At 56.1% G+C, this 56,726-nt stretch carries 56 protein-coding genes (2 of these 56 running past the window's edge); 29 read left to right on the forward strand and 27 right to left on the reverse strand.

The window, feature by feature from the left end:
* The 15 genes from K6123_RS11230 to K6123_RS11300 all read left to right on the forward strand — a co-directional run.
* On the forward strand, nt 1–300 hold the 3' portion of the coding sequence (locus K6123_RS11230; RefSeq protein ID WP_221797712.1) for a HypC/HybG/HupF family hydrogenase formation chaperone. Its footprint begins 75 nt before the window's first position; 300 of the gene's 375 nt are visible here — the last part of the coding sequence; its start codon lies off the left edge, out of view; it ends in the stop codon at nt 298–300.
* A 3-nt stretch (nt 301–303) separates the two neighbouring features.
* The gene (locus tag K6123_RS11235; RefSeq protein WP_221797713.1) at nt 304–702 is read left to right on the forward strand and encodes a thioredoxin domain-containing protein; all 399 of its coding nucleotides are present in this window, start codon (nt 304–306) and stop codon (nt 700–702) included.
* Nucleotides 703–731: 29 nt separating this feature from the next.
* Nucleotides 732–1,697, forward strand: coding sequence for a hydrogenase expression/formation protein (locus K6123_RS11240; protein ID WP_221797715.1), 966 nt, complete (start codon nt 732–734; stop codon nt 1,695–1,697).
* Between the two features lie 9 nt (nt 1,698–1,706).
* Complete coding sequence (locus K6123_RS11245; protein ID WP_246624733.1) at nt 1,707–1,934, forward strand: rubredoxin; 228 nt, start codon at nt 1,707–1,709, stop codon at nt 1,932–1,934.
* A 22-nt stretch (nt 1,935–1,956) separates the two neighbouring features.
* Nucleotides 1,957–2,475, forward strand: coding sequence for a [NiFe]-hydrogenase assembly chaperone HybE (hybE, locus tag K6123_RS11250; RefSeq protein ID WP_221797717.1), 519 nt, complete (start codon nt 1,957–1,959; stop codon nt 2,473–2,475).
* A 3-nt stretch (nt 2,476–2,478) separates the two neighbouring features.
* Complete coding sequence (locus K6123_RS11255; RefSeq protein WP_221797719.1) at nt 2,479–3,564, forward strand: hypothetical protein; 1,086 nt, start codon at nt 2,479–2,481, stop codon at nt 3,562–3,564.
* A 1-nt stretch (nt 3,565) separates the two neighbouring features.
* On the forward strand, nt 3,566–3,898 hold the full coding sequence (gene hypA / locus K6123_RS11260) for a hydrogenase maturation nickel metallochaperone HypA (RefSeq protein ID WP_246624734.1): 333 nt from the start codon (nt 3,566–3,568) through the stop codon (nt 3,896–3,898).
* A complete protein-coding gene (gene hypB / locus K6123_RS11265; protein WP_221797723.1) occupies nt 3,898–4,899 on the forward strand; it encodes a hydrogenase nickel incorporation protein HypB in 1,002 nt (333 codons plus the stop codon). The genes hypA and hypB overlap by 1 nt, the downstream gene beginning before the upstream one ends.
* Nucleotides 4,899–6,374, forward strand: a complete 1,476-nt coding sequence (locus tag K6123_RS11270) for a sigma-54-dependent transcriptional regulator (RefSeq protein ID WP_221797724.1) — start codon at nt 4,899–4,901, stop codon at nt 6,372–6,374. Before hypB ends, K6123_RS11270 begins: the two co-directional genes overlap by 1 nt.
* Nucleotides 6,374–8,986: a carbamoyltransferase HypF gene (gene hypF / locus K6123_RS11275; RefSeq protein ID WP_221797726.1), complete on the forward strand. Its 2,613-nt coding sequence runs from the start codon at nt 6,374–6,376 to the stop codon at nt 8,984–8,986. Before K6123_RS11270 ends, hypF begins: the two co-directional genes overlap by 1 nt.
* The gene (locus K6123_RS11280) at nt 8,958–9,236 is read left to right on the forward strand and encodes a HypC/HybG/HupF family hydrogenase formation chaperone (RefSeq protein ID WP_221797728.1); all 279 of its coding nucleotides are present in this window, start codon (nt 8,958–8,960) and stop codon (nt 9,234–9,236) included. Before hypF ends, K6123_RS11280 begins: the two co-directional genes overlap by 29 nt.
* Nucleotides 9,236–10,378, forward strand: a complete 1,143-nt coding sequence (gene hypD / locus K6123_RS11285; protein WP_221797730.1) for a hydrogenase formation protein HypD — start codon at nt 9,236–9,238, stop codon at nt 10,376–10,378. Before K6123_RS11280 ends, hypD begins: the two co-directional genes overlap by 1 nt.
* Before the next feature lie 136 nt (nt 10,379–10,514).
* Nucleotides 10,515–11,558, forward strand: a complete 1,044-nt coding sequence (gene hypE, locus K6123_RS11290; RefSeq protein WP_221797732.1) for a hydrogenase expression/formation protein HypE — start codon at nt 10,515–10,517, stop codon at nt 11,556–11,558.
* Nucleotides 11,559–11,763: 205 nt separating this feature from the next.
* Complete coding sequence (locus tag K6123_RS11295) at nt 11,764–12,312, forward strand: RNA polymerase sigma factor (RefSeq protein WP_221797735.1); 549 nt, start codon at nt 11,764–11,766, stop codon at nt 12,310–12,312.
* 86 nt (nt 12,313–12,398) lie between these two features.
* Nucleotides 12,399–13,409 (forward strand): FecR family protein, encoded by a 1,011-nt coding sequence (locus K6123_RS11300; RefSeq protein WP_221797736.1) that lies wholly within the window; start codon nt 12,399–12,401, stop codon nt 13,407–13,409.
* A gap of 68 nt (nt 13,410–13,477) precedes the next feature.
* Here K6123_RS11300 and K6123_RS11305 read toward each other — a convergent pair whose 3' ends face one another.
* On the reverse strand, nt 13,478–14,143 hold the full coding sequence (locus tag K6123_RS11305; protein WP_221797738.1) for a replication protein P: 666 nt from the start codon (nt 14,141–14,143) through the stop codon (nt 13,478–13,480).
* Nucleotides 14,055–15,320 carry a DnaT-like ssDNA-binding domain-containing protein gene (locus K6123_RS11310; protein WP_221797740.1) on the reverse strand — a complete coding sequence of 422 codons (1,266 nt, stop codon included), beginning with the start codon at nt 15,318–15,320 and terminating at the stop codon, nt 14,055–14,057. The genes K6123_RS11305 and K6123_RS11310 overlap by 89 nt, the downstream gene beginning before the upstream one ends.
* A 284-nt stretch (nt 15,321–15,604) precedes the next feature.
* Here K6123_RS11310 and K6123_RS11315 point away from each other — a divergent pair, with 284 nt between their 5' ends.
* Nucleotides 15,605–16,153: a PaaI family thioesterase gene (locus tag K6123_RS11315; protein ID WP_221797741.1), complete on the forward strand. Its 549-nt coding sequence runs from the start codon at nt 15,605–15,607 to the stop codon at nt 16,151–16,153.
* 94 nt (nt 16,154–16,247) lie between these two features.
* Here the strand turns inward: K6123_RS11315 and K6123_RS11320 are convergent, their stop codons facing one another.
* From K6123_RS11320 to tkt, 4 genes are all read right to left on the reverse strand, one after another.
* Nucleotides 16,248–16,664, reverse strand: coding sequence for a hypothetical protein (locus K6123_RS11320; RefSeq protein WP_221797743.1), 417 nt, complete (start codon nt 16,662–16,664; stop codon nt 16,248–16,250).
* Nucleotides 16,665–17,026: 362 nt separating this feature from the next.
* Nucleotides 17,027–18,295: a PepSY-associated TM helix domain-containing protein gene (locus tag K6123_RS11325; RefSeq protein ID WP_221797745.1), complete on the reverse strand. Its 1,269-nt coding sequence runs from the start codon at nt 18,293–18,295 to the stop codon at nt 17,027–17,029.
* Between the two features lie 11 nt (nt 18,296–18,306).
* The gene (locus tag K6123_RS11330; RefSeq protein ID WP_221797747.1) at nt 18,307–20,412 is read right to left on the reverse strand and encodes a TonB-dependent receptor; all 2,106 of its coding nucleotides are present in this window, start codon (nt 20,410–20,412) and stop codon (nt 18,307–18,309) included.
* A gap of 326 nt (nt 20,413–20,738) precedes the next feature.
* Nucleotides 20,739–22,739 (reverse strand): transketolase, encoded by a 2,001-nt coding sequence (gene tkt, locus K6123_RS11335; protein WP_221797749.1) that lies wholly within the window; start codon nt 22,737–22,739, stop codon nt 20,739–20,741.
* Nucleotides 22,740–23,077: 338 nt separating this feature from the next.
* Between tkt and K6123_RS11340 the strand changes: the two genes are divergently transcribed.
* Nucleotides 23,078–24,631, forward strand: a complete 1,554-nt coding sequence (locus K6123_RS11340) for an ATP-binding protein (protein WP_221797751.1) — start codon at nt 23,078–23,080, stop codon at nt 24,629–24,631.
* A gap of 85 nt (nt 24,632–24,716) precedes the next feature.
* Here K6123_RS11340 and K6123_RS11345 read toward each other — a convergent pair whose 3' ends face one another.
* From K6123_RS11345 to K6123_RS11355, 3 genes are all read right to left on the reverse strand, one after another.
* The gene (locus K6123_RS11345; protein WP_221797754.1) at nt 24,717–25,319 is read right to left on the reverse strand and encodes a hypothetical protein; all 603 of its coding nucleotides are present in this window, start codon (nt 25,317–25,319) and stop codon (nt 24,717–24,719) included.
* Nucleotides 25,320–25,328: 9 nt separating this feature from the next.
* Entirely contained in the window at nt 25,329–25,766 is a 438-nt protein-coding gene (locus K6123_RS11350) for a hypothetical protein (RefSeq protein WP_221797757.1), read from the reverse strand.
* Between the two features lie 225 nt (nt 25,767–25,991).
* The gene (locus K6123_RS11355; RefSeq protein ID WP_221797759.1) at nt 25,992–26,717 is read right to left on the reverse strand and encodes a TrmH family RNA methyltransferase; all 726 of its coding nucleotides are present in this window, start codon (nt 26,715–26,717) and stop codon (nt 25,992–25,994) included.
* A gap of 247 nt (nt 26,718–26,964) precedes the next feature.
* Here K6123_RS11355 and gtfA point away from each other — a divergent pair, with 247 nt between their 5' ends.
* Complete coding sequence (gene gtfA / locus K6123_RS11360; protein ID WP_221797760.1) at nt 26,965–28,407, forward strand: sucrose phosphorylase; 1,443 nt, start codon at nt 26,965–26,967, stop codon at nt 28,405–28,407.
* Nucleotides 28,408–28,437: 30 nt separating this feature from the next.
* Here the strand turns inward: gtfA and K6123_RS11365 are convergent, their stop codons facing one another.
* Nucleotides 28,438–29,202, reverse strand: coding sequence for a hypothetical protein (locus K6123_RS11365; RefSeq protein ID WP_221797762.1), 765 nt, complete (start codon nt 29,200–29,202; stop codon nt 28,438–28,440).
* Nucleotides 29,203–29,264: 62 nt separating this feature from the next.
* Between K6123_RS11365 and K6123_RS11370 the strand changes: the two genes are divergently transcribed.
* From K6123_RS11370 to K6123_RS11395, 6 genes are all read left to right on the forward strand, one after another.
* A complete protein-coding gene (locus tag K6123_RS11370) occupies nt 29,265–29,879 on the forward strand; it encodes a hypothetical protein (RefSeq protein ID WP_221797764.1) in 615 nt (204 codons plus the stop codon).
* Between the two features lie 102 nt (nt 29,880–29,981).
* Nucleotides 29,982–30,407: a secondary thiamine-phosphate synthase enzyme YjbQ gene (locus K6123_RS11375; protein ID WP_221797766.1), complete on the forward strand. Its 426-nt coding sequence runs from the start codon at nt 29,982–29,984 to the stop codon at nt 30,405–30,407.
* Nucleotides 30,408–30,444: 37 nt separating this feature from the next.
* Nucleotides 30,445–31,377, forward strand: coding sequence for a bestrophin family protein (locus K6123_RS11380; protein ID WP_221797768.1), 933 nt, complete (start codon nt 30,445–30,447; stop codon nt 31,375–31,377).
* Between the two features lie 272 nt (nt 31,378–31,649).
* Nucleotides 31,650–33,020 carry an efflux transporter outer membrane subunit gene (locus K6123_RS11385; RefSeq protein ID WP_221797770.1) on the forward strand — a complete coding sequence of 457 codons (1,371 nt, stop codon included), beginning with the start codon at nt 31,650–31,652 and terminating at the stop codon, nt 33,018–33,020.
* The gene (locus tag K6123_RS11390; RefSeq protein ID WP_221797772.1) at nt 33,017–34,204 is read left to right on the forward strand and encodes an efflux RND transporter periplasmic adaptor subunit; all 1,188 of its coding nucleotides are present in this window, start codon (nt 33,017–33,019) and stop codon (nt 34,202–34,204) included. The genes K6123_RS11385 and K6123_RS11390 overlap by 4 nt, the downstream gene beginning before the upstream one ends.
* Nucleotides 34,204–37,368 (forward strand): efflux RND transporter permease subunit, encoded by a 3,165-nt coding sequence (locus K6123_RS11395; RefSeq protein WP_221797774.1) that lies wholly within the window; start codon nt 34,204–34,206, stop codon nt 37,366–37,368. The genes K6123_RS11390 and K6123_RS11395 overlap by 1 nt, the downstream gene beginning before the upstream one ends.
* A gap of 47 nt (nt 37,369–37,415) precedes the next feature.
* On the opposite strand, the gene K6123_RS11400 is transcribed toward K6123_RS11395, so the two are convergent.
* A complete protein-coding gene (locus K6123_RS11400; protein WP_221797775.1) occupies nt 37,416–38,045 on the reverse strand; it encodes a TetR/AcrR family transcriptional regulator in 630 nt (209 codons plus the stop codon).
* Between the two features lie 229 nt (nt 38,046–38,274).
* On the opposite strand from K6123_RS11400, the gene K6123_RS11405 reads away from it, so the two are divergent.
* From K6123_RS11405 to K6123_RS11420, 4 genes are read left to right on the forward strand one after another with little or no spacing between them, the layout of a single operon-like run.
* Nucleotides 38,275–39,846, forward strand: a complete 1,572-nt coding sequence (locus tag K6123_RS11405; RefSeq protein WP_221797777.1) for an MFS transporter — start codon at nt 38,275–38,277, stop codon at nt 39,844–39,846.
* 54 nt (nt 39,847–39,900) lie between these two features.
* On the forward strand, nt 39,901–40,923 hold the full coding sequence (locus tag K6123_RS11410) for an HlyD family secretion protein (RefSeq protein WP_221797779.1): 1,023 nt from the start codon (nt 39,901–39,903) through the stop codon (nt 40,921–40,923).
* Nucleotides 40,924–40,973: 50 nt separating this feature from the next.
* The gene (locus tag K6123_RS11415; protein WP_221797781.1) at nt 40,974–41,315 is read left to right on the forward strand and encodes a DUF190 domain-containing protein; all 342 of its coding nucleotides are present in this window, start codon (nt 40,974–40,976) and stop codon (nt 41,313–41,315) included.
* Nucleotides 41,312–41,602, forward strand: coding sequence for a DUF3861 domain-containing protein (locus K6123_RS11420; RefSeq protein ID WP_221797783.1), 291 nt, complete (start codon nt 41,312–41,314; stop codon nt 41,600–41,602). Before K6123_RS11415 ends, K6123_RS11420 begins: the two co-directional genes overlap by 4 nt.
* Nucleotides 41,603–41,689: 87 nt before the next feature.
* Here K6123_RS11420 and K6123_RS11425 read toward each other — a convergent pair whose 3' ends face one another.
* Both K6123_RS11425 and K6123_RS11430 read right to left on the reverse strand, forming a co-directional pair.
* Complete coding sequence (locus K6123_RS11425) at nt 41,690–42,100, reverse strand: hypothetical protein (protein ID WP_221797785.1); 411 nt, start codon at nt 42,098–42,100, stop codon at nt 41,690–41,692.
* 92 nt (nt 42,101–42,192) lie between these two features.
* Nucleotides 42,193–44,268 (reverse strand): endonuclease, encoded by a 2,076-nt coding sequence (locus K6123_RS11430; protein WP_221797787.1) that lies wholly within the window; start codon nt 44,266–44,268, stop codon nt 42,193–42,195.
* Between the two features lie 245 nt (nt 44,269–44,513).
* On the opposite strand from K6123_RS11430, the gene K6123_RS11435 reads away from it, so the two are divergent.
* A complete protein-coding gene (locus K6123_RS11435; RefSeq protein WP_221797789.1) occupies nt 44,514–45,044 on the forward strand; it encodes a BLUF domain-containing protein in 531 nt (176 codons plus the stop codon).
* Nucleotides 45,045–45,059: 15 nt separating this feature from the next.
* Here the strand turns inward: K6123_RS11435 and ybaK are convergent, their stop codons facing one another.
* The 14 genes from ybaK to K6123_RS11505 form a co-directional block, all read right to left on the reverse strand.
* Nucleotides 45,060–45,536, reverse strand: a complete 477-nt coding sequence (ybaK, locus tag K6123_RS11440; protein WP_221797791.1) for a Cys-tRNA(Pro) deacylase — start codon at nt 45,534–45,536, stop codon at nt 45,060–45,062.
* Nucleotides 45,533–45,793 (reverse strand): DUF1653 domain-containing protein, encoded by a 261-nt coding sequence (locus tag K6123_RS11445; protein ID WP_221797793.1) that lies wholly within the window; start codon nt 45,791–45,793, stop codon nt 45,533–45,535. The genes ybaK and K6123_RS11445 overlap by 4 nt, the downstream gene beginning before the upstream one ends.
* A 39-nt stretch (nt 45,794–45,832) precedes the next feature.
* Nucleotides 45,833–46,528: an SIMPL domain-containing protein gene (locus tag K6123_RS11450; protein ID WP_221797795.1), complete on the reverse strand. Its 696-nt coding sequence runs from the start codon at nt 46,526–46,528 to the stop codon at nt 45,833–45,835.
* A 117-nt stretch (nt 46,529–46,645) separates the two neighbouring features.
* Nucleotides 46,646–47,596 carry a thiamine-phosphate kinase gene (gene thiL / locus K6123_RS11455; RefSeq protein ID WP_221797797.1) on the reverse strand — a complete coding sequence of 317 codons (951 nt, stop codon included), beginning with the start codon at nt 47,594–47,596 and terminating at the stop codon, nt 46,646–46,648.
* An 18-nt stretch (nt 47,597–47,614) separates the two neighbouring features.
* The gene (gene nusB, locus K6123_RS11460) at nt 47,615–48,115 is read right to left on the reverse strand and encodes a transcription antitermination factor NusB (protein WP_221797799.1); all 501 of its coding nucleotides are present in this window, start codon (nt 48,113–48,115) and stop codon (nt 47,615–47,617) included.
* 5 nt (nt 48,116–48,120) lie between these two features.
* Nucleotides 48,121–48,597, reverse strand: coding sequence for a 6,7-dimethyl-8-ribityllumazine synthase (gene ribH, locus K6123_RS11465; protein ID WP_221797801.1), 477 nt, complete (start codon nt 48,595–48,597; stop codon nt 48,121–48,123).
* A gap of 59 nt (nt 48,598–48,656) precedes the next feature.
* Nucleotides 48,657–49,772, reverse strand: a complete 1,116-nt coding sequence (ribBA, locus tag K6123_RS11470; RefSeq protein ID WP_221797803.1) for a bifunctional 3,4-dihydroxy-2-butanone-4-phosphate synthase/GTP cyclohydrolase II — start codon at nt 49,770–49,772, stop codon at nt 48,657–48,659.
* A 59-nt stretch (nt 49,773–49,831) separates the two neighbouring features.
* On the reverse strand, nt 49,832–50,494 hold the full coding sequence (locus K6123_RS11475; protein WP_221797805.1) for a riboflavin synthase: 663 nt from the start codon (nt 50,492–50,494) through the stop codon (nt 49,832–49,834).
* The gene (gene ribD / locus K6123_RS11480; RefSeq protein ID WP_221797807.1) at nt 50,494–51,648 is read right to left on the reverse strand and encodes a bifunctional diaminohydroxyphosphoribosylaminopyrimidine deaminase/5-amino-6-(5-phosphoribosylamino)uracil reductase RibD; all 1,155 of its coding nucleotides are present in this window, start codon (nt 51,646–51,648) and stop codon (nt 50,494–50,496) included. The genes K6123_RS11475 and ribD overlap by 1 nt, the downstream gene beginning before the upstream one ends.
* Nucleotides 51,645–52,121 carry a transcriptional regulator NrdR gene (gene nrdR, locus K6123_RS11485; protein WP_221797891.1) on the reverse strand — a complete coding sequence of 159 codons (477 nt, stop codon included), beginning with the start codon at nt 52,119–52,121 and terminating at the stop codon, nt 51,645–51,647. The genes ribD and nrdR overlap by 4 nt, the downstream gene beginning before the upstream one ends.
* Nucleotides 52,122–52,195: 74 nt before the next feature.
* A complete protein-coding gene (locus K6123_RS11490; protein WP_221797808.1) occupies nt 52,196–52,549 on the reverse strand; it encodes a hypothetical protein in 354 nt (117 codons plus the stop codon).
* A gap of 144 nt (nt 52,550–52,693) precedes the next feature.
* A complete protein-coding gene (locus K6123_RS11495; RefSeq protein WP_221797810.1) occupies nt 52,694–53,941 on the reverse strand; it encodes a NupC/NupG family nucleoside CNT transporter in 1,248 nt (415 codons plus the stop codon).
* 87 nt (nt 53,942–54,028) lie between these two features.
* Nucleotides 54,029–55,291, reverse strand: a complete 1,263-nt coding sequence (glyA, locus tag K6123_RS11500; protein ID WP_221797812.1) for a serine hydroxymethyltransferase — start codon at nt 55,289–55,291, stop codon at nt 54,029–54,031.
* 122 nt (nt 55,292–55,413) lie between these two features.
* Nucleotides 55,414–56,726, reverse strand: the end of a protein-coding gene (locus K6123_RS11505; RefSeq protein ID WP_221797814.1) for a sensor domain-containing protein. Its footprint extends 2,782 nt past the window's final position; 1,313 of the gene's 4,095 nt are visible here — the last part of the coding sequence; the start codon falls outside the window, past its right edge; the stop codon is at nt 55,414–55,416.

Raw genomic sequence — 56,726 nt, forward strand, 5'->3', positions numbered from 1 at the left:
GAGTCTGATGTCCTTGCCGATACGGCCGACACCCCACTGGAAACGGTTGATCTGTCATTGGTTGGTCTGGTCGAGCCGGGCCAGTGGTTGCTGGTATTTCTTGGCGCTGCCCGAGAGTGTCTCACGCCTGTTCGGGCCGAGCAGGTTGGCATGGCCCTGCAAGCGTTACAACAACTCGACAGTGGTGATCTCAGTGGTCTTGACCACTTGTTTGCTGACCTTAACCGCGAACCTCAGTTACCAGACCACTTACAAGCAGCCCTGCATACGACGACTGCCCGCACGGCGGAGGAATCCTGAATTATGTCTGCTCATCCCCTGATCCAGCGGCTGCTGGATGAATTTCACTATCCACTGCTGGCCAGTAGCACCATCGATGAGTTTGTTGGCAGCCATGAATTCAGTGTGTTGTTCTTTACCGAAGACCCAACCAAAGTGAAAGAGTCACTGGACGTTGCGGTGGTGTTGCCTGAGTTGGTGGCGGTTTTTCCACAACTGGCGGCGGCGGTGATTGATCGTGACTCGGAAAAGCAGCTGCAGGGCCGTTATCACTTTGTGACCTGGCCTGCGCTGGTGTTTCTCAAGCGCGGTGATTTCCTCGGCAGCATTATCAAGATCCAGAACTGGGACGATTACCTCCAGCAGATTCCGGACATTCTCAAACGCCAGCCGCAAGCCGTTGTTGCTGCGACTGAAGCCTGAAGCGCCGGAATCTCAAGGAGACACAGATAATGAAAGGCGATATTCCTCTGTTTGACCTGTCAGCCTTGACGGCGGCAAATGAAGCTGAAGCCTTGGGTATCAATGTTGGTAACAGCTTTGCCAATCCTCTGGCTGGCACCGGGCTGGTAGGGCCGGGTTCGCATCAGGAAGACATGGTTCTGAACTATATGGAAATGCCGAAGGAAATGGATACCTTCGACATTCCAGTGCTGCCCGAGGTGGAAGACCTGGCTGAGCATCCACAAGCCGGACAGGTACTGCAACAGCTACAGCAGGCGCTTGATCAATTTGCTGCCGGGGCGGACATCTCTGCCAGCCAGCTGATTTCACTGGATGGCGTATCCGCCGAGGCCTGTGCGTTGTTGTATCAGACCTTGGGCGAAGGCGAGGTTGCTTTGGTGGTACTGGAAACTGCACAACAGCCCGCCCGCTTGCGGGTGCAGGAAACCGTGCTGGCAGGGGTTTGGTGGGTACAGCAAGTAGCAGCTGACCAGCTGGTACATCAGTGGCTCGAAGTCGGCGCGATTCCGGCTGCGGTGCTGAGCGACGCTTTCCCGGCAATACAGGCCAGTAGCTTTGAGCTGGGTGAATTGCCCGCCGGTTTGCTGAATGGTGCATCGGTGATGGTGGAGTTGCTCGACAAGGCCGCTGCCCATACCGAACAGGCGTTCGAACAACCGCATGTGGTTAACCTCAGTCTGCTGCCGTTCTCGGCTGAAGATCAGTTGTACCTGAATCAGCGTCTCGGTAATGGCCGGGTGGTGGTGTTGTCGCGTGGTTACGGTAACTGCCGCATCAACAGCACCGCAGTGAACGGTATCTGGCGGGTGCAGTATTTCAACAGCACCGACCAGCTGATTCTCGACACCCTCGAAGTGGTGCGAGTACCACAGGTGGCCTGTGCGGCGCGGGAAGATCTGGAAGACTCCGCCGAACGCCTGCGGGAAATTTATGACGCCCTGTTACCGGCCTGAGGAAACCTGATGACGGAACCACAGCAGAAAGGTTTTGAAGGCAGCTATCTGGGTGATAACAGCCAGCTGGCTGATAACGCCGTACTGGAATGCAAGATTTGCTGGTATCAGTACCAGCCTGAAGAGGGGGACGAGGTCTGGCAAATTGCGCCAGGCACGCCGTTCAGCCAGTTACCGGATCACTGGTGCTGCCCGCAATGTGATGGCGACAAGGACCAGTTCATGATTGTTGATTGATCAATATCAAGAGGTAATTGATTTGTCTATTCCCGCGTCCGAGCAGATCGAACAGTTGTACCATCAAGCCGCTGAACGCATGCGCTTTTTGTCGCTCTATCACGAACCCTTGAGCGTTGAACTGCTGGGCTGGCAGGCTTTACCTGCAGCGAACAGTCCTGATCAGATTGGCGACGAAATTGGTGTCGGCGTGTTGGTCACTCCCTGGTGTATGAACCTGCTGGCGGCCGGGATGAGCGAGGGCCGGGTAGGCGATAACTGGTTGCTTGAGTTACCCGGTGGCAACTTTGAGCTGACCCTGGCTCATGATGAACAGCTGGGCTTTTATGCCAGTGGCTCTCTGGTGTCGATGATGCAGCAATTTGATTCCATGGATGCCGCCCGGGCGTTTGCCTGGCAGGCACTGGAACTGGTAATGCCAAAGCCGCCGGAAACTGTCGTACAGGACAAGGCAACGCCGACTCTGATGTCACGGCGGGGACTGTTTCGTTCGCTTGCTGGTGGTATCACCAGCGAAGCCAGTACGGCGACCGGCAGCTGAGTAATGGCGGCAGGGGCTGGGAGTTTACAGGTCACGCTGACGTGGCAGTCAGGCCGTATTGTAACGGTCGATAGTCAACTGCAGCGGCCGTTGGCGGCGATTAATCAGTTGTTGCAAAGACACGGCCCTGAGCAGGCCTGTCAGATCCTGCCACTGTTATTTGCTGTCTGTGGTGAAGCCCACAGCCTGGCGGGCAGGCTCGCCAGTGGTGTGCTGAATCCGTCCAGAGACTCGTTGCACAGTTCCCTGCGAGGGGTGTTACTGGAAAATATTCGTGAATACCTGCTGCGCTGGAAGCAGCACTGGTATTTGCCGTTTAACCAGGCTGAATTTCAGCAGCAGCTGAAAGCGGTGAATCAGGCGATCCGCCAGCAGGATGAGTGGGCCATTGCGCTGGCGGCTGAGAATCTGCAAACCTGGCTGCAACAAGCGGGTGGTCTGTCACGCTGGCAGCGTCATTTCCGGTTGCAGCTGGAGCGCGAACTTGGTCCGACGAGTCGGCTGCAACTGCCTCCCCAGACCCGTGACTGGCAGCAATTCGAGCCTGCAGTGGCTGCTGGCCAGCAAGGTTATAGTGGAGCGGGCGCCAGCGCTTTACTGGAAGTGGGAAACAAAACCCTGATAGAACGCCTGTCCGGTATGCTGGAACAGCAATGGCAAGGTTTGCAGCACTGTTTGCAGGCGCTGGTTCAGGGTTCGATTGCCGTGGCTGACTGGCTGGCCTGTCGGGCTGAGGGGAATGGCTCAGATGAACAGCGTGAAGGCTGGGTAAAAACCTCGCGCGGCTGGCTATTACATCGACTGGCTGCGCCAGTTGATGGCTCTCTTGTTGATGGTTCTGTGGCTGATGGGCATCTGGACTGGCAGATTTATGCGCCGACCGATGTGAATTTTTGCGGCCCGTTGCTGGCGTGTTTATTAACCGGCATCGAGGCTTCAGAGGCGCAAGCCAGAATCCTTGCCCAACGACTCATGCTGGCGCTGGACCCCTGTGTGGAAGGGCAAATTGAATTGATAAACTTGTCTAACGACACGTCAGGCTCTGCTGTGACTGCGACAGGGCTGCGAGGAGAACATCCGGATGCATGAGATGTCGATTGCAGAAGGCATTATTCAGGTGATTGAAGAACAGGCGCGGGTACAGGCATTCAGCAAGGTCAATGCGGTATGGCTGGAAATCGGCCCGTTGGCCTCGGTGGAAAAGGAAGCCCTGAGCTTTTGTTTTGATGCCGTTACTCGCCATACGCTGGCAGAGGGCGCACGCTTGCAAATTATTGATTTGCCCGGTCAGGCCTGGTGTCTTGGCTGTAGCCAGACAGTGGCAGTAACCCAACGTTTTGACAGCTGTCCGCATTGTGGTGGATATCAGCTGCAGGTCACCGCTGGTGATGAACTCAGAATCAAAGAACTGGAGGTGGTTTGATGTGTACGGTTTGTGGATGCAGTGAAGGCGAAACCCGCATCGAAGGGCAGGCCTCCGGGCATCATCACCCTCATTCCCATGATCATCATCATGACGGCCATTCTCACAGCCACTCACATGATCATTCGCATGACCACAGTCATGAGCATGAGCAGCGGCTGGCACCGCTGAACAATAATCTGCAGCTGCCTGAAGGTCTCGACAGTGCGGTGTTTGTGGCCAGCGCCAGTGGTCAGGATCTGCATTACGGCAAGGGTGCTGCTCATGCCCACGCGCCCGGACTGAGTCAGGCCCGGATGGTGCAGATCGAACAGGATATTCTTGGCAAGAACGACCGCTACGCGGCGGTTAACCGCAGTCGTTTTGAACAACTGAACCTGCTGGCACTGAATCTGGTGTCCAGCCCGGGTTCCGGCAAAACCACCTTGCTGACCGAAACCATCAAGCTGTTGGGCCAGCGTTGGCCAATGGCAGTGATTGAAGGTGACCAGCAAACCAGCAACGATGCCGACCGCATTCGTGCAACGGGTGTCCAGGCGATTCAGGTCAATACCGGCAAGGGCTGTCACCTGGATGCCCATATGGTGGGGCATGCTCTCGACCGGCTTGAACAACTGGACGGCGGTACGCTGTTTATCGAAAACGTTGGCAACCTGGTGTGCCCGGCGGCGTTTGATCTTGGCGAAGCCCACAAGGTGGCGATTCTGTCGGTCACAGAAGGTGAAGACAAACCGCTGAAATACCCGGATATGTTCCATGCTGCCGATCTGATGATTCTCAACAAGGTCGACCTGCTACCGTATCTGGATTTTGACGTTGACGCCTGTATCGACGCCGCGCGGCGGGTGAACCCGAACATTCAGGTACTGCAATGCTCCGCCCGCAGTGGTGAAGGCATGGACAGCTGGCTGAACTGGATTGAACAACAGCGCGGCGAGCGTATTCAGGCCCGCATCCAGCGCTTGAAAGACCAGATGCTCCAGCTGGAGTCACTGCTCTGATGGCTATTTCCCGTCGCCCAATCGTATTGTGCGTAGACGACGAACTGCGCTCGCTGGAAACCCTCAAGCGCACCCTCGATGATGAATTTGAAGTCGTGTGTGCCAGCACTGGCCAGAAAGCGCTGGAAATACTCGAACGCCAGCCCATTTCGGTGGTGGTGTGTGACCAGCGTATGCCAGGTATGACCGGGGTTGAGTTACTCACCCAGGTGCGTCAGCAATGGCCCAATACCGCGCGGCTGATTCTGTCTGGCTACACCGACTCCGAAGACATTATTCGTGGCCTCAACGAAGCCGGGATTTTCCAGTACATCACCAAGCCCTGGCACCCGGACCACCTGTTACTGGCATTGCGTAATGCCTGCCGGCTGGTGTCGCTGGAAAGTGAAAACGCCTTGTTGGCGACCGAAATGCGGCTTACCACCAATCAGGCGGAAGCCCGCATCGAAGAGAAAAAGGCCCGTTTGCGGCAGCAGTTTGCCCTCGACGAAATCGTTCGCGCCAGTGCCAGCCCGTTGAATGCCATCTGTGAGCGGGTGCAGCAAATCGCCCCTTACGACATCAGCGTAATGATCAATGGTCCATCGGGCACGGGTAAGGAACTGTTTGCCCGCGCACTGCATTACAACAGCCTGCGCGCCAATAAACCCTTTGTGGTGGAAAACTGCGGTGCCATGCCGGATGACCTGTTGGCATCGGAGCTGTTTGGCCATCGCAAGGGCGCTTTCACTGGAGCTATGCACGACCATATCGGCCTGTTTGAGCAGGCTGATGGCGGTACCATTTTCCTCGACGAAATCGGCGATGTGTCAGCGGCCTTTCAGGTGATGCTGCTGCGGGTGCTGCAGGAGCGGGAAATCCGTCGGGTTGGCGATGACAAGCGACGACCGATTGATGTGCGGGTAATTGCCGCCACCAACCGTGACCTTGAAGCCGAAGTTGCCGCCGGACGTTTCCGGGAAGACCTCTATTACCGGCTTGCCGAAATGACGCTGAGCCTGCCGCCACTGTCGGGTCGCAAGATGGATATTCCGGTACTGGCCAATTATTTCCTCCATCAGGCCAGCGATGCCTTCGATAAAGACGCCAGTGGTTTTACCGACGGCGCCCTGCAGGCGCTGAGTAACTGGCAGTGGCCGGGTAACGTGCGTGAGTTGCAGAACGAAGTGCGTCGTATGCTGGTGCTGGCCGAAGGCGATACCCTTGGTGCCGAGCTGATCAGCCCGCGGCTGTTACGTCATCTGCCAGACTCGGTCGATGCCGAACCCATTCTTGAAGCGCTGTTGCGACGCCAGGAAGGCTGGAGCGAAGGCAGCACCCTGAAGGACAAAACCGAGTTGCTGGAAAAGCAGCTGCTGCGCGAAACCATGATCCGCCACAAGTGGAACAAGAGTCGCGCCGCTGATGAACTCGGACTGTCGCGGGTTGGTCTGCGCGCCAAGCTGGAACGATACGGGCTGGAGCCGCTGGCCTGATGGCACCTGCCAGTTCGATAACCAGACCTGACCCGACCTTTGACCAACAACGGCAAGGTTTGCGATTACAGGTTGACGGCCAGGTACAAGGGGTGGGTTTCCGGCCTTTTGTATATCGACTGGCGAGTCAGTTGCAGCTGACTGGACAGGTGTTCAATCGTGCTGGCAGCGTCATCATTGAACTGGTTGGCAAGCCCGGGCTGTTACTGCAGTTTCAGCAACAGCTGCCACAGCAAGCTCCGCAGCTGGCACAGATTCGTGCTGTGATCGCCGAACCGGCTGACGACTTGCTGGCACAGCCATGGCGTGAGTTTGAGATTATCCACAGCGAGGCCACGACGGCTGCTACGTTGGATATCACTCCGGATGCCGCCCCTTGTGCCGATTGTCTGGCCGAGATGGCTGACCCGCACAACCGCCGTTATCACTACGCCTTCACCAACTGCACCCAGTGCGGCCCGCGTTATACCCTGATCAGGCAGCTACCGTACGACCGTTCGAATACCTCGATGGCTGTGTTTGGCCAATGCCCGGCTTGTGAGGCGGAATACCGGCAGCCGAACAACCGGCGCTTTCACGCCCAACCCAACGCCTGTCCGGATTGCGGCCCGCAACTCTGGTTGCAACGTGCTGGCAGCGAAATTAACGACAGCCCGATAAATGCTGGTCAGGCAAGCACGGCAAACAGTGACGAACTACTGCAACAGACACTGGCAGCCTTGCTGGATGGCCAGATTGTTGCGCTCAAGGGGGTTGGCGGCTTCCATCTGGTTTGTGATGCGACTAACCCGGCAGCGATTGCTCGCTTGCGTCAGCGTAAACAGCGTCCAGCCAAACCCTTTGCGGTGATGCTGGCCAACACGGGCCAGGCTGCTGAATGGGGAAAAATTTCTGCCAAAGCCAACGACTGGCTGACCTCGCCAGCAGCCCCGGTGGTGGTGGTTCCACAAGTTCCAGGCGCCAGCCCACAACGCCAGCAAGCGTTGGCTCAGTTAGCGCCGGGGCTTGACGCCATTGGCTTGATGCTGCCGCAAAGCCCGCTGCACTGGCTGTTGTTTGAATTGGCCAGACAGCATTTTGATAAAGCCGATCTGGCGCTGGTGATGACCAGTGGCAATCGCTCCGGCGAACCGCTGCTGATTGATAATCAGCAGGCGTTGCAGCAGCTGCAAGGCATTGCCGACCTCTGGTTGCTGCATAACCGCGATATTCTGGTACGGAACGACGACAGTGTGGTGGCCTGTATGGCCGAGCCTGATTTGTTTGCTGACCAAACCCCGGACGCTGAAGACAGCCTGATATTGAGAATTGGCCGTGGTCTGGCACCGCTGGCGCTGCAGCTACTTGCCGATCAACAGCCCGCATCTGTACTGGCGTTAGGCGGTTATCTGAAAAATACCATCGCCCTGAACAATGGTCCGCAGGTCGCGATTTCCCAACATCTGGGCGATATGGATCAGCCGGACAATTGCCGCCGTTTGCAGCAAACCGTTCACCATTGGCTGCAGTTGATGCAGGTACAGCCGCAAGCGATTGCCTGTGACTTGCACCCGGAAGGTTTTGTGGCCCGGCTGGCACGGCAGTTGTCAGACGATCTGCAGCTGCCCTTGATTGAAGTGCCGCATCATCAGGCCCATCTGGCCAGTGTGCTGGCCGATCTTGGCTGGCCACAACAGCAGGCTGTGTTGGGGCTGGCACTGGATGGTTTTGGCCTTGGCTGGGATGGTCTCGCCCGTGGCGGTGAATTATTGCGGCTGCAAGCGGGTCAGTTTGAACCCCTGGGCGCTTTGTCCGCCTTGCCGATGCCGGGTGGTGATCTGGCCAGTCGTGAGCCCTGGCGTTTGAGCGCCGCTGTACTGTTGCAGCTGGGGCTGGATCTGGCCGCGATTGAGGCGCTGGGTTTACAGCTGCCATCAACAGCCGCGCTGCCGATGCTACAGCACCAGGTGGCGCGGGGCATTAATTGTCCATCGACCACCAGTGGCGGGCGCTGGTTTGATGCGGTGGCGGGGTTGCTGGGCGATCAGCTGGGATTGCAGCAGGGCCGTCAGAGTTACGAAGGTGAAGCAGCGATGCGGCTGGAAGCGCTGGCGCGTAGCTGGTTACGCCAGCAGCCAGAGGATTTTGCGTCGCTGCTGTTGTCTGTAAATCGACCTGATCGGCCGTTAGGTGAAAGCGTCGAGCTCAACCTGTATCCGCTGTTCAGCCAGCTGGTTGAACGCAAGAGTGCCGCCAGTTCGGCGGCAGAAATCGCCGCCGTCTTTCATCTGCAACTGATTCAGCAGCTGGGTTACTGGATCGAACAGCAGCTGGATCAGCATCCCGCCTTGCCCAGAGCGGTGGTTTTGTCTGGAGGCTGCCTGCAGAACAGCTTGCTGCGTCAGGGCTTGCGAGTCTGGTTGCGCAGCCGGGCAATCGAACCACTGTTACCGAAACAGCTGCCGCTTAACGATGGTGGTCTGGCGCTGGGACAGCTGGCGGTGGCCTGCCAGCAGTTGTCGTCTTCCGGTTTCCAGTCTTCTGGTTACAGGCCTTCAGATTACCGACTTTCAGATTCTCGAACGATAGCAACAGGAGAGCCGCATGTGCCTCGCCATTCCGGTGCAAATTGAATCCATTGAGGATGAGTTCACCGCCATCGCCAACATTGGTGGGCTGCGCAAGCAGATCAATATCTCGCTGGTGGACGATCTCAAGGTCGGTGAATACGTGATCCTGCATGTTGGCTTTGCGTTAAAAAAGCTGGATGAGGCTGAAGCGCTGAAGACGCTGGCGATGTTCGCGGAAATGGGCATCAATCTGAACGACGAGCTGGAGTCGGATGTGTCTGAGACGCCGGTAAGTGATGAGGTCAGCCGCTGATGAAATACGTTGACGAATTTCGTGATGGCAGCCTGGCGCGGCAGCTGGCGGCAGCGATTGCGGCAGCAGCCCGACCAGAGCGGAATTATCACCTGATGGAATTCTGTGGTGGCCATACCCATGCGATTTTCCGTTATGGTCTGCCGGACTTGCTGCCCGCCAATGTGCAGCTGATTCATGGCCCGGGCTGCCCGGTCTGTGTGTTGCCCATTGCCCGGCTGGATATGGCAATGGCGCTGGCCAAACACCCTGACATCATTCTGTGTACCTATGGCGACATGCTGCGGGTGCCGGGTTCCGGCCGTACCAGCCTGCTGAAGATTCGTGCCGAGGGCAACGACGTACGGATGGTGTATTCACCGGCCGACTGTATTGCCCTGGCGCAGCAGCATCCTGACCGTCAGGTGGTGTTTTTTGCCATCGGTTTTGAAACCACTACGCCGCCGACTGCCGTGATTATCGAACAGGCGTCCAGACTGGGGCTGAAAAACCTTTCGGTATTCTGCAACCATGTGCTGACTCCGGCTGCCATGCACGGCATTCTGGATACCCGAGAATCCGGCGAAGCGCTGAAACTCGACGGTTTTATCGGCCCGGCTCACGTCAGCACTGTGATTGGTTCGGATCCTTACGAACCGTTTCCGCAGCAATATGGCACCCCGGTGGTGATTGCCGGCTTTGAACCTCTCGACGTGCTACAGGCGATTCTGATGCTGATTCGCCAGCTCAACGATGGTCGTGCTGTGGTCGAAAATGAATTCACCCGTGCGGTCACCGCGACCGGCAATGAAAAAGCCAGACAGATTACCGAACGTGTGTTTGAAGTGCGGGATCAGTTTGAATGGCGCGGGCTGGGTTTTGTACCGCACAGCGCGCTACAGATTCGAGAGCAATATCGCGAGCTGGATGCGGAACAACGTTTTGCTGACGTGCTGCAACAGCACGCCGAGCGTATTCAGCTGGTGCCGAAAGACAACAAGGCCTGCGAATGCCCGCAGATTCTGCGTGGCGTGAAAAAACCGCGCGACTGCAAGCTGTTCGATAATCCCTGTACGCCGGATAACCCACTGGGCTCCTGCATGGTGTCGTCGGAAGGGGCGTGTGCGGCGTATTACCAGTACGGCCGAGTGATGGAAAGCTGACTGCGCTCATAAAGTATTTTTTCGCGAATAAATTCGCTCCTGCAAAACCAGCGATTGCTTTGTCGTTGTAGGAGGGAATTTATTCCCGATATACCGCTCTCGACGCCCGACCTGAAAACAAACAACGAGATAACCCATGGCACGTATCGACTGGAACAACGGCAAGGTAGAGATGATTCACGGCAGCGGTGGCCGGGCCATGCAGCAGCTTATTTCCGAATTGTTTGCGGTTGAGTTCAACAACGAATTTCTGAACCAGGGCAACGATGGTGCTGTGTTGCCGCTGACCCTGCCGTGCTCGCCGGATGGTGCCCGGCTGGTTATGGCAACCGATGCCCATGTGGTGTCGCCGTTGTTTTTCCCAGGCGGAGACATTGGTTCGCTGAGTGTTCACGGCACCATCAATGATGTCGCCATGAATGGTGCGGCACCGCTGTATTTGTCGGCGGCGTTTGTGCTGGAAGAAGGTTTTCCGCTGGCCGATCTCAAACGTATTGTGCAGTCGATGGCACGTGCAGCGTTGGAGGCACGAGTGCCGATTGTGACCGGCGATACCAAGGTGGTGGAGCGCGGCAAGGGCGACGGTGTGTTTATCACCACAACCGGTATTGGTGCGGTGCCGCCGCCGGTGGATTTGTCGGGCAGTTACGCCCGGCCGGGCGACCGGATTCTGGTTTCCGGCTCGATGGGGGACCACGGTGTGACCATTCTGTCGCTGCGGGAGAGCCTGGGCTTTGAGTCAGAATTGCAGTCGGATACCCAGTCGTTGCACGGGCTGGTAGCGGAAATGCTGACTCATGTCGATTCGATTCGTTGCTTACGCGACCCGACCCGGGGTGGTCTGGCCAACACGCTGAATGAGTTGGCGCATCAGTCTGGCGTTGGCATGCATTTGCAGGAAGCGGCCATCCCGGTCAAGCCTGTGGTGGCATCGGCCTGTGAATTCCTCGGGCTCGACCCTCTGTACGTTGCCAACGAAGGCAAGCTGATCGCAATTTGTGCAGCGGCAGACGCCGACAAGCTGCTGCAGGTAATGCGCTCCCATCCATTTGGCCAGGAAGCAGCGATCATTGGTGAGGTGATCGAAGACAGCAATCGGTTTGTCCAGATGACGACGCGTTTTGGTGGTCGGCGGATGGTCGACTGGCTCAACGGCGAGCAGTTGCCGAGGATTTGCTGATGCTCGCCAGCGGCGATTCGGACCAGTCTGGAAAACGAATCGCCACCGCAAAAATATTTGTCCCCTTTTAAGGTTCCCGAGCGTCTTATCCTGTATAAGCCCCGTCGCCCAGAGCGCAGCATCCGGTTTTATTTCAGCCGTTCACCAAAGTGTCATTCTCCAGTGTTTTGATGGCGAAATCTTCGTCTTGAAATTGGGAATGGCTATGAAACTGTTCAGCCAGCCTGCGGACTCCGGTATGGCAGAGAATACTGCCGAGGTAACTCCCGGTTATGAACAACAGCTGACGCGGGAAATCCCTCAGCTGCGCCGCTTTATCCGCAGCCAGGTGAATAATCCCCATGATGCGGAAGACCTGTTGCAGGATACGCTGGTGCGTTCCTTACAGAGCCCGTCGCGTCAACAGGTTCAGAGTCCGCTTGCCTATGGTTTGCAGGTGGCTCGCTCGGTGATTTTTGATTTCTGGCGCAAGGACAAGCGGCAGCCGGAAGCGATGGCAGAATTACCGGAAGCGGCAACGATGGCGCTGGATGATGAGCATATGGCCCGCCAAAAGCTTGATTGCGTCAGTCAGGTGTTACAGCAGATGCCGGCGTTACGGCGGCAGGTGTTTCTGATGCGGCGGCTGGAAGGCAAGTCGCGTGAGGCCATTGCTGCTGAACTCGGGCTGGCCGATGAGTCGGTCAAAAAACACATCACCAGGGCCATGGTGGATCTTGCCCGGGCAGTCGAACGACATGAGCGTGGGCTATGAATAAACAGCAAGGGGATTCCGTGACCAGAGATCAGTCTGCATCTTTGTCGTCCTCCCCCGTAGTAACAGGACAATCTCAAACCATCATGCAAGCGATGATTTCAGACGAGCTGCTGGAGCAGGCCAGCGACTGGTATGACCGGCTGGATGAGCTGGATACCCATGAGCTGAAGGCCTATCACCAATGGTTACAAGCCGATGAACAGCATCGTGCGGCAGCCGCTTATATCGCCCGTTATTTTGTTGCCGAAGAGCCGCTGTTGGCTGACGCCGCAATGACCCTTGGTGAGCCAGAAATGGCCGCCCAGCGGGATGAGGAGGAGCGCACCGTAGCTGCTCAAGCTGCGGTATCCGGCTGGCGTAACTGGTTTAACCCCGCAGCCTGGGCGTTTAAGCCGGCCGCCGTGATGGCGCTGCTGGTATTCGTGGTGATGTTGCCGCTGCTGTGGTGGCAAGGCGTGGCTACTGAGCCTGCCGTGAAGCTGCAGCAGTTCGCGACGGCGACCGGTGAGCGCCAACAGCTCAAACTGGACGATGGTTCGCAGGTGGTTCTGAACGCTGCCAGTCAGCTGTCGGTCGCCTTGTCTGACCAGCAACGGTTGGTGAATCTGCCACAGGGAGAAGCCTTTTTTTCGGTCGCCCGCGACGTCGAACGGCCGTTTGTGGTGGATACCGGTATTGGTCAGGTACGGGTACTGGGCACGGCTTTCAATGTTGATCGGTCCGGCGATGGGCTGGTGGTTACAGTTGAACACGGAGTGGTGGAAGTCAGCGCCCGCGGCGTCAAATATCGGTTGTTTGCTGGTGATGGTTTACGTTTGCAGGGCAGCGAGATCCAGCGCTTTAACGAGGCTGATGCCGGTAACTGGCGCACTGGCTGGCGCCAGGTCAACAAGGAACCACTGACGGATTTGATCAGCCATTTACGTAGTTATACAGATAAAACGATCACGGCCGACGGGCTGGATGATGGCCTGGTGTTTTCCGGTCGTTACAGTCCGGATGACGTCGAAGGTACGCTGGCGCTGGTGGGGGATTTATTTGGTCTGCAGCTGAGTGTTACGGCGTCGGAAATTCGCCTGGCGGCACCGCAGTAAAGCTCGGTGCCGGGTAATCCGGGCGCAGGGGCAGGACATGTCCTGACCTGACCGGGGCTGATCATAAATTACAGCAGCGACTTCAGCTGCTGTAATCGCTGTTGCTGCTGCTCTCGCGGTAACGGCCGTTCGATTTGCTCTGGCAAAGCCGGAGCTATCTCCATCTGAATATCTTCACCATTCTGCAAACGACGCAGCAGAATTTCATAGTTACGTTTGAACACCGGGTAAGCCACTTCCTCGATGTTGTTGGCGAGGAAAAACCAGTCACTGGCACGGCCGGCGTAATACACCGCCGGGTGGCTCCAGCGATATTCCTGTTTGGGCGACGGTGCCCGGCAGGCTTCCATATAGGCGCGGTGGGGATCGGGCAAGCCCAGTACGTCGGCGATGTCACAACGTGCCACCACCTCGTGCACATTCGGCAGCCAGCCGCTTTCCTTCACGGCCTTTTCAGCCGCCCGCATGATCACATCGCCGCGGTAATCAACCAGCAGCCGCGACCACAGCCGCTTGGCCATGATCAGGGTATCGTGGTCTGGAAAGGCCTTCAGAAACTGGTTGTGATAGTTGAAGCGAAACAGCTCAAAAATCTGGTTGATGGCTTCTTTCTGTTCAACACTGGGCTGCTTGCTGGCTGTGTTGTCACCAGCTGGTGTCGTTGAGTCGGCGGACGCTGGCTTCAGCTGTTGAGTAACCCGGTTCAGTAGCTGATGTGTCGCTTGCGGTTCCATTGACGGCTCCTGGTTGGGCCAAACGCTTGCCCCACTGCTGTTTGATGTATTGCAGGAAACGGCTGTTCCAGCTGTTGTGGACCTGGCCGGACTCGCGCCAGTAGAGCACAAATTCGGCAACCCGTTCACGGGCAAATTGCGAGTCGATGTGTGACATCGCCAGAATGTCGTAGCAATCCTGTGAAGGCTGCCAGTTGCGTTCAATCGGCAGTGGTACGTTGGAGTGCTCCATCGAGGCGCTGTAACGCGCCCACTGCATCCGAATGTGCTGAATAAACTTGCTGTTCCAGGTTTTCATTACATCGCCACGTTCCTGCCAGTAGAGCACAAACTCGGGGATGGCATCGTTGATGTACTGATCGTCAACGCCGGAGCGCTGCAGAATCTGGAGGGCATCCTCGCTGGGACGCCAGTTGGCCGGAATCGGACCTGCTTCTTCCTGCGCGACCTGAAAGGCACTGCCATCGCGCCACTGGTCGAGCTGTTTATCCTGCTGCTTCTGGCTGCGCTGGGCATCGTTCTGGGCATAAACCCACTGGGTTTTTACATGGCGGAAAAAGCGGGTATTCCAGTCGTTACGGTTGGCTCCCTGCTCCTGTCCCTGCAATAAAAAGGTGTCGCGCTGGGCCCATACAAAACTCTGCGGAATGCCATGCTGCTGCAAGCGGATAAGGGTGTCCTGGCTGGGTTGCCAGTCTTGTCCCAGCGGCTGATGACGGGCAGGGACTGATGCCGTGGCTGTCTGGCTCGCTGCTGTCTGGCTCGCTGCTGCCGGGCTGCTGGTGCCGCGTGGCGAAGCTGACTGCGGTTGCCATTGTTGGTGGGCCGCCGGACGTTCGGCGATGGCTGCCGATGGCGCAGCCAGGCTGGCAGGCTCAGTGCCTGCAAAACTGACCACCAGAGTGACGGATTCCGGGTACATGGGGCTGTGTAACTGCAACAGTCCCTTGTCTATCAGGCTCGCGAGAGTGCGACGAATGCTGACGTCGTCCCAGAATGGCAGCTGCTGGCGTACGGTTTCACGACTCAGACGAATGCCATTGCGACTGCTGTCAGGCTGCATCATGGCGGCCTGATTAAACACAGTCAGCAGTACGGCATCTTCCAGGCCAATGGTGGCAGCCAGGGTGACTGACAGCGGCAGGGTGATGTCTGAAAACAGCGGGTGATTGCTCATACGGAAATCTGGGCCATCAGTAGTTGGCAATGGGTAGTTGGCAATGCGTCGGTGACGAACAGAGTCTGGCGAGCAGCTGCCAGCAAAAAATCGTCAGCTGGTTATTGTAGCGGTTTTAGCCGATGCACTGCAGTGCCTGTACCGACTTGTTACAAATTAGGCGTAGCGGGCCAGGAGGATTGTTCAGCTGACGGATCTGCCCGTTCGGTTATTACCCTCACTGCAGCGATAGGTCGGCTGGCAGCCAGCCGTTATAGTCGCAAGGGATTGCTCTGGAGACCTGTATGACAACTGAATCAAGCGATAAACAGAACCACGAATTAAACGGCGAATGGTTGCCGCTGCAAAATATCGATCCCCATTGTTTTGCCTGTGGCCCGGATAATCCGCAGGGACTGCATATGCATTTTGCGACCGATGGCAAGCGTATTCGCGCCCGGCTGGTGGTACCTGAACATGTACGTGGCTGGAGCAATATCGCCCATGGTGGTGTAACAACGACCGTGCTGGACGAAACCATGGCCTGGGCCTGCATTTATTTTCTGCATCAGTTCCCACTGACCCGTGATATCCAGGTCCGTTTCCGCAAGCCTGTGATGGTAGGAGACCAACTGACTGCCATAGCCAGCCTGCAAAGTCTCGATGAGAAACGTCGCAAGTTAATCATCAGTGCCAGTCTCTACAACCAGCAGCAACAATTGGTGGCAACGGCTGAGGGGGATTTTGCACCTTTCCTGCCAGCGGATTTTGCCGCGCTGAAGCTGGTGCCTGAAGAAGATCTGCAGCGCCTGACGGCGATGTTTTCAGAACAACCTGCTGGCATGCCTGAATAAGGCTGCTGTGGAATAAACGAGGGATAAAAGTGCCGGAATAAATCTCAGCCTTCCGGGCTTGGTGTCGCAGGTTGGGGACGTGTTCTGCCCAGGTTCAGAAGAACCTGGCCAGTAATCCGGGTTTTTTCTGGATGCGCATCTTCAGCTTGCCTTCCGCATGCTGACTCAGTTCCTCGAAGCGTTCGCGAATGTAGTCGCTGCTGCCAGATGCCTTGACAATTTTTTCCTGCGCCATGCCAAAGGTCTGTTGCCACAGGCATTTGGGTTTCCATTCATCCGGTACGTTCCCGACCGGCACCACCAGTTCGGTATCACGCAGGAAAAATTCGACATACAGGGAAATGCGCGGTTTGAACGACGACACTACAGTACTGACCCGACTTTCAATTGACCATTGGCCACCGCGTTTGATCGTCAGGTCTGTGTGGTGATGAATGGCCCCACGGATACTGAATTGATCAAATCTGAAAGTATGCTGCTCCACGGCTTGCCGGGTTACTTCTTTGCTCATGAACCACTCCTGTTGGTAAACACCATTCATAAGTCCAGCCAGTCATTCTTGTTTTCTGCACCAGTGCCCTGCCAGTCGCTTGTTGATCAAGATGTCATTTGGAAGGGCCGACCAATGCTGACTCACGCAAGTGTCAAAATAAAGAACTCTGTAACGAAATTTGTTCTCAAATGGACAATCAGTGAGTTCGTGTATCAATTGTTCACTGTGCTGGACTTTGGTGTGAAAAATACATTGATTGTTCGTATTTTTCTATCTGCTTGTTCCGTAATAAATTGTAAGTACAAATTATTGTTCCAAATTTGTTTTTTATCAGGATCAGTCGTGAAAATGCTAATCGGTTTGAGCTTCTGTGAAATCGATCATAAGACTGAATTTGAAGAGTAACTGTCGGGTTTGTCTTTTTTGATTGTTTTTTGAGCAGTCTTCTGTTTTGGTGAAAGTTTGTTCAGTTTTCGGTTTTGGCGTCTTTGCCACCACAGATAAACCCCGGTATAGACCAGCCAACTGGTAAGCAGGCCACTTAGCAGTAAAACCAGCTGCCAGGCGATACCAAACACCTGGCCCATATGCAGGGCATAAATCCAGCGGGTGATGGTGTTGCCGGCATATTGGCCGCTCGGGAATGTCACCAGCAGGCGTTCGCCGCTGCGACTGTCAAAGAAAATCTGGGTCTTGCTCTGATCGTCGGCAAGATCACGGTCGGAGTTGACCCGATAGCGATAGGTCCCGCGATTGCGATTGTAATCCAGTGTGCCTTCGGCCCGGATATCGACCTGATAGTCCTGCTCAACGGCGGCGACCAGCAGACGAGCTTGTGTCAGTGCCGCAGCGAAGTCGAGATCCAGGCTGCTGTCCCGTTGGTGGTCACTGGCTGGCAAGTGGTGATTGGGGTTCTGGTAGCCGAACAGCGGCACCATCACGGCCTCATAAACGGGCTTCAGATTCAAACCCACGCTGGACCAGGCAAACATCAATAACAACAGCCAGATCCACAAGCCGCCAGCCCGATGCCAGTCGAATCGGTAGCTGAGTTTTTTGCCGCTGTTTCTGATCGTCAGAGCCCGTTGCCAGCGTTGCCACAATGGTTTTCTGCCCGGTCGTTTTGACCTCGGTGGCGCCGCGATCCAGAGCGCAGCGAAGCAGTCGATTGTCCATACCAGCGCAACGATGCCGAGGATGGTGGCTCCAGTGGTTCCGGCAATGGCCAGTTTGCGGTGCAGCAAATAGATAAAACCCGGCAGGTTACGCCAGCTTTCGCTGAGTTTGCCATGGGTGCGCTGGCCGAGAATCTGGCCGGAATAGGGGTCAACAAACAGCTGGTCGAACTGATCCGTGCCTTTGACGTAAAACAGCGTGCTCTGGCCTGGCGTGCTGTCGAGTGGCAGTCGGGTGATACTGCCGCCATGATGATTGGCGTAGTCTCGGGCAATGGCCAGCTGTTCAACAGCCGTTAGTTGTTGGGCTGCCGGGGTTACCGTCATCAGCTGCGGGTTCAGTGCATGATCAAGCTCATGATAGAACGCCAGCACGGCGCCAGTCAGCGCCGTCAGCAATACAAACGGGGCCAGACAAAGTCCGGCCCAGCGGTGAACAACCACCAGGGTATGGCGGCTCAGTAATGGTTGCATTACCTGTCTGCTCAGAAGTTGTATTTAACCCCCAGGGTACCGGTACGACCGAGGCCCTTGGAGTAATAGCTGGCAATTGAGGTTGCCTGGGCATTGGTCGGGAAATAGTCCTCGTTCAGCAGGTTTTCGATACCGCCGTAGATTTCCCACTCATCCAGCTGCCAGCTGGCACTGATATCCACCAGTTGATAGCTGCTGACTGGGCCTTGCTGGGTACTGTAAGTCCCGCTGTCGTTGGGCTCGAATTCCTTGCGGTCAGCGATGTGCATGTAGCTGAGGTTAATGCTGCTATTCAGCGTTGGTTGCCATTTGGTAAACAGGGTGAACTTGTCCGGGTATACCTGACGGCCGTCCAGTGGTTCACCAGTATCCGGGTTTTCACCTTCCAGATGGCTGTAGGTAGCCAGAACACTGAGCGATTCGTTGACGTAAAGATCGGCAGCGACTTCCCAGCCACGCATTTCCTGCGGTTCGCGGGTCGGCATAAATATGCCGGTGTCGGCGTTGTATTCGGTGCCTGTGCCGAGTTCAGAGGTACTCTTGTAGGCTGAGAACTCGAGATCCAGAAGGCCAAGGCTGCTGCTGAAACCGACTTCGTAGTGTTTTACCTTGGACGGCTCGGTACGGATGTCGGCCATATCAGTCACTGTGGCGGTACGCAACAAGCGGCCGAGGTCAGGAATTTCGAGACCTTCCGAGTAGGAAATGAAGGGGTTGAAGGCATCGATGGCGATGTAACGCATACCCAGGTTATAGGTGGTGGCAGCGTATTTCAGCGTACCGCCCTTGACGTCGACCGGGGTCGAGCACTGGGTAGCAGAACGGCAGAGCTTCAGCGTGCTGTAGTCATCAACCACAATATCGGTGGTTTCGCGACGGGCTCCAGCCTTGAATACCCAGTCCTGATTAACAGTCCACTTGCCTTGCAGGTAGGCCGCGCGGGCTGTCATGTCCATTTCCGGTACCCACATACGGCCGTCGACCAGTGGCTGTGAAGTGATGTCGTTGAGCCAGTCAACGCCATACAGCAGGCTGGAGTCCACCAGATCTCCACCGAAGTCGGAGCGCAGGCTCAGTCTCAGACCCTGCTTCTCCGAACGGATGATCGACTGGCCACCATCATAGCCTTCATCCGGGTTAGCCAGATTGCTGGAGAAGAAAAAGACGTTTTCAATTTTCTGCTGATAGGCGTCGGCGGTCAGGCTGGTGTTATCCAGCAGGTTGGCGTCTTCGTATTTCAGCATCAGGTTGTAGTTGTTCTTTGGGCCCTGAGGCTCGCCGGGCCGGTCACTACCTGAGTTTTCAGTGGCGTAGGTTTTTTCACCTGTGTTCGGAACGCCGTTAACATCGACCAGATCGGTAGACTGCTGTGAGTCGTACAGGTTGTAGGTCAGCTGCAGCGACTTGTCGCTGTCGATGGCATAACCGAACTTGCTGAACAGGTTGGTGGTGTCGACGTCTGACAGGCCATAGACCAGGCCCTGGGTATCGCCATCAGCATCTTTTTGCTGGCCGCGGGCATCGTAAACTGCGTTCACGACATAGCTGAAACGGTCGATGGTGCCGGTTATGGTGCCGTCAAAACGATTGCCAAGGCTGTCTTCAAACTCAACCATGGAAAAGCGGCTGCTGAAACCGACGTCGCCGCTGAATTCAGAGTCGGCATCCGGCATGCGGGTGATGTAGTTGATCACACCGCCGGAAGCACCGCTGCCGTAGACCGAGCTGGCACCCTTGACGACTTCAATGCGTTCCAGTGCGCTGGCATCAATCGTCCGTACGCCCAGCGAGCCATCACGCAGCGGTGTCGATTGTGGTACGCCATCAATCAGCACCAGTGCCTTACGGCCACGCAACGATAAACCGCTGTTGCTGGTACTGCCGGTGCTGGGTCCAAGGCCTGGCACGCTGAACGACAGCATCTTCTGTAACTCTGGGCTGGTTTTCAGCTGCTGCTGCATGACTTCCCTGTCGATGATGGAAACAGACGCCGGTACTTCGCGAATCTGTTCAACCGACCGACTGCCGGTAACAATGACTTCTTCAACATCGTTGTCCGGGTTGGCACTGACATAACTACTGGCCACTATCGCGACAAACAGAAGCATTAAACGCATTTGGTTATCATCCGTAAAGTTTATTGTTTTCGAATGATATTGATTATTATTTATTTCGTAAAGAAATTGTTGCTGCGTCAATAAGTGTCGGGTTTTGAGCTGGGGTCTGGGGTCTGGGGTCTGGGGTCTGGGGTCTGGGGTCTGGGGTCTGGGGTCTGGGAGTCGCCAGGAGCGCAGACGTCTTGTCTGTATAAACACTGATTGGGGGATTAGAGGCCGGTAGCGATGGCGTTTTTCATACCCCAGATATAACAAAGCCCGCGATTGCGGGCTTTGTTATTGTGCTTTTGTGTTGCGGTTGTTTATGAGCGCCTGGGCTAACTGCCTCAGACGATGCTGTTAACCGCAGCAACCACGTTTTCAACGGTGAAGCCGAATTCCTTGAACAGTTCGGCAGCGGGTGCTGACTCACCGAAGGTTTCCATACCCACAATCTTGCCTTGCAGACCAACGAACTTGTACCAGTAGTCTTTGTGCAGGGCTTCAACTGCAACACGGGCAGTCACGGAAGCTGGCAGTACCGATTCGATGTAGGCCGCGTCCTGCTTGCAGAACACTTCCGCACAGGGCATGGAAACCACACGCACCTGCTTGTCGGTGATGGCTGCTGCTGCGTCCATCGCCAGGCCCACTTCGGAACCGGTGGCGATGATGATGGCGTCTGGAGTGCCTGTTTGTGGGTTAACAGCATCTTTCAGGATGTAAGCCCCCTTGGCGACGTTGGCAACCTGCTCGTCGTTACGCGCCTGGTGAGGCAGGTTCTGACGGGAGAAAATCAGCGCAGACGGGCCGTTGGCGCGTTCAACGGCAGATTTCCACGCCACCGCAGATTCCACGGTGTCACATGGACGCCAGGTTTCCAGGTTGGGTGTATTGCGCAGTGAAGCGACCTGTTCAACCGGCTGGTGAGTCGGGCCATCTTCGCCCAGACCGATGGAGTCGTGGGTGTAAACAAAGATGGAGCGTTGCTTCATCAGTGACGCCATACGAACAGCGTTACGGGCGTATTCCATGAACATCAGGAAGGTCGCGCCGTAAGGAACAAAACCCTTGTGCAGGGCGATACCATTCATCATGGCGCTCATGCCGAATTCACGTACGCCGTAGAACAGGTAGTTACCGGAAGCGTCGTCAGCGCTGACGCCCTGGGCACCAGACCACAGGGTCAGGTTGGAACCCGCGAGGTCGGCAGAACCACCAAGGAATTCTGGCAGCAGTGGGCCGAATGCATTAAGAGTGTTCTGGGATGCCTTGCGGGACGCAATGGTTTCGCCCTTGGCCTGACATTCAGCAATGTAGGCAGCGGCTTTTTCGCTGAAGTCGGCAGGCAGTTCGCCGCTCATGCGACGTTCGAATTCAGCCGCCAGCTCAGGGTAGGCTGCGGCGTAAGCAGCGAACTTGTCGTTCCAGCTCTGTTCGGCAGCAGCGCCTTTGTCTTTGGCGCTCCAGCCTTCGTAAACGTTGACCGGGATTTCGAATGGACCATGCTCCCAACCCAGCTGGACGCGGGTCAGTTTGATTTCATCGTCACCCAGCGGGGCGCCGTGACAGTCTTCCTTGCCTTGCTTGTTCGGTGAACCAAAACCAATGATGGTCTTGCAGCAGATCAGGGTTGGCTGGTCGCTGTTGGCGCGGGCCGTTTCGATCGCCATCTTGATCTCTTCCGAGTCATGACCATTAACGTGACGGATGACCTGCCAGCCGTAGGATTCAAAACGGCCAGCGGTGTCGTCGGTGAACCAGCCTTCGACTTCGCCGTCGATGGAAATACCGTTGTCATCGTAGAAGGCGATCAGTTTGCCCAGTCCCAGGGTACCGGCCAGGGAACAGGCTTCGTGAGAAACACCCTCCATCATGCAGCCGTCGCCCATGAATACGTAGGTGTAGTGATCAACGATGTCGTGACCGTCACGGTTGAACTGGGCTGCCAGAATCTTTTCTGCCGTGGCCATGCCAACGCCGTTGGCGATACCCTGGCCGAGCGGGCCAGTGGTGGTTTCAACGCCTGGCGCGTAACCGTATTCAGGGTGACCCGGAGTCTTGCTGTGCAGCTGACGGAAGTTTTTCAGATCGTCGATGGACAGCTCGTAACCGCTCAGGTGCAGCAGTGAATAAATCAGCATGGAGCCGTGGCCGTTGGAGAGGATAAAGCGGTCGCGGTCAGCCCATTCCGGGTTGGTCGGATTGTGCTTCAGGAAGTCATTCCATAGCACCTCGGCGATGTCCGCCATGCCCATTGGGGCGCCTGGGTGGCCGGATTTGGCTTTCTGGACTGCGTCCATGCTCAGGGCGCGGATAGCATTCGCCAGTTCGGTACGAGAGGTCATTTGTGACTCCAGGATATCGTTTTGTTCAGCAACGGCTTAAAGATTAGCAGGTGGGTAGTGCGCCGACGGATTTTCCGGGTCGTGGCACTGCCTGAAAGGCTGCGCATTGTCGCTCAGACGACCGGGCAGGGCAATGCCCAAAAGGGCTGGCTTTGACGCTACCTGTATTTCATGCGTCTTGTAGTTTTCCATGCGCGACAATGGTTCATTCCTGATGCCTTTGACTTTGCCGTCATTTCACTGCGTCCGCGCTCTTCTATACTGCTTGAATTGATCAATCAAATCGGGCTGAAACGGCTGGCTGTGAAGGGCTGGGTTCGACCAAGGCTGGAGCGACTGTGACAGAAATCGAGCTGCTACAACGGCGCTATGAGCGTGAAAAGGCTGCCCGGCTGAAAGCTGAAAGCATCCTGGCCGAAAAGAGCCGCGAGCTGTACGACCGCAGTGAAGATCTGCGCCAGCTAACCGTCAGCCTGGAAGAAAAAGTGCGTGAACGGACCCGGGAATTGTCTGAAGCGCGTGATCAGGCGCTGATCGCCGTGCAAACCAAAGCCGGTTTTCTGGCTCATATGAGCCATGAAATCCGCACTCCGATGAATGGCGTGCTTGGCATCATCACCATGCTGCTGGAAACCCAGCTTAACAGCCGCCAGCGCGAGCTGCTGAAAACCGCCGAAAGTTCCGGTTGGCACTTGTTGGGCATCATCAACGACATCCTCGATTTCAGCAAAATCGAAGCTGGCAAAATGCAGCTGGAGCCGATAGCGGTTGATTTGCCAGCCCTGCTGGAGGATGTGCTGGCATCCTTGCAGGTGCTGGCACGGGAAAAACAGCTGCAACTGCAATTCCACCGCGATCCCATGGTGCCGGAGCATTTGTTGCTTGACCCGTTACGCACCCGCCAGATTGTCACCAACCTGATCTCCAACGCCATCAAGTTCACTTCGCAGGGTGGGGTTTATCTCAACCTGCTACCGGCTGCCGAGCAGAAATTTATCCTGCAGGTGCGGGATACCGGCATCGGTATATCGGAGCAGCAAAGTGAGCAGATTTTTGAGGCTTTTGGCCAGGCGGACAACAGCATTGGTCGTCGCTTTGGTGGCACCGGTCTGGGACTGACCATCACCCGTGAACTGGTTGAACTGATGGGCGGCAGCATTGCACTCGACAGCGAACCGGGCCGGGGCAGCTGTTTTAATGTCAGCCTGCCATTGAATGAAGCACCGCTGGCAGATAACGAATCATCGCCCCGCATGGAAGTGTCCCTCAAAGGCTATCGGGTATTGTTGGTCGACGACAACGAGGTTAACCAGCTGATTGCCCGTCATATGCTTGAAAAGCTGGGGCTGACGGTGATCGCTGCCAATGGTGGTCAGCAGGCGTTACAGTTGTTGCAGAACAACCCGATGCTGGCCGATGTGATTCTGATGGATTTGCAAATGCCGGAGCTGGATGGCTTTGAAACCGCTGGTCGAATCCGTCAGTTGCATCCGCATCTGATGCAGTTACCGATCATCGCCATGACCGCCCATGCCAGTGATGAAGACCGCTTGCAAAGTATGCACAACGGCATGGATGAACACCTGGCAAAACCGATCAACAGTCAGCGGCTGGGGGCGGTATTACGGGAATTTCTGGTGCATCAAAGCCCGGCTAACCAGCGCAGTACAACCCCGCTGGAGTTGAACTCGGTGCGGCTGCGACAATACCTTGGTGAAATGCGCGATTGGCTGTCGCGGGATCTGGTACGGGTTGAAGAGCTGGCGCTGGAGCTGTTGCGAGCCAGTGTGCCAGAAGCCGATCGCCACGACGTTGAGCGGATTTGCCAGCTGGCACTGGATTTTGATCTTGATGAGCTGGAGCAACAGCTGCAGCTCAAATTGGGTGGCTAGCGGTTGCTTCCGGGCCTGGATGGCAGAATGATCAATAGACTGAACGAGCTAAAAGAGTCGTTTCAGGGCCGCTATTTTATTACAGCTATTTTTTACAACGCCAGCTGGTCAGTTGCTGCCGGATAAAGTCATCGACCTGGTCTGACACGGGAATATTTTGATGATCGATCTCAAACGTGACTTCCCAGTCGTCGAAGTAAAACATTCGATGGCAAGAGTAACCGGATGTCGATGCAATATAGTCGAAACAGTCTCCCCAATATTGGAAATCACCTTCCGCATCTGGCTTGTATGCACGCCATAAAAAGGTGGACTTATCTGCGGTATAAAGTCCGCTCGCCAATGGCTGTAAATCGTCTGGTTGCGGCTGTGGCACTTCCCGTTTTTGGGGTCTTTTATCCAGCATCAGGTAAATCCCCTGATATAGCTGGCTATCACGAACGATTACCGTTGATTTGTAGCCATTGATTGCGGCGGCTATTTCTTCGGCTGAAAATTCTGCCTGAAGTGATTGCTCAGCACCGTCATCCGAGTCGAAATTCGGATCAGATGAATAACTTAAGTCGATGCGTACCTCGCGATGGTCGGGGATACAAAAGTGTTGGTTCTCTGTTTGAGAGTCGCCCGTTTGGCCAGAACAGGCGGTGGTCGTAACAGCGCTCAGGGCAATAATAAGCAAGCGATGCATGGACGATCCTTATCTGTACCCGGTGTCGGTGTCACAGTCGTGGCAGTAGAGGTTGCCGTAGAGTTTGAACTCGATGGCATCCGGGACCGGGCCAAGCCAGGTGCCGCCGTAAAAGTCGTTTGGAATATTGAATTGTTTGAATACTTTGTGATGATAGCGCGCCATTTGTTTGCGGCTTAGCAGGCCGGGAACATTACCCCACTTATTTACGTAATCCTGCTCCACAAATCTGGCATGCATTTCTGCAACTGCAACTCCGACTTCTTTTATTTTGGCGCGTTTCTCACGGAAGGTCCCATCAAAGCCACCCTTGTCCAGCCCAACGCTCAGATTGACGATGGTCGAGCGAGCCATGCCTTCCCAGTACAAGTAGCCTTGGTGATTCCAGTATTCAGCAGGCCCTTCCTTGATGGCTTTTTTGAGGTCTTCAGCAGTTTTGCACCACAATCCATAACCAATTCTGGCAACCGGGTCCCTTTTCTTCAGTCGACTAAGCCAGAATTTGTCGAGTTGATTGCTGTTCAGAAACTGACGTTCCTATTCCGTTATCTTCAAATCGTCGTATGAAGGCATTCCATTTGCTCACTTAGTGTTGATGTTTGTATCAACACTAAACAAGTCAGGGATGGGTTTCCGAGTAAGTCATCACAGCTTTATGTCAGGTTGTAGATATCAGCGACCGATTTCGTACACCGCCATATTCACGGCTGAGGCCAGATTAAGGGACTCGATTGCGCCACAGCCGGGGATACTGAAAGCGCTGATCTTGCTGCTATCAAGCTGGTCACGCGGTACGCCACGGGCTTCGTTACCAAACAGGTAGGCATCAAACTCACTGAACTGAGCTGACGACAGGGCCGCGCCCTGCATATCGAGAGTGGCAATACGATCGAACTGCTGCTGGAATTCTGCCAGCGGCAGCTCCAGCTGCATCGGTACGTGGAAAATCGCCCCCATGCTGCTGCGCACCACCTTGGGGTTAAACGGATCAACCGAACCCGGACTCAGCAGTAATTGCCAGCCACCGAACCAGGCCAGCGTGCGCAAAATAGTGCCCAGATTGCCAGGGTCCTGCACTTCGTACAGATACAGGCTTTTGAGGGATTGAGATGGTGCCCGGGACGCTGCAGTGAGCTGGCGGGTTTCATTCATGGGCACCACCGCCACCATGCCCTGCGGCGATTTGGTATCCGACAGCTGGGCCATCTGGCGTTCGCCAATCACGGTTTTGCGGAAGCGGCTTGGCCAATCATGATGTTGTTCCGTGACAAACAGCTCAGCTTGCTGAATCGCGGACTTTTCCAGCTCCAGCAGCAAGTGCTCACCTTCGACCAGATAACAGCCGTATTCAGTGCGGTACTTTTTCTGCTGCAGTTTTTTGGCGATATCAACTTTCATGGGGCGTCACAGAACCGGTTGGCAAACAAAGCGGCATTGTACGTGAGTGCTGACGGAATTGTCCGCTTCACCGCTGTAATCGGGGTCAAAATCCCGTATCTGACCCCGCCGGGGGAATTTTCTGGTTACTCTGGTATCCGCTTTATGACATCCACGATGTTCGTGAATTGGCTGTTGCTTGTTGTAGCCATGACTGACTGGCAGGGCAATGGCCTCGGATCGGACTGCAACCGCCGAGAGGATTTCTATGGCTCTTCGCAAGGCTGTCCAGCTTATCTGTTACCCCAATCGCATGGGACGCAACCTCAAAGATCTAAAACATGCGTTAGACCACTACTTCAGCGGCGCTGTCGCTGGTGTGCATATCCTGCCGTTTTACCCATCCAACGCCGATGCCGGCTTTTCGCCACTAACGCATAAACAGGTTGATCCCGCTTATGGCAACTGGGCCGATATTGAAGCCATCGCCGCTGACTACGATGTGTGTGCCGACGTCACGGTTAACCATATTTCTGATCAGTCGCGCGAGTTTCGCGACTATGTGGAAAAGGGCAAGCGCTCGGAGTACGCCGACCTGTTTGTCGACGTTGACGAGATGGGGGATATCACCCATGACGATCTGATGAAAATCCATATCCGCAAGGAAAAGGAGCCGTTTCGGCAGGTCGAGTTTGCCGACGGCAGTACTGGCCGGGTGTGGTGCACCTTTACCGAACACCAGATAGATTTGAACTACAAATCCCGCATCACCCACGACTATATCGCCAACACCTTCCGGTTTCTGGCCGGCAAGGGGGTCAAGCTGTTCCGGCTGGACGCCTTTGGCTATACCACCAAACGGATTGGCACCAGCTGCTTTCTGGTTGAACCGGACGTCTATAAGACCCTCGACTGGTGCAACCAGGTGGCCCAGAGCCTGGGAGCGGAAATACTGCCGGAAGTACACGATCATTCCAGCTATCAGTACGCCATCAGCCGCCGTAATATGCACCCGTATGGTTTTGCCTTGCCGCCGCTGATGCTGTATTCACTGCTCGACGGCAACAGCCAGTATCTCAAGCACTGGCTGCGGATGTGCCCACGTAACATGGTGACCGTGCTGGATACCCATGACGGCATTTGTATTCCGGATGTTGAAGGTGTGCTGCCGGACGACAAGATCCGTATTCTGATCGACAACATCAACGACCGTTCGGCCGATCCCATCCTGCGGCGCTCGGCAGCCAATATTCACAGCGTTGGCGCTATCTACCAGCTCACCTGTACCTTCTACGACGCGTTGATGCAGAACGACGATGCCTATATCGCCGCCCGTACCATCCAGTTCTTTACGCCGGGCATTCCGCAGGTCTATTACGTTGGTTTGCTGGCCGGTGAAAATGACCATGAACTGATGGAAAGCACCGGTGAGCTGCGCGACATCAATCGCCATTTCTATGACTTTGAGGAAATCGAACAGGCGATAGAAAAGCCGGTGGTCAAACGTTTGCTGCAACTGATGCGGTTCCGCAACAGCCATCCGGCCTTTGATGGCCGCTTTGAACTTAACTACTCCAACGACGCCAGTGTCGACATGGCCTGGCGTCATGGCGAGCACTACTGTCGCGCCTTTGTGGACCTGCAGTTCAATACTGCGCGCTTGTATTACACCGACCCTGAAAGTGGCGAACAGCTGGAGTTTCAGGCCTGAACACCCTGCTGTTGCAGGGCCTCGAGAGACTTATTCCTGAGTCTGGTTAATGGTCAGTTGCAGTGGTTCTCCCTGTAGACTGACCTCGAAGTTGCCACCCGCGAACTCATCAGCAATCTGGCCCTGAGTTGTTGCCACCAGAGTTGGTTGCGGGTAACAGTTGCCGTTCACCCGGGTCAGCAAGTCATCGACACTGATACTGTAGCTGGTTGTGCCGACAGCCAGTTCGATAGCCTTGTAGTCGGGTGTTATTGAGCTGTAGAGGGAGGTTGCGTAAGGACATAATCTGAGTTCGGTGATGTCGGCATTGGCTGGCGTGGTCCATTGCAGGGTAATGGTTTCACCAGAGTTAAAGGATTCTCCGCTGTTGGGGCTGACAAACACCGGCAGTGCTGTGATGGTCGCTGTCGACGTCAGATTGTGCCAAAGCTCGGTGTTGGTAGTGACTGACAAGGTCAGTCCGTCGGTGCTGATCAGTGCTGAATAGTCGCCCTCCAGCTGATAGACATGGTCATCCGAAAAGCCACTCTCATCATCATCGGCGCTTGCTGATGTCGTCTGGGTGCCGTCGGAGATGGTGACTCGTTGCCAACTGACCCGAATGTCTTGCTGTGAGGCGAAACTGACCTCCGAGACTTCCAGGACGTCCGCAGCTACGCTGGCTTCAATGGTTTGGTAGGTTACCGAGGCTGGATAAATCTGGCGTGATTCTTCCCCGGCACCACAGCCACTCAAGGCAGCGGATAACATGATTGCAATCAACGGCAGGGATATTGGCAACTTGACGGGATTCATCTGAAATTCCTTTTCATTATTCATGGATGTGCAGGGCTATAACGCCCCGGAGCAAGGACTCTATGTCAAAGTTGTTAATAAAATCTTACCTGCTGGTGTTGTTATGCGGCGCGGCGGCCTGTTGGGCTGACAGTGAGCCGGAAGGCTTTTTCTACCCCTACAATATGTACAGCAAGAGCTATCGTCTGGGCGCGACCGTGGGCTCCGTCGATTTCAGCTCGGATGCCTCGATGCAGAAGCAACACCAAAGCGTATTGGTGTACGGTGATATTGCCCTTAATTACAAAAATTACGTGCGTCGCGGGCTGTTTTGGCTACGTTTGGGCGGTGCTTCGCTGGGATCGGAATCCAGCCGTATCTGCAATCCGCAAGATAACAGCGATTGTGTCAGCTGGCGGCGTTCGGCTCAGATGCTGTTTATTGGCCCGGCGATGTCGGTCGATTTCTTCCGTTCAAGGATGCAATTCACCATCACGGGTGGACCGGCCTGGGTTAGTTATAAAACCTCAGCAGGCGACAATACTGGCAGCAATAGTTTCTTGCAGTTATCGCTGGCTTTGCCGGTTTATGCTGGCACCTCGCTGGAGGCCTCCTGGTTTAGCAGCGCCATGACCGAGCTGAACGACAGCGCCAGTGATTTTTCGATGACATCGGTAGGAATCAACTACGCCTTTTAGGGATATCCGCTCAGCCAGCGTCGGCAGGTCTGGCGCTGACGGTTTTGGTTCTGACTCCCGGGCCGATACACTCTGTTTTTTCAGTCGTTCGGAATCGTCGCCATGTGGCATCAGCAGGAAATCCGTCTGGCTCCGCGCAAGCGGGGCTTTCACCTGATCACTCATGACATTGAAGCTGCCTTGCCCGAGCTTTCCGGCATTCGCATTGGTATGCTGCAGCTGTTCATCCAGCACACTTCCGCCTCACTGACGATCAATGAAAACGCTGACCCAACCGTTCGGCAGGACTTTGAAGCCTGGTTCAATCGGGCGGTGCGCGAAGATGAACCCTATTACCGCCATACGCTCGAAGGCAGCGACGACTTGCCTGCTCATATCAAGGCCAGCTTGCTGGGCCATTGTGTCATGGTGCCAATAACTAACGGTCGTTTGAATATCGGCACCTGGCAGGGTATTTATCTGGGTGAGCACCGGGATCACGGCGGTAGCCGGCGGCTGCTGGCGACCTTGCAGGGTGAGGCTTATTAAATCCGCAGACTGACTCAGATGGAGATAACGGGTCATTATGATTGTTCGAGAACGTCCCAACGCGCTGGCACTGATGTTTATCTGGAAGGGGTCGATTCTGCCTGCGATTGCGCCACAGTTGGCCGTGCTGGCAGTTTTTTCTGTGCTGGTGGTATTGCTGCATACCGATCATCTGGCCAATCTGGCGCAGTATTCGATTGCGCCCTTTGCATTGATGGGCATTGCGCTGTCGCTGTATCTCGGCTTTCGCAATAACGCCTGTTATGAGCGCTGGTGGGAAGGTCGTCGGCAGTGGGGTTCGATGGTGGCTGACGTGCGTTCAATGGCGCGCTCAGCGAAAATTCTGATGTCGGCCTACGCCGCGCAAAGCCTGATGCGCTGGTGTTGTGTTTTTTACCATTGCCTGCGGCTGCAGTTGCGCCACGGCAAGATCGACGCCGCCGAATTGTCGCGTCAGCTGCCGGAATGGTGTCAGCAACGCATCCATCCGGAACTGCTCGACCGGGTGCTGGTGGCACCGAATCCGGCCGACGCTGCGCTGCAGCAAATGGCGCTGGTGATTCGCAACGAATTGCAGCAGCAGCGGCTCGATACCCAGTCGATTCGTATTCTGGATGAACATTTGGCGCGTTTGACTGCCATACAGGCCGCTTGTGAGCGGCTGGCGACGACACCGCTGCCATTCGCCTACACCTTGCTGACGCACCGGACGGCGTATTTATATTGTTTCCTGCTGCCGTTTGGACTGGTCGGCAGCATGGGCTGGCTGACGCCCTTGTTTACCGTGATTGTGGCCTACACCTTTTTTGGTCTGGATGCGCTGGCGGAACAGCTGGAACGGCCTTTTTCTACCGAGGCCAATGGTTTGCCCCTGGACGCCCTGTGCCGGATTAATGATCGCTCGATTGCCCAGGCACAAGGGTTGGCGGTGCCGGATGCGTTACAGCCGCAACAGCAAATATTGCTTTAGTCTGCTTGACTGGAGACGGGGATATTGGCGAACGCCGATATCCAAAAATACTAATAATAATTATTCTTCATAATTAACCTTGCGTTAAGTTACATAAATTTAAAGTTGTTGGCTCAGGCTGTCGAAGCGGTGGCTCGCGACTTCGACTGGCGTCATATTTATGCTCGGATGGCGCCCGCAATCGAATAAAAATCTTGGCTGGTCAGGAAACCATGTTCAGACACCCCTTCCGTTGTTTTCTTCTTCCTCTGGCAAGCAGGCGTGTTGCCAGCGTGCTGCTGTTGGCTGGATTAGCTGGCTGTAGCAGCGTTGAGCCCTTGCCCCAACAGCCAGCCGAACAGTTACAGCTGGCGCTGGCCGACAGTCAGGATTCAGCGCTTGCGGCAACGCCGGACTGGTGGCTGGATTTTGCCGATCCTCAGCTGAGCCAACTGATCGAACAGGGGTTGCAACACAATTACAGCTTGCAGGCGGCGTTGGCGAACTGGCGTGCCAGCCAGGCCCAGCTGGCGGCCACCACTGCTGACCAGGCGTTGCAGGCCGATGCATCCGTTCAGGCTGGCCATGAGTGGCAACAGGATGGCAACGCCGCTGGCTGGTCATTGGGTGTGGCAGCCGATTACGAAGTGGATTTCTGGGGCCGTCTGGATGGCCTCAGCCGGGCCGCAGAGCTGCAAAGTCAGGCCCAGTGGCAGGCCAGTCGCACGGTCGCCAACAGTGTGGCGGCAGAAATCAGCCTGGCCTGGTTTGGTATGGCGTATCAAAGCCGCCGACTGCAGCTGTTGCAGCAGCAGGGCGATCGCATTAATGACTCACTGAAGCTGACCGAAGCCCGCTTCCAGCGCGGTCTGGTGGTTGTTTCTGATGTCTGGCAGCAACAACAATTGCTGGAAAGCCTGCATGCCAGCCAGCTGGCCGCCAGCGCCGAACTGACGCTTTATCGGCAGCAACTGGCGCTCTGGCTTGGCGAGGGGGCCGGTTTGGGCAATCAGCCACCAGCGGCAGCACCATTGGCGGATGCCCTGCCAGCACTGCCTGCCTTTGATGGCCAGCTGAGCCTGCAGCAGTTGCAACAACGGCCGGATGTACAGCAAGCCTGGTTCGAGCTACAGGCCAGCGACGCCCAGTTGGCGGCAGCGGTCGCCAACCAGTATCCACGGCTGACATTGTCCGCAGGACTGCAGGGCAGCGGGGGCAGTATCGCCAGCGCACTGGATAACTGGGCGTTCAACCTGGTGGCTGGTCTGGTGGCGCCGTTATTGGACGGCGGTGCCCGTCAGGCGCAGATTCAGCAACAGCAGGCAGAACGGCAAGCGGCGCTGGCGGACTATCGCCAGACATTGCTGGCGGCGGCGCAGGAAGTACAAGGCTTGCTGGTGAGCGGCAATCATCAACAGCAACAACAACTCAGTATCGAACGCCAGCTGGATCTGGCCCGCCGCAGTTACGATTATCAGGCTGCCCGTTACCGCCGTGGGGTGGGGGATTTTCTGGCCACCCTCAGTGCCCAGCAGGACGTGCTGGATCTGGAACAACAACGGCTGCAATCCCAATGGCAGCAACTCAATAACCGTATCAACCTTTATCGCGCGCTTAGCCAGGGCTTGTATGCCCCGGAATCTTCAGGGAGCTTTTCTTCATGACGCCTGTTTCTCGTAACTGTTACGGCCGCTCTGCTGCAATCCCGTTATTGTCAGCAGCGATTCTGGCCATTGGTGTAGCGGTCGCCTGGGGTGTTTTTGCAACCGCGCCGGAACCGAAAAAATCCCAACCGAAAACCCAGGCCCGGCTGGTTGAAGCGCAACCGCTGACGCAGGCAACCGCCGCACCGGTATGGCCGAGCGGCGGTCAGGCGGTGGCCATGGAGCAGGTCAGTCTGGTACCCAGGGTTAGTGGTCAGGTGATCTCGGTGAATCCGGCCGCCCGGCCCGGCGCAAAACTGGCCAAAGGTACAGAACTGGCCCGGCTGGACCCGGCCGATTTTGAACTGGCATTAAAACAGGCACAGGCCGCACAGGCGCAGGCACAGGCGGCACTGGTGATTGAGCAGGGCGAAGGGGCGCTGGCGGAAGAAGAATATCAGCTAGCAGGGCGTCAGCTTAAAGGTTCGGATCAGGCACTGGTGCTACGTGAGCCACAGTTGATGGCAGCCAAAGCCGAACTGGAACGAACCCGGGCAGCGGTTGAGCAGGCCAAACTGAATCTGCAGCGCAGTCACATTCTGATGCCATTCGACGGCCAGTTGCTGAGCCGTTCGATTGCGCCGGGCATGCAGGTCAGCACCAGCACGGTGCTATTTGAGCTGGTCAACACGTCGGCCTTCTGGATCGAAGTAAAACTGCCTCGCCAGTTCCTGCCCTTACTGGATACCGACGGCGTGGCAACCCTGTCGCATCCGGCCTGGCAAGGGCGCACGCGTGACGCTCGGGTATTGGACGTCGTACCCGCCGTCAGCACTACCGACCGTCAGGCGCGCGTGGTGCTGCAGCTGGATGATCCGCTGGCACAACAGACCGACGCCCCTCAGGTGTTGCTGAACGATTATCTGGATGTGCTGTTGCCGGGTCGCAAGGTCGAAGGAGCTGTGCAGATTCCGGTCGCTCAGGTTGATGAATTCAGCCGGGTGTGGGTGATTAACAACAACCAGTTGCAACGTCGGCAGTTACAGCTGGCCTGGCGTGGGCGCACGCATGTATGGGCAACGGCCGGTTTGGAGGATGGCGATCAGCTGCTGTTGAGCCAGATCGATGCCATTACTGAAGGCATGGCGGTACGAATTGCCAATAGCACGGAAGCTGCGGCGCAGGTGTCGGGAGGACAGCACTGATGGCGCGCCCGGATACTGCAGATACGGCTCACTACACGGGGCCGATTGCCTGGATGTCGCGCCACGGCGTGGCCCCCAATCTGCTGATGCTGTTTCTGATTGTGGGCGGCTTTTTGATGTCGCTGGCGATTCGCAAGGAATTTATTCCGCCCTACGAAGCCGAGATGGTGGTGGTCAGCGTTGGCTATCCCGGTGCGACCCCCACTGAAATCGAGCAGGGCATTGTGCTGCCAATCGAGAACGAACTGGCCTCCATCAACAACATCAAGGAAGTGACTTCCAGCGCCTCGCAAGGTTCGGCTTCGGTATCGGTGGAGTTGCAAAAAGGCGGCGATCTGCAGCAGCTTTATCTCGATGTGCAGCAGGCGGTGGGCCGTATCAACACCTTTCCGGCGGCGATTGAAACACCGCGGGTCAAGATTGCCGGGCGTAACGTCGAGGTTCTGGAGTTCGCCATTTTTGGCCCGCTCGACGGCTTTGCCATGAAACGGCTTGGAGAGGCCATCAAGGACGAGTTGCTGCAGGCCGCGGAAATCAGTCAGGTAGAGTTGCGTGGTACTCCGGACGAAGAAATTCATGTCGAAATTTCCGGCCAGCAACTGCAACGGTTTGGTCTCACGCTGAGTGATATTGCCAGTCAGATCGGCGGCAACGCCGTGGAGCAGAGCGCAGGCACGGTGCGCACGCCGGGCGGCGATATTCTGGTAACTCTGGATGAGCGGCGTTATTGGGCGGGCGAGTTTCTCGATATTCCGGTGGTGCAGGATGAGCAGGGTGTGCAGCTGCGACTGGGCGACATAGCCACCGTGCGGGAAGGCTTCGAAGACACCAACGAGCGGGTGACCTACAACGGTCAGGAAGCGATTCGTTTCAAGGTCTATCGTTCCGAAGACCAGACTCCGGTGACCGTGGTGGATGCTGCCTACAAGCGTCTTGATGAGGTGCGGGCCAACCTGTTGCCGCCCGGCGTTGAGCTGGTGATTACCGACGACGACGGCAAAACCTACAGCGATCGTGTTGGGCTGCTGCTCAACAACGCCATCATGGGTCTGATTCTGGTTATTGTGTTGCTGAGTCTGTTCCTCGAATACCGGCTGGCGTTCTGGGTCACCATGGGGATTCCGACGGCATTTCTGGGTGCCATGCTGCTGCTGCCGCTGTTTGATGTGTCGATCAACATGTTCTCGATGTTCGCCTTTATCATCGCTCTTGGCATTGTGGTCGACGATGCCATTATCGCCGGTGAAAATATCTACGAGCATATGCAGAAAGGCATGTCGTTCCCAAAAGCGGCGATTGAAGGCGCGCGCGAAGTGGCGATGCCGCTGGCGTTTGCGATTCTTACCAACGTGGTGGCTTTCCTGCCGCTGCTAACTATTCCCGGCCGCATGGGGTCGATGTTTGTGGCGATCCCGGTAGTGGTGATCAGCTGCTTTATCATTTCCTGGATCGAAGCCCTGTTTATCATGCCGACCCATTTGGCCAGCATGAATAAACGGCCTGACAGTCGTCTGGGCCGCAAGATGGACGCCCTGCAGCTGAAGGTCGACGCTGCGCTCAGCCGTTTTATTCAGGGCGTTTATCTGCCCGCCATTCGACGTTGTACCGCCCAGCCGGTATTGGTGATTGCGGTGGCCGTGGCGTTTGGCGTTGCGGTGCTGGCCTGGCCGCTAAGTGGCCGCATGGGCTTCAGCATGTTTCCGCGTGTTGAGGGTGACAAGGCGGTGGCGACTGTCGAGCTGGCCAGTAATGCGCCGTTTGAACAGGCTGAAGCGATACGTCAGCTGCTGGAAGCCAAACTGATGGAGGTGATCGAGCCGGTTGAAGCCAAAGGACACCAGCTGCTGGTCAGCGCCGAAGGTGATATCGAAGGTTCGACGGTCGAAATCGAAGCCCTGCTGGTGGACGCTGAAATTCGCCCCATGAGCACTCACGAAGTCGCCCGCCGCTGGCGCGAAGCGATTGGTGATATTCCCGGTATTCGCAGCCTCGCGCTGGATTCTGAACGCGGTGGTGGTCCTTCCAGTGGCGCGGCGTTGACGGTCGAACTGCGTGGCAGCAACACTCGTACGCTGGCGGCGGCCAGTGCGGATCTGGTGGCCATGCTGGAAGAGATTGACGGGGTAAAAGACGTTGCCAACAGTTTCACCAGCGGCAAGCCGCAATGGGACGTGCAGCTCAATGATCTGGGCCGCAGTCTGGGCTTACAGGCCGACGACATCGCCGCCCAGATCCGCGCCTCGCTTTATGGTGCTCGCGCCTTGCGACAACAACGGCTGCGTAACGAAGTAACGGTACTGGTGCGTTTGCCGCAGGACGAACGTCGTTACAGTGCCGATATTGAACGCTTGATGATCCGGCTGCCGTCCGGTGGTTATGTGCCATTGGCTGAAATTGCCACGCTCAACAAAACCACCGCACCGGCACAGATTTCCCGGCGTAACGGCCAGCAGATCGTCACCGTGACGGCCAGCGTCGAACCGCGCGAACAGATACCTGCGATCATGTCGATGTTGCAGGCCAGTCAGTTCAATGTACTGAAAGCCCGGTATAGCGGCGTCGATTTTGGCTTTGAAGGACGCCAGGCGGATACAGAAGAAAGCAAGAATTCGCTGGCGATGTATGGTGGGGTGGCGGTGATCATGATTTATGTGTTGCTGGCGCTGCCATTCCGAAGTTACAGCCAGCCATTGCTGATCATGCTGGTGATTCCATTTGGCTCGGTGGGGGCCGTATTGGGCCATATGATGATGGGCTACGGACTGTCGATCATTAGCATCATGGGCATTGTGGCCTTGTCTGGCGTAGTGGTGAACGACAGTCTGATTCTGATCGATTATGCCAACCGCCAACGCCTGCAACGTCCGGGTCTGACTGCCCGTGAAGCAGCGCTTGAAGCGGGTGTTCGACGCTTCCGACCGATTCTGCTGACGACCCTGACAACCTTCCTCGGTCTGGCGCCGATGCTGTTTGAAAACTCCCGCCAGGCGCGCTTTATTATGCCAATGGCGGTGTCGCTGGGCTTCGGCATTCTGTTCACCACCTTTATCTGCCTGTTGGTGCTACCGGCAGCCTATGTTGGTCTCGACAGTGTTCAGCGTCGTTTGCAACGGCTGTTAGGTGGGGCGGTTGCTACTTTTCCAATGGACTCAGGCAGCAAATAGCTGATCGGCACTCGCTCCCTGGCTGGTCTCTATTACCCGGCAGACTATTACCCTGAAGGCCGTTGAAATGCCTGCAAAAAGGTATCAACGGCCTGTTCGGCCATTTTACTGATATGAGCCTCAGACGGTATGGCGCTGGGGTGAGTCAGGTATTCCATATGTGCTTCCCCGCGTAGCAGGCCAATAAACTGGCTGGCCGCGCTTTCAACACCAATCTGGCTGGTATCAATTTCGCCACGGGTAATAGCCCCATTGAGATAACGGGCAACGATGTTGAAGGTTTGCTGGGGGCCGACCATGTAGAAGAAGTGGGCCAGTTCAGGAAAGCGGGTCGCTTCGGCAACCACGGTTCGCAACAGCGCCAGGCTGTCCTGCGATAGCAGCACCTGCAAAAAACTCTCTCCCAGCTCCGTCAGCGTGGTGCGGATATCGGCTTCCGACGCCGTGCATTCGCTAAGGCGGGCGTGAAAGCGTTGGCACTGCTGTTCCAGTACTGCCCGAAACAGCGTCTCCTTGTTGCAATAACGCTTGTAGACCGTTGCTTTGGACACTCCTGCAGCCTGCTGGATCATGTCAGTGGTGGCTGCGCTGAAACCGTGTTCGAGAAACACGGCGGTGGCAGCTTCCAGTACCGCCAGGGATTTCAGGTCCGTTGCTTCCGGAGCGCTTTGTGTCATCGGTTTATTCTGTGTCACCGGGATAGTGCCATTCTTCAATATAGATTGTTTCAGACTACACCGGGTCTGGCGCTTGACACAAACTAAACCGTTCGGTTTAGATTGCCTCCGTTTTTTGTACCGTTCGGTATAGCATATTCTGGCTATGAATAATGATGTCTGGTATTTGCCGAGATTCATCAGAAATCTACAACTGAACCTTTCGGTTTTATTGAGTGGGTAATATCACATGAGTGCTGCTTCAACCGCCGCATCACCAGGTACTCCGCCGCCGGCTGGCCCTGTCTTCGGTGTTCGTCTGGCACTGGGGTTGTTCGGCGTGCTGCTGGCGGCCATGGTTTCTGGCTTGAGCAACCGGGTGCCCGGGCTGCTGCAGGCGGATATTCAGGGTCATATGGGAATATCCAGTGATGCCTATTCCTGGCTGAGCAGTATCTATTCGGCCGGTGAAATGGCTGTGATGCCGTTTGCCAGCTGGATGGCGATTACGTTTTCACTACGGCGTTTTCATCTTTCGATGCTGTTCAGCACCCTGCTGCTGGCGTTGCTGGTGCCTCTGGTCGACAACCTGACCGTTTTGATGGTTATGCGGCTGGTGCAGGGCATTACTGCAGGGGCTCTGATTCCATTGCTGATGATGTCGGCGTTACGTTTTTTGCCACCGCCGATTCGCCTGCATGGTCTGGCCTTGTATGCCATGACGGCAACGCTGGCACCCAACGTGGCTCTATGGCTGGCGAGCTGGAGTGTCGATGTGATGGCGGATTGGCGCTTTGCCTACTGGCAGATTATTCCGCTGGGACTGCTGGCGGCAGGCCTGGTCTGGTATGGGATTCCGAAAATGCCGCTGGCGCTTGGGCGTATTTCCCAGGGTAACTGGCTGGGAGTTTCGTTGGGTGTGCCGGGACTGGTGTTATTTGGGCTTGGATTAGGGCAGGCAGTACGGCTGGATTGGCTGGTATCGCCAGTAATTCAGGCGTTGATGTTATCCGGCGGAGGGCTGGTGGTGCTGTTTATGGTTACTGAATGGTTCCACCCAACGCCCTTTATGAAGCTGCAAATGCTTGGCCGCCGCAATCTGGGGATCGGCTTCATTATCTTTTTCATCTTGCTGATCGTGCTGTCCAGTGGGGTAGCTATTCCGGTGATGGCGTTGCAGAGCATTCAGGGATTCAGGATGGAGCAGCTTTACACGATTGGTCTGGTCATCGGTTTGCCACAATTGGTGTTGGGCTCGGTTGTGGCGATTCTGCTTTACCAGCAGTGGACAGATGCTCGCTATATGTTGATTCTGGGCCTGGTGTGTATCGCCCTGGCTTGTTTTGACTCTGCCCAAATTACGCCTGACTGGATGGTGCAGCAGTTCTATTTGCCAATGGTGTTGCAGCTGATTGGACAACCACTGGCGGTTGTATCGATGTTGTTTGTGGGAACCAGCTCGGTACAACCGATGGAAGGGCCCTACGTGGCGGGGACTATCAATGTCTTGCGGGCTGCCGGGACCTTTGCGAGTACGGCGCTGGTCGGCGAGCTGTTGCAACAGCGTAGCACCTTTCACTTTGATCGACTGTTGGCCGACAGTCATGTGTTTGCAACTCAGGCAACGGACACCGGTTTGGCATCGCTGCTACCGGGTCAGGCAGCGGTGCTGGCATACAGCGATATTTTCCAGATTTTCGGCTGGGTTTGTCTGGCCCTGATTCCGCTGGCCTTGTGCATTCGTTATGTCCCTGCGCCGCAATTACCAGCACCAGCTGTACAGCCAAAGACGCCGCCACTGGCAGCGGCAGTGGCGGGATAAACCCGCTGAATAAATTCTCGTAACCGTATCCGCAATGATTGAGGAAAGACGACCATGAAATTCAAGTTATCCATTCTGGCGGCGGCAGTCGTTGTGGTCGGCGGAGCCATTTTGCTGCTGAACCATCACGAATCCGAAAATTCGGTCCAAAGTACCGATGATGCCTATGTGCAGGCTGATCTGGTGCAATTAGCGCCGCGTATTCAGGGGCAAATCGCAACAGTAAACGTTGCGGATTTCCAGGTCGTGAAAGAGGGCGACCTGTTGGTTCAGCTGGACGATGCCATGGCGCGGGCCAATCTGGCCCAGAATAAAGCGGATGTGGAGGCTGCAGCTGCAGCTATTGCCAGTTTGCAGGCAGGACAGCAGCAACAGCGCCAGACGATTGCCCAGTATCAGGCGGCGCTGCAGATGGATGAAGCCCGTTTGCAGCTGGCCAAAATGGAACTCGACCGTTTCAGTAATCTGGCCCAGACCGGTGCTGGCAGTCATCAGGATCAGCAAAAAGCGGCGGCCCAGTATCAGGTCGAGGTTGCTACCGGTCTGCGTGATCAGGCTGCCCTGGCTGGTGCACAGCAACAGCTGGTTATGATGGACGCCGATATTCTGCAGGCTCAGGCGCGTCTGGAACGGGCTAGGGCGTTGCAGCAACAGTCTGAACTGCAGTTGTCATATACCCGGATACTGGCGCCGATGGATGGTGTGGTGGCAGAGCGAGCTGCCCGTGTTGGAGCCTATGTTCAGCCCGGTCAGGCACTGTTGACCCTGGTGCCTTCTGCGAGCCTGTACGTACAAGCGAATTATCGGGAAACCCAGTTGGCTCATGTGACGACTGGCCAGCCGGTGGAAGTCGAGGTAGACGCCTTGCCAGGCAAGCTGTTGAAAGGCGAAGTAGAGCGTCTGGGCCCTGCCAGTGGCGTCAGCCTGGCAGCGGTTCCAGCTCATAATGCGACAGGCAACTTCACCAAAATCGTTCAGCGTTTGCCGGTACGAATTCGTTTGTTGGCGGATCAGCCAGAGCTGGCAGCGCTGAAGGTCGGGATGTCCGTAGAAACCCGTATTCAGGTTGGTATCTGAGTCGTATCCGCTGTTGTGGTTGATGGCTTACTCTTTCTAAAGGATGGCTCATGACGGGTTACCAGATTACTTTTTATACCTTGCAGGATCGTACGATTGGCCATCAGCCGCTGGCTGAGTGGTTGTTGCAACAGGCGGCAGCGCTGGGACTCAAGGGCGCTACCATCAACGGTGCCATTGAAGGTATCGGACACGACGGCCGGATGCATGCGATCACCATGTTTGATCTGGCTGAGCAGCCGCTGCAAATTACCATGGTGGTGTCGACAGCAGACAAGCAGCGTTTGCTGGATCATCTGCAGCACCAGCCGGTTAACGTTTTTTATACCGTACAGGCCGTCGAATATGGCGTCACCGGCACGGCTTATTCTGGTTCGGAGGACAAGGAATGAAACAACATCGTTATCGCGTCACGCTGGAGCACCTGGAGGATGCCAAAGGCAATCCATCCACCTATGACGCGCCACTGCAGTTTGAGGTCGGCAACCATGACGATATTTTCGCGGTGGTGGAAAAGGTCAAAAACCTGTCCGGTTTACCGGCAGACAAGGCGGTACCTTTTGCGGTTGGCCTGAAGCTGTTTGGCGAAACGATTCTGGAAAATCGCGATCATCCGCTGTTTGAGGAAATGGGGCCGCACTTTATGCAGTTTATGAAGAAGCTGAAAGGCAAGGGTTAAGCGGCGAATTGAGGTTCGGTTGACGTGAAAATGACACTGCAGCCTGGCAGCAACCCAATCACAGGACCAGGCTGCAGTGTCGTCCGCTCAGGACGCTTTTGGCAGGCAATCCGGACAGTAGCTCACCGCCGGGTAATAGCCGGTCGCAATCTTGTAAGCTGCCTGGGCGCTGGCGTACGAACCTATGTACATCAGCTGCTCCTGGGCAGGCAGTTGTCCACAAGTGGACAGGTGAACTGTGTGGTCGGAGTCTGCTTGTTTGTTGACGAAAAATTCAGCCATGGTCTTTCTCCTGATCTGGTTGGTTGCGCAACCGGGTCGTATTGTAATTTCTGCGCTGCTTGCCTCGGTCGCTGTTATCTCTGGTGCGAAGGTCATACCAATCTGGCTGTGCCAACCGGAATCTGGCTGAATGAAAACTTTCTTGCGCCAAATCAAGGACTTGAAAAAGGCTATATGGCTGATAAATTTTCCTGATTGAATATTGATGTAGCTCAATGCACAGGAATGTTTGGTGGGATTGTCACCTTGTCGCTACTGCGACAAGGTGACGGTTTGGCCTGTTTACGAGCAGGCCAGGTTGGCAATGATCAATTGCCCCATATGGCCTCGACTAGTTCCGGGTGGTCAACAAACGGGTTGCGGTTGCCCTGGAAGCTGTAAGCGGCGTCGTTACGGTCGATTTCCTTCTGGCTAACCGGGTCGGCGCTGTTCCAGCTCAGCAGTACAGCGAGGAACCAGTCTTCGAAGACCTGATCACTGCTGCCGTCGAGTACCGCATCACTGTAGCTGGTATTGCCTTGCCAGCTGCCAATCTGGCTTTCGTAACGGGTCGCCATATAGAAGTAGGCGCGCGCCAGATCGCCCTTGAATTCATCAATCGGCTCAAACACGGTACCGCTGTAGCCCAGACCACTTGCGGCGCTGCCGAGCTTGGAGCCATTGCTGGAAGTAAAGGTCGCTGAACCCACTTCACCATACGGGTAGTTGCTACGCTTGCCATTCACATAGCCGTCGCTGGCAAAAATATGGTGGACGTCGGTGTACATTGGGGTCTGGTCGTTGAACCAGCTTTTCGGGAACGAGTGCTCACGGTTGTAGCAGGAACCTTCATCACTGTAGCTGCCACATTGATCTGCTGAGCTGGTGTAGGTATATGGGTCGCTGCCAGTCGGGTTTTCGGAATAGATATCCAGCACCGAACCATCGGCTTCGTAGTAGTTGTCGCGCTCGTAGTTGCTGTAGAAAGTCCACAGGGCGCTATAGCTCTGGGCACTGTGGCCGGAGCTGATAATGGCGCTGAGAGCGGACTTGAGGGCATAACCACTGAGGCCATTGGCGTCGGCGTAATAACCACTCAGATCACTGCTGCCGGTTCCCGTGTCGGTGCCGGAGCCAGAACCGGTATCTGTGCCGGAATCTGTACCCAGGGTAAAGCTGGTGCTTTCGCTGTCACCAAAGCTGCTGCCGCTGGCAACACTGCTGCCGTCAAAGCTCAGGTCGTAGGAGCCATCGCCATAGCTGCAGCAAATGCCGTCGCCATAGCTGTCGCTGATGGTGAAGGTGTAATCGCCTTCATCAAGGCAGAGGGCTTCAGAGTAGCTGGTGTTGCCGCTGTAGCCATTACCACTGGCGACGGTGGCGGAGCTGCTGTCGGTGATTTGCCAGCTGGTTTCAGCGCCATAGTTGTCGGTGGTGAGGCTGAAAGTGCCGCTGATGCAGCTGGCTGAGCCTGAACCTGTATCGCTGCCGCTTCCAGTACCTGTGTCAGTACCGGTATCCGTGCCTGTGTCTGAACCACTGTCTGTCGTGCTAACGATGAAATTTCCACCGTCGCTGCTGGCAAACTGGTCACCACTGAGGACTTCGGTACCGTCCACGACCAGCGCCCAGGAACCGTTGCCGTAGGAGCAGCAAATGCCGTCGCCATAGGCATCGGTAATGGTGAAGGTATAGCTGCCGTCCTGCAGACAGGAATACACGCTGTAGTCGCTGTTGCTGTCGTAACCGCTACCGCTGGCAACCGCACTGCCGCTGGTATCCGTAATGCTCCAGCTGGTTTCCGCACCATAGTTATCGGTTGTCAGGTTGACGTCGACGTTGGTGCAGCTGCCGGTACCGCTGTCAGTACCTGAATCGCTACCGCTACCGCTATCGGAAGCGGAGCCGTCATTTGGCTCGAAATCATCGATATAAACCAGCTCAGAGCCATCAAATCCTGTTTGATCATAGAACCGCAGGCCAACTTCCAGCGAGCCTGTGCTGCTGGCGGTATAGCTGTAGCTGAGCTGCTGCCACTGTCCCGTCAGGCTGTTGTCGGAATAATTCTGGTAGTCACCAACGTAAAGGCGGGCCTGTACGTTGCCTTCGGTGTGATAGACCCACACTGAAAAATCGTAGGTTTCGCCACTGACAACATCGATGCTCTGACGCAGGTCGGTGGAAGCCTGGGTGGCGGTGTTGACCGCAATGGCTGCGGCCTGGCTGCCGCCATGTACGACGCTGCTGGTGGGCGTAACACTGATGCCGCTGTCGATGGTGGTCCAGCTGGCTGGCGTGGTGCCGCTCCAGCTTTCGAAGTCGCCGTTGGCGACGTTCGCGCTGGCGGTACTGGCCAGTGTAACCAGCCCGGCAATCCATAGTGCTCGGGAAAGGGTTATGTTCATGATGGTCTTCCGCTTGGTATCCGGTTTTTTGTGTAGGGTTTTGTAAACACGAGAGGCGGGAGCGAAGACTAGGGTTGATATATGACATGGAAAGGTAATTACTGTGACACCCTGAACAGCGGTCGAAATTTGAGCAGCTGGTCGCTGTATCAACGGACTGTTCTGTGTGGGAGATAACAGAGCAGGCTTTTTTTGAATAATTCTTGTATAAGGGTTGTATCGATTGTGAAAGGCCAGGAGCGACTATGAGCAATCTGATTCGTTTGGTTTATGCCAGCAAGTCCAACTCAGTTGGACGCGCTGCGATTGATCCGGCAATTGGCAGTATTCTCAGTCAGAGCCGCCGCAATAACAGTCGTGACCATATTGGTGGCGTGCTGTTTTATGGCGATGGTTTTTTCTTTCAGTGTCTGGAGGGAGAACGGGAGCTGGTACAGGCTACTTATGCCCGCATTCAGCAGGACTCTCGCCACAGCCATGCCCGCATTCTGCGCATGCATGGTATTCAGGAACGGCTGTTTTCAGACTGGTCGATGAAATATGTATCCGCAGAGCAGGAGGTCAAGACTTTCCTGCAGGAACGTAACGTCGAGGTATTCAACCCGTTCCGTTTCCAGGAAGCCTTGATCGACGAACTGATGCTGTTTTTCTGTCAGGCCAGTCCAGCCAGCATTGCAACAACAGCCCAGTTGGACCTCACGGCTCAGCCGGTTAATAAACAGACCGGCTTGTGGGGCAAGCTGGGCAAGGTGTTGGGAATCAATCATGACGCGTGAGTGAGCAAATTTGCTTCACTCCGCGGCAATGGCGGCCAGTTGGCCACGCGTCAGGCTGACCAGATCGGCGGCCGACAACTCAATTTCCAGGCCCCGGCGGCCGGCCGACACATGAATGGTTGGATGTTGTTCGGCGCTGCTGTCGAGTACCGTTGGCAGCGCTTTTTTCTGCCCCAACGGGCTGATACCACCAACCACGTAACCGGTGGTTTTCTCGGCCAGTTTGGGATCAGCCATTTCGGCTTTTTTGGCCCCCAGAGCCTTGGCAATGGCTTTCAGACTGAGCTGGTGATTCACCGGCACGATGCCGACCGCCAGCTGGCTTTTGTGGCCAGTCAGTGACACCAGCAGGGTTTTGAACACCCGTTCGGGGGCGATGCCAAGCGCTTCAGCGGCTTCCAGTCCGTAGGACTCAGCGCGCGGGTCGTGGTGGTATTCATGCACCTGGTGGCTGACTTTGGCTTTTTCGGCAGCCTTGATTGCCGGGGTCATACACTGGCCTCCGCGTCCATGCTGCCAACATATTCAAAGCGGGCAACCGGCTCGCCATTAACCTCTACCTGTTCGGTGAACATTGCCAGTGGCCGCACCCAATGGCTGAAATCGCCATAAAGAGTGCGGTAGTGCACCAGCCATTCTTCGGTTTCACTGTGGCGCACCAGACCAAAGACTTCATATTCCATGCCCTTGTAGTGGCGATAACGGCCGGGCTGGGGCGCGGCTGGTGAACTGGTATCAGTATTTTTCATGGCTGGCTCTGTTGCTGTGCTGTCCCTGCTGGGAAGGAATCAGTCGAGTTCAAATCGGACATCAACACTGGCGCTGATGGTCTGTTTCTGCACCAGCATGCGGGTGCTGGCTGGCGCGGCTTCGGCCATCGCCATATTGGCTTTGGCCATCATGACTACCGGCATGTTGCCGCCGGTTTCAGCAATGCTGATTACCTCGCCGAGCTTCTCATCCAGTGTTGAGGCCATCAGTTTGGCCTTCTGACGGGCTTTCAGCAAGGCTGCCTGCAAGGCCTGATCAGCCAGTTGCTGGGGGTCATCAAAGCGGAATTCACTTTGCTGAATCCGCACCTGGGGAATTTCCAGCAGTTGGCCTATCAGGCTGTTGTACTGCTCCAGATCGCGCAATGTGATCACCACGCTGCGGCTGACTTCTTCGCCGGTGTACTGACGCTCACTCTTGACCCACTGGTAGCGCGGGTAATTACGGATCTGTTCAGCGCGAATATCCGCTTCGTCCAGATTCAGTGCCTGACTGGTTTGCAGCAGGCTGGCGAAGGCCTGATCAACACTCTGTTTGGCTTGTGCCAGCGATGGCTGGGTGTCACTGATTTGCAGGTTCAGCAGCATGTAGTCCGGCATGGCTTCGACTTCAGCGCTGGCGTTAACCTGTACATAACGGCTTTCTCCGGCCATTGCTGCGTGGCTGCCGGTGAAGGCCAGCAGGCACAAGAAGGTGGTCGCAAGTGGTTTCATCGGTCGTTTCCTTGATCCTGTTCTCAGTCGTTTTCGCTTTTGTTTTTTTAACGGCAGCTGCGCTTGCTGCCCGGCAATCGAACGTCTAGCTATTGAGCCCGGAAAGTCGTGACAGTTTCAAAAATGTTGAAAACCACCACGTGCCAGTGTGACTGGCAGCCCATCTGCCAGCAGTTCAACACCGGCTTTGCCATCATCGCAGGGCTGACAGTGGCCAATACGGCTGAGCGGCAGATGCAGTTGCTGACTCAGCTGTTCGATCGCCAAACGCTGGCTGACAGCTGCAGTAAACAGCAGCTCGTAGTCATCACCACCATTAAGGCAGGTAGGCCAGTCCGGGTGACCGAGGGCAACGGCGCTGGGGATTTGTTCGCCGTTAAGGACCAGTTGTAGCCGCGAGGCCTGGGCAATATGGCCAGCGTCCTGTAGCAGACCATCGGAAATATCCATCGCTGCATGGGCAATGCCGTGCAGTGCCTGGCCAAGTGCCAGCCGTGGTTGCGGGAAATAGTAGGCACGGGCCAGACCGTCTTGCCAGTCGGGCTGCTTGAGAATACGCGGCAGCGCCAGTGCCGATTCGCCCAATACACCACTGACCCAGATATCATCCGTTGGCTGGGCTGCCGAACGGGGCAGACCGGTGTGAGCGGAGTCAATCCAGCCTTGCACCATCACGCTGATGACCAGTTGCTGACCGCGTGTGGTATCGCCGCCGATCAGGCTGATGCCGCACTCATGGGCGGCGGCCCGCAAGCCGCTGGCAAAGTCGTTGAGCCAGGCTGTCTGGTTGTCGGGTAGCGTCAGACCGAGCAGAAAACCCTGCGGTCTGGCACCCATCGCTGCCAGATCACTGACAGCACAGCGCAAGGCGCGTTGGGCGATCAGGTTGGCAGGCGCAGAGGCCGGGAAATGGACATCGGCGACCTGGCTGTCGAGACTTTGTACCAGCCGCTGGCCGTTCGGGGGAATAACAATGGAAGCGTCGTCGCCAATAGCAAGAAGGGTATCCGGACTGACCGGATACCCTTCGCTGAAGCAAGACTGAATCAGTTCAAACTCTGAATTCATCGTGCGGGATGGAACTGTTTAACGTTCGCTGGGCTTGCTTGGCTCGGCCGCTTTGGCCTGACCGCGGTTGCCGCGAATTTCTACCATACGTTCACGCTGCGCCAGTTTGTCGAGAACACCGTTAACAAACTTGTGGCCGTCGGTGGCGCCAAAGGTTTTTGCCAGTTCAACGGATTCGTTGATGACAACCTTATAAGGCACGTCGATCCGACGCAGCATTTCGTAAGCACCCAGACGCAGGATCGACAGCTCGACCGGAGTCATTTCATCCAGTCGACGATCCAGCAGTGGCGTGATTTTCTCATCCAGTGTCGCGCAATCCTTCGGCACGCCATGCAAGATGTCGTGGAAATATTCCAGGTCGACCTTGCTCATGTCGTTGTCGGCACGAAATTCAGCTTCAATCTGGCTCAGGTTTGCACCTGCCAGTTGCCACTGATACAGCGCCTGTACCGCGAAACGACGCGCCTTGCGACGCGCAGCCGGGCTTGGTTTGTGGTTGCCGGAAGCACGAGACATTCGGATTAATCCTCCAGGGCGTTCAGCAGAGACACCATTTCAAACGCAGACATAGCGGCTTCTTCGCCCTTGTTGCCTGCCTTGGTGCCAGAGCGTTCGATGGCCTGTTCGATGCTGTCGACAGTCAGTACGCCGAAGGATACCGGGATGCCGTATTCCAGCGACACAGAAGCCAGACCCTTGGTGCATTCGCCAGCCACGTATTCGAAGTGTGGGGTACCACCACGGATTACCGCACCCAAAGCGATGATGGCGTCGTATTTTTCAGAAGCGGCCACACGCTGTACAACCAGCGGGATTTCAAACGCGCCTGGAGCACGAATGATGGTGATGTTGTCTTCTTCAACACCGTGACGCATCAGGCTGTCAACGGCACCTTCCAGCAGGCTTTCCACCACAAATGCGTTCCAGCGACCAACGACGATTGCGTATTTGCCGTCGTTGGGGGTCAGTTTTCCTTCGATGGTTTGAATGTTTTTCATATCAGTTCCAGTAATTCAGTCTTGTTCGTTCTGTCAGGCGCTGTAAACAGACACCGCTATCAGGCATCGAGGGACAGGTATTCGGTAATTTCGAGACCAAAACCCGAGATGCCACTGTATTTCATTTCCGAGCTGAGCAGACGCATTTTCTGCACGCCCAGTTCACACAAAATCTGCGAGCCGGTACCAATGGTCAGGAAGGCACCGGAGCTGTCCTTGTTGGGGCTACGAACCGGCCGGGCGCGACCAAAATAGTCGTCCAGGCTGGCATCGATGTCTTCTGGCTGGCCCACTGACAGCAGCACAAATACACCGCAGCCTTCTTCGGCGATGCGTTGCATGGCGTGCTGGGATGACCAGTTGGAGCCACTGCGAGGTTTCATGCCGAGCACGTCACGCAGATAGTTGTTGGTTTGTACCCGCACCAGGCAAGGCTCATCAGCCTTGATCTCACCCATGGTCATGGCCAGGTGGGTGTCACCCTGAATGGTGTCGCGGAAGGTGTGCAGGGTGAATTCACCGAATTCGGTGCAAACACTTTCCTTGCTCACCAGTTCAACGGTTTTTTCGTTGGCGATGCGGTAGTGAATCAGGTCGGCGATGGTGCCGATCTTGATGCCGTGTTTTTCGGCAAACACTTCCAGCTCCGGCCGCCGCGCCATGGTGCCGTCCGGGTTCATCACTTCAACAATCGCTGCCGCCGGGATCAGACCAGCCAGACGGGTCAGATCACAACCGGCTTCAGTATGACCGGCACGGCTCAAAACGCCACCCGGACGAGCGCGCAGCGGGAAAATATGGCCCGGCTGAACGATGTCGGCTGGTTTGCCCATCGGGTTGACGGCGGCCTGAATGGTACGGGCGCGGTCTGCCGCTGAAATACCGGTAGTGACGCCTTCGGCAGCTTCAATCGATACCGTAAATGGCGTCGAGAAGCTGGCGCCATTGCTGGTAACCATGGCCGGCAGGCCAAGGAAATCACAACGCTCACCGGTGAGGGTCAGACAAATCAGGCCGCGTGCTTCGCTAGCCATGAAGTTGATGATTTCCGGAGTTACCTTTTCTGCGGCAACAATAATGTCGCCTTCGTTTTCGCGATCTTCGTCATCCATCAGGATGACCATTTTGCCGGCGTGAATATCGGCGACAATTTCTTCGATGCTGTTCAGTGCCATGTTGCGCCTTTTACTCGTTGCGTATCTGTGTGTTGGCTTGCGGGTGGCTTGATCCGGCGTTAGCGGGACCGATTCATAAAGCCGTGTTCTGCCAGAAACGCGGTCGTAATATTTGACTTGCTTTCACCATTCCGGGGCGTCAGTAACTGCTCCAGATATCGGGCAATCATATCAACTTCCAGGTGTACCTGGTCACCCGCCTGAATGGAAATCAGGGTAGTTTCTGCCGCGGTGTGCGGCACTATGTTCAGGGTAAAGCCGTTGCTGGTGAGGTCATTGGCGGTGAGGCTGACGCCATCCACCGTAATTGAACCTTTAGCAGCGATATAGCGACGCAGTTCTTGCGGTGCTTCGACTTCAAAACGAATCGAACGGGCATCGGCCTGGCGGCTGATCACCTTGCCAACACCATCAACGTGGCCGCTGACCATATGGCCGCCCAGACGGGTGGTTGGCAGCAGTGCCTTTTCAAGGTTGACCCGGGTACCGGACTGCCATTCACCAATGCGGGTGTGGGCCAGTGACTCGCGCGACACGTCGGCGACAAAACCGCTGCCGGTCAAACCAACCACGGTCAGACAGACACCGTTGGTGGCGATGCTGTCACCCAGTTTGACATCGGCCAGATCGAGGCTGCCAGTGTGGATGGTGAGGCGAATATCGCCAGCAACCGATTCCACCGAGCTGATGGTGCCGAGCGCTTCAATGATACCTGTAAACATCAGTTTTCCTTTGTGTCAGCGGCTGCAGGCAGCGGCGTCAGTGTCAGACGCAGGTCGTTACCGACCATGCGGACGTCTTGCCAGTGCCAGCGCAGCTGCTGATTCATGCATTCAAACGGCAGTTGCAGCAAGGGCCGGGCGTCTGAGCCCAGCAGTGTAGGGGCAGTATAGACAACCAGTTCATCAACCAGCCCGGCAGCAACAAAAGCCCCCGCCAGCCGTGCGCCGGTTTCTACCAGTACTTCGTTACAACCTTGTTTGCCCAGCTGTAATAACAATTCGGTCAGATTCAGCTGGCCTGCTGCGGTTGGCTGACCTTGCCAGTAGCGGACGTTGTCCGGCGTGGTCTGTTCAGCGGTTGCTGCCGCCAGTTTACCATCGTCAACGTCGGCGAGGGTCGCCACCAGTACCGGCCCGGCTTGCTGGAACAGTTTGGCGTTGGCTGGCACGCGCAAGCGGCTGTCGACCAGCACTCGTAAAGGCTGACGCCAAAGATGGGCCGGTTGTTCGATAGCGGTTTCGGCAGGCCGTACCGTCATTGATGGATTATCAATCAGCACTGAATCCGCCCCGGTCAGCACCGCACAACTGCGGGCGCGCAGTCGTTGCACGTCCTGACGCGCCTGTGGGCCGGTAATCCACTGGCTTTCACCGCTTTGCATGGCGGTGCGGCCGTCGAGGCTCTGGGCCAGCTTGACCCGTACCAGTGGTAAACCGGTACGCATGCGTTTCATAAAACCGCTGTTGAGGGCGGCCGCCTGGCTTTCAAGGCAGGACTCCATCACTTCAATACCGGCTTCACGCAGCCGATTAAAACCGCGACCGCCGACTTGAGGATTGGGGTCTCGTACGGCACCCACCACGCGGCTGACTCCGGCTTCAATCAGTGCGTTGGCGCAGGGTGGGGTACGGCCAAAATGGCTGCAGGGTTCCAGCGTGACATAGGCGGTAGCACCACGAGCCAGTTCACCAGCCATGCGCAAGGCGTGGACTTCGGCGTGGGGGCCACCGGCTTGCTGATGCCAGCCTTCTCCCACCGGCAGGCCATCCTTGACGATGACACAACCAACGCGGGGATTGGGGCTGGTGGAATAGAGACCTTGAGCGGCCAGTTGCAGCGCCTTGGCCATCCAGTATTCGTCAAGATGGATCATTTGGCGTACTCATGGTCAGGGGCCTGCTGGCACAGCTGGTCGATTTCAGCACGGAACTCATCAATATCCTGAAAGCTGCGATAGACCGAGGCAAAACGGACATAGGCAACCTGATCGAGCTGGCGTAATTCGGCCATCACCAGTTCGCCGATCTGGCGGCTGCTGATTTCTTTTTCGTGCAGGTTACGGATGTTTTTGAGAATGTGGTTGACTGCGGCTTCGGTGTTATCGGCCGGTACCGGACGCTTTTCCAGTGACCGCAATACGCCGCTGCGCAGCTTGCTTTCGAGAAAGGTTTCGCGTTCGCCGTTGCGCTTGATCACCAGTGGCAGCGTCAGTTCAACCGCCTCAAACGTAGTGAAACGCTCGTTACAGCCCAGGCATTCACGACGACGACGCACCTGGCTGCCGTCGGCCATCAGACGAGAGTCAACTACCTTGGTTTCCGGATGTGAGCAGAATGGACAGTGCATAGGCGGAGTTGACAAATAAAGAGCGCGGATTGGGGCAAAAGCCAAAGCGCGCGATTCTACTCCGCCAGCGGTCCTCAGGCAATGGCTGCTTGCGGCTCCGACAAGCTTCTCAGCAGCTCACTGAGGTTGTGTGGCGTATGGTCAAACTGGTCGATGTTGCCCCACTGACGGAACGGACTGACAGCAAAGCCCTGGGTCACATCGTTGAAGTAGATGCAGTAGCGGCCAAAGATGGCGACGACCCAGAAACCGCAGCCTTCGTCGGCCCAGGGGTGTTGTTGCCAGATTTCCGCGGTGGGGATTTTAACCAGTTGCCAGAAGCGGCTGGTTTCCGGTGTCAGCTGGGCAATGGCTTCGCTGATCCGGGCCATCAGGCCGGATTCATTGATGGGAGTCCAGCCACACGCGCATTCGCTTGAAGTAGTCATCGCAGCTCCTTGAACAGGGCCAATGAAGAGACGCGCTGATTCTATGACGATTGTTTTACGAATCAATGAAAAATCGTACTGGATCAGACTGTTTTACTGATCTGGTGCAAGCGGTTAATAGCCTGGTGAAACTGCTGATTCCGGCTAAATGAGCAATCCGACAATAGCCGCAGTCATCAGGGTCGCCAGTGTTCCGCCAGCCAGTGCCTTCCAGCCCAGTGCGGTGATTTCCTTGCCCCGTTGTGGCGCCATATACGTCAGCCCGCCAATCAGAATGCCGAGGCTGCTGATATTGGCGAAGCCGCACAGGGCGTAGGTGGTGATAATCACGCTGCGGTCAGACAGTTGACCCGGCGCGATTTCGATCAGCTGCAGGTAGGCGATCATTTCATTGAGAATGGTCTTTATGCCCAGCAGGCTGCCAGCGATGCGGGCTTCCGGCCACGGAATGCCGGTCAGCCAGGCCAGTGGCGCCATCAACCAGCCCAGCAGGCGCTGGAAAGTTAATGGTTCTCCCGCCACATCCGGCAGCAACCCCAGCCCCATATTGGCCAGGGCTACCAGCGCCACAAGCACCAGGAGCAAGGCGACGACATTGAGCCACAGTTGCAGCCCGGCCAGTGTGCCGGTGGTTACGGCATCCATGCTGCTGTGATACGGACTGCGCAGTTGCTGTTGATCAAGACGGCCATCAAGACCATCGCCAGGTACCAATAAATGCGCGACCAGCAGGGACGCCGGAGCGCTGATCAATGACGCCGTCAGGATATGCCGCATTGGGTCGGCCATCACACCGTTGAGGAAGGTGGCGTACAACACCATCACAGTGCCGGCTAGCGTCGCCATACCGGTGACCATCAGGGCAAACAATTCGCTGCGGCTCATCTGCGCCAGACACGGACGGATTAATAACGGCGCTTCGGTCATACCAACAAAGACGTTGGCGGCGGTACCGAGTCCCAGTGGCGCACTGATCCGAAAGGTGCGCTGCAATAACCACGACATGCCTTGTAGCAGCAGTGGCAACAGACGCCAGTGAAATAACAGCGCGGACAGTGCGCTGACAACGATCAACAAGGGCAGTGCCTGAAAGGTCAGGATGAAATTATGTTGCGGGAACTGCAGTTCAAACGGCGTTTTACCACCAGCGATATAACCAAACACAAACTGACTGCCTTGCTGGGCGGCTGCTTGCAGGGCGTTAACCAGATCGGTCAGCGGCGTAAACCAGTGTTCAGAGCCCGGGGTTTTTAACAGCAGCAAGGCGAGCAATAGCTGGGCAGCCAGACCACTGATAATAATGCGGGGGTTAATCTGTCGGCGTTGTTCGCTGAATAACCAGCCAAGGGCGATAAAACAAACCAGACCAAAAACGCCTTGCGCTAACAGCATGGCGGCTCTCCGTATAAAAGGAATCCAGGAAAGCGGCAGGTTATAAGGGGGAGGGTGCCTGTCCCACAAGGGGACAGGCGGGCAGAATTAACGGTAAACCGGGAATTCTTCGCACAAAGCGACCACTTTGGCCTTCACGTCGGCTTCAACGGCATCGGAGTTGCCATTTTCCAGACCTTCGAACACGTCGCAGATCCAGCCAGCCAGAGCCACACACTGCTCTTCCTTGAAGCCTCGGGAAGTGACAGCAGGGCTACCGATACGGATACCGGAAGTCACGAATGGAGAGCGTGGGTCGTTTGGTACAGAGTTCTTGTTGACGGTGATGTTGGCACGGCCGAGGGCTGCGTCAGCATCCTTACCTGAGTATTCCTTACCGATCAGGTCAACCAGGAACAGGTGGTCGTCAGTACCGCCGGAAACAATGTTGATACCACGGCTGATGAAGGTTTCGGCCATCGCGCGGGCGTTTTTCAGCACCTGAGCCTGATATTCCTTGTATTCAGCAGACATGGCTTCCTTGAAGCACACGGCCTTGGCAGCAATGATGTGCATCAGCGGGCCACCCTGGGATTCAGGGAATACGGCGAAGTTGAGCTTCTTGTTCAGCTCTTCGTCGTCGTTCGCCAGAATCAGACCACCACGTGGACCACGCAGGGTTTTGTGAGTGGTGGTGGTAACGACGTCAGCGATGCCCACTGGAGACGGGTACTCGCCAGCGGCGATCAGACCGGCAACGTGGGCCATGTCAACGAACAGGTAAGCGCCAACGGAGTCCGCGATGGTGCGGAAACGCTGCCAGTCAACCACGCGTGAGTAGGCAGAGAAACCAGCCACGATCATTTTGGGCTTGTGTTCGTTAGCCAGACGTTCCACTTCTTCGTAGTCGATTTCGCCGGTTGCCGGGTTCAGACCGTACTGTACTGCGTTGTAAACGCGGCCAGAGAAAGATACGGAAGCACCGTGAGTGAGGTGACCACCGTGGGCCAGGCTCATGCCCAGTACGGTATCGCCAGGCTGACACAGCGCGAAATAAACAGCGGCGTTGGCCTGAGAGCCGGAGTGCGGCTGAACGTTGGCGTAACCGGCGCCAAACAGTTCCTTGGCACGGTCGATAGCCAGTTGCTCGATCACATCAACGTGTTCACAACCGCCGTAATAACGCTTGCCCGGGTAACCTTCGGCGTATTTGTTGGTCAGCTGCGAGCCCTGTGCTTCCATCACGCGTGGGCTGGTGTAGTTTTCGGAAGCAATCAGTTCGATGTGGTGTTCCTGACGCTGGTTTTCTGCCTGCATGGCAGACCACAGGTCAGGATCGAAGTCGGCAATGTTCATATCGCGGCTAAACATATCCGGGGCGTCCTCAGTAACGTGGATAAAGGCGGCAGGCGGCCATTCAGGATGCCGTCAGCGCCAGAGATAAGAAAAAAGGGCGATTATTCTACCCTAAATATTACTCAACTGGCACATGATCATTCTTCATTGTGTCGCTGAAGTTCTCTCAACTCGACAGCGCAGCACAGCGGCTCCGGATTGAGCTGGGCCTTGAGGTCTTCCTCGCGGGCCGGACGCGACAGAATAAAGCCCTGAATCTTTTCGCAACGCGAACGCACCAGGAACTCCAGCTGGTCGCAGTTTTCCACCCCTTCGGCAATCACCCCAAGGCCAAGGTTGTGGGCCATGGCAATAATGGTACGTGTGATCTGGGCGTCGCTGCGGTTGGCAGGCAGGTTCTGGATAAAGCTCTTGTCGATCTTCAGCATGTCGACCGGGAACTGCTTGAGGTAATTCAGCGAGGAGTAGCCGGTGCCAAAGTCGTCGATGGCGATGCGCACACCCAGCTCGCGCAGTTCATGCAGCAGAGCGAGGGTGTAGTCGATGTCGTCGATCAAAATGGATTCCGTCAGTTCCAGTTCCAGATGGTGAGCAGATATCTTGGCCTGGTCGATGGCGTTTTTGACTTCGTTAACAAAGTTTGGATGTTTGAACTGACGCGCCGAGACGTTCACGGCTATCAGTTCTACCGGGCTGCCTTCCTGCAGCCATTTGGCCATGTGCAGACAGGATTGCTCCAGCACCCAGCGGCCAACCGGCACGATCAGGCCGGTGTCTTCCAGAATCGGAATAAACTCCTGTGGTGGAATATCGCCACGACTGCTGTGCTCCCAGCGCAGCAGGGTTTCTACGCCCACCGCCGTCAGCGAGCGGGAGTCGAACTGCGGCTGGAACATCAGATAGAGCTCCTTGCGCTGGATTACCTGGTGCAGATCGTTTTCCAGCTGCATACGCTCAACCGCCCGGCGGTTCATGTCTTCATCGAAGAACTGCAGGTTATTGCGGCCAAAATCCTTGGCGTGATACATCGCCATATCGGCGTTCTTCAGCAGTTCGGTGACACTGCCGGCATCGGTCGGATAAATGGCGATACCAATCGAGGCGCTGAGGAACAGCTGGTGCTTGTCGAGGTAATAAGGTCGGTTGAGTTCTTTCAGAATCCGTTCGGCTACCTGCTGGGCAACGGTGGCAAGATCGTCGTTGCCATCGCGGAAATTAAGGCACACGGTAAATTCGTCGCCGCCCATCCGTGATACCAGATCGCTGGATTTCACACACAGTCGCAGCCGGTTGGCAACTTCCACCAGAATCCGGTCACCCGCAGGATGGCCGAGTGAATCGTTGATCGGCTTGAAGCGGTCGAGGTCGATAAACAACAGCGCGATGGTGTTGCCGGTGTTGTCGGCCATGCGCATCATGATGTCGAGGCGTTCATGCAACTGGGTGCGGT

Origin of the sequence: Oceanobacter mangrovi, assembly GCF_019740315.1 — a bacterium.
Classification (GTDB): Bacteria; Pseudomonadota; Gammaproteobacteria; order Pseudomonadales; family Oceanobacteraceae; genus Oceanobacter; species Oceanobacter mangrovi.

Excerpts from the sequence above, each read along its gene's own strand:
- K6123_RS11370 (WP_221797764.1), top strand. The coding sequence starts at position 29,265 with ATGTCAAAGTTGTTAATAAAATCTTACCTGCTGGTGTTGTTATGCGGC.
- K6123_RS11365 (WP_221797762.1), bottom strand. The coding sequence starts at position 29,202 with ATGAATCCCGTCAAGTTGCCAATATCCCTGCCGTTGATTGCAATCATG.
- K6123_RS11330 (WP_221797747.1), bottom strand. The coding sequence starts at position 20,412 with ATGCGTTTAATGCTTCTGTTTGTCGCGATAGTGGCCAGTAGTTATGTC.
- K6123_RS11355 (WP_221797759.1), bottom strand. The coding sequence starts at position 26,717 with ATGAAAGTTGATATCGCCAAAAAACTGCAGCAGAAAAAGTACCGCACT.
- K6123_RS11310 (WP_221797740.1), bottom strand. The coding sequence starts at position 15,320 with ATGAGCAATCACCCGCTGTTTTCAGACATCACCCTGCCGCTGTCAGTC.
- K6123_RS11430 (WP_221797787.1), bottom strand. The coding sequence starts at position 44,268 with ATGAACATAACCCTTTCCCGAGCACTATGGATTGCCGGGCTGGTTACA.
- K6123_RS11410 (WP_221797779.1), top strand. The coding sequence starts at position 39,901 with ATGAAATTCAAGTTATCCATTCTGGCGGCGGCAGTCGTTGTGGTCGGC.
- K6123_RS11400 (WP_221797775.1), bottom strand. The coding sequence starts at position 38,045 with ATGACACAAAGCGCTCCGGAAGCAACGGACCTGAAATCCCTGGCGGTA.
- hypF (WP_221797726.1), top strand. The coding sequence starts at position 6,374 with ATGGCACCTGCCAGTTCGATAACCAGACCTGACCCGACCTTTGACCAA.
- K6123_RS11245 (WP_246624733.1), top strand. The coding sequence starts at position 1,707 with ATGACGGAACCACAGCAGAAAGGTTTTGAAGGCAGCTATCTGGGTGAT.
- nrdR (WP_221797891.1), bottom strand. The coding sequence starts at position 52,121 with ATGCACTGTCCATTCTGCTCACATCCGGAAACCAAGGTAGTTGACTCT.
- K6123_RS11255 (WP_221797719.1), top strand. The coding sequence starts at position 2,479 with ATGGCGGCAGGGGCTGGGAGTTTACAGGTCACGCTGACGTGGCAGTCA.
- K6123_RS11475 (WP_221797805.1), bottom strand. The coding sequence starts at position 50,494 with ATGTTTACAGGTATCATTGAAGCGCTCGGCACCATCAGCTCGGTGGAA.
- K6123_RS11415 (WP_221797781.1), top strand. The coding sequence starts at position 40,974 with ATGACGGGTTACCAGATTACTTTTTATACCTTGCAGGATCGTACGATT.
- ribD (WP_221797807.1), bottom strand. The coding sequence starts at position 51,648 with ATGATCCATCTTGACGAATACTGGATGGCCAAGGCGCTGCAACTGGCC.
- K6123_RS11295 (WP_221797735.1), top strand. The coding sequence starts at position 11,764 with ATGAAACTGTTCAGCCAGCCTGCGGACTCCGGTATGGCAGAGAATACT.
- K6123_RS11235 (WP_221797713.1), top strand. The coding sequence starts at position 304 with ATGTCTGCTCATCCCCTGATCCAGCGGCTGCTGGATGAATTTCACTAT.
- K6123_RS11495 (WP_221797810.1), bottom strand. The coding sequence starts at position 53,941 with ATGCTGTTAGCGCAAGGCGTTTTTGGTCTGGTTTGTTTTATCGCCCTT.
- K6123_RS11300 (WP_221797736.1), top strand. The coding sequence starts at position 12,399 with ATGCAAGCGATGATTTCAGACGAGCTGCTGGAGCAGGCCAGCGACTGG.
- hypB (WP_221797723.1), top strand. The coding sequence starts at position 3,898 with ATGTGTACGGTTTGTGGATGCAGTGAAGGCGAAACCCGCATCGAAGGG.
- K6123_RS11490 (WP_221797808.1), bottom strand. The coding sequence starts at position 52,549 with ATGACTACTTCAAGCGAATGCGCGTGTGGCTGGACTCCCATCAATGAA.
- K6123_RS11325 (WP_221797745.1), bottom strand. The coding sequence starts at position 18,295 with ATGCAACCATTACTGAGCCGCCATACCCTGGTGGTTGTTCACCGCTGG.
- ybaK (WP_221797791.1), bottom strand. The coding sequence starts at position 45,536 with ATGACCCCGGCAATCAAGGCTGCCGAAAAAGCCAAAGTCAGCCACCAG.
- K6123_RS11435 (WP_221797789.1), top strand. The coding sequence starts at position 44,514 with ATGAGCAATCTGATTCGTTTGGTTTATGCCAGCAAGTCCAACTCAGTT.
- K6123_RS11420 (WP_221797783.1), top strand. The coding sequence starts at position 41,312 with ATGAAACAACATCGTTATCGCGTCACGCTGGAGCACCTGGAGGATGCC.
- K6123_RS11390 (WP_221797772.1), top strand. The coding sequence starts at position 33,017 with ATGACGCCTGTTTCTCGTAACTGTTACGGCCGCTCTGCTGCAATCCCG.
- gtfA (WP_221797760.1), top strand. The coding sequence starts at position 26,965 with ATGGCTCTTCGCAAGGCTGTCCAGCTTATCTGTTACCCCAATCGCATG.
- K6123_RS11280 (WP_221797728.1), top strand. The coding sequence starts at position 8,958 with ATGTGCCTCGCCATTCCGGTGCAAATTGAATCCATTGAGGATGAGTTC.
- K6123_RS11380 (WP_221797768.1), top strand. The coding sequence starts at position 30,445 with ATGATTGTTCGAGAACGTCCCAACGCGCTGGCACTGATGTTTATCTGG.
- hypE (WP_221797732.1), top strand. The coding sequence starts at position 10,515 with ATGGCACGTATCGACTGGAACAACGGCAAGGTAGAGATGATTCACGGC.
- K6123_RS11375 (WP_221797766.1), top strand. The coding sequence starts at position 29,982 with ATGTGGCATCAGCAGGAAATCCGTCTGGCTCCGCGCAAGCGGGGCTTT.
- thiL (WP_221797797.1), bottom strand. The coding sequence starts at position 47,596 with ATGAATTCAGAGTTTGAACTGATTCAGTCTTGCTTCAGCGAAGGGTAT.
- K6123_RS11395 (WP_221797774.1), top strand. The coding sequence starts at position 34,204 with ATGGCGCGCCCGGATACTGCAGATACGGCTCACTACACGGGGCCGATT.
- K6123_RS11450 (WP_221797795.1), bottom strand. The coding sequence starts at position 46,528 with ATGAAACCACTTGCGACCACCTTCTTGTGCCTGCTGGCCTTCACCGGC.
- nusB (WP_221797799.1), bottom strand. The coding sequence starts at position 48,115 with ATGTCTCGTGCTTCCGGCAACCACAAACCAAGCCCGGCTGCGCGTCGC.
- K6123_RS11270 (WP_221797724.1), top strand. The coding sequence starts at position 4,899 with ATGGCTATTTCCCGTCGCCCAATCGTATTGTGCGTAGACGACGAACTG.
- K6123_RS11445 (WP_221797793.1), bottom strand. The coding sequence starts at position 45,793 with ATGAAAAATACTGATACCAGTTCACCAGCCGCGCCCCAGCCCGGCCGT.
- K6123_RS11240 (WP_221797715.1), top strand. The coding sequence starts at position 732 with ATGAAAGGCGATATTCCTCTGTTTGACCTGTCAGCCTTGACGGCGGCA.
- K6123_RS11315 (WP_221797741.1), top strand. The coding sequence starts at position 15,605 with ATGACAACTGAATCAAGCGATAAACAGAACCACGAATTAAACGGCGAA.
- hypA (WP_246624734.1), top strand. The coding sequence starts at position 3,566 with ATGTCGATTGCAGAAGGCATTATTCAGGTGATTGAAGAACAGGCGCGG.
- K6123_RS11305 (WP_221797738.1), bottom strand. The coding sequence starts at position 14,143 with ATGGAACCGCAAGCGACACATCAGCTACTGAACCGGGTTACTCAACAG.
- K6123_RS11405 (WP_221797777.1), top strand. The coding sequence starts at position 38,275 with ATGAGTGCTGCTTCAACCGCCGCATCACCAGGTACTCCGCCGCCGGCT.
- hypD (WP_221797730.1), top strand. The coding sequence starts at position 9,236 with ATGAAATACGTTGACGAATTTCGTGATGGCAGCCTGGCGCGGCAGCTG.
- glyA (WP_221797812.1), bottom strand. The coding sequence starts at position 55,291 with ATGTTTAGCCGCGATATGAACATTGCCGACTTCGATCCTGACCTGTGG.
- K6123_RS11320 (WP_221797743.1), bottom strand. The coding sequence starts at position 16,664 with ATGAGCAAAGAAGTAACCCGGCAAGCCGTGGAGCAGCATACTTTCAGA.
- K6123_RS11345 (WP_221797754.1), bottom strand. The coding sequence starts at position 25,319 with ATGCATCGCTTGCTTATTATTGCCCTGAGCGCTGTTACGACCACCGCC.
- tkt (WP_221797749.1), bottom strand. The coding sequence starts at position 22,739 with ATGACCTCTCGTACCGAACTGGCGAATGCTATCCGCGCCCTGAGCATG.
- ribBA (WP_221797803.1), bottom strand. The coding sequence starts at position 49,772 with ATGGCACTGAACAGCATCGAAGAAATTGTCGCCGATATTCACGCCGGC.
- ribH (WP_221797801.1), bottom strand. The coding sequence starts at position 48,597 with ATGAAAAACATTCAAACCATCGAAGGAAAACTGACCCCCAACGACGGC.